54 protein-coding genes and 1 pseudogene are annotated in these 42,945 nt (G+C 38.0%); 4 read left to right on the forward strand and 51 right to left on the reverse strand.

All coding sequences use genetic code 11. The annotated features are described in order from the left end of the window. Positions 1-86: 86 nt before the first annotated feature. The 48 genes and pseudogenes from HMPREF2837_RS01185 to HMPREF2837_RS11825 form a co-directional block, all read right to left on the reverse strand. Positions 87-1,424: a PFL family protein gene (locus HMPREF2837_RS01185; RefSeq protein ID WP_049548844.1), complete on the reverse strand. Its 1,338-nt coding sequence runs from the start codon at positions 1,422-1,424 to the stop codon at positions 87-89. Positions 1,425-1,433: 9 nt separating this feature from the next. After that, positions 1,434-1,700: an ACT domain-containing protein gene (locus HMPREF2837_RS01190; RefSeq protein ID WP_000644115.1), complete on the reverse strand. Its 267-nt coding sequence runs from the start codon at positions 1,698-1,700 to the stop codon at positions 1,434-1,436. 465 nt (positions 1,701-2,165) lie between these two features. Beyond that, positions 2,166-2,552, reverse strand: coding sequence for a 50S ribosomal protein L17 (gene rplQ, locus HMPREF2837_RS01195; RefSeq protein WP_000331493.1), 387 nt, complete (start codon positions 2,550-2,552; stop codon positions 2,166-2,168). An 11-nt stretch (positions 2,553-2,563) separates the two neighbouring features. After that, positions 2,564-3,499, reverse strand: coding sequence for a DNA-directed RNA polymerase subunit alpha (locus tag HMPREF2837_RS01200; RefSeq protein ID WP_000568996.1), 936 nt, complete (start codon positions 3,497-3,499; stop codon positions 2,564-2,566). Positions 3,500-3,541: 42 nt separating this feature from the next. Further along, entirely contained in the window at positions 3,542-3,925 is a 384-nt protein-coding gene (rpsK, locus tag HMPREF2837_RS01205; protein ID WP_001118385.1) for a 30S ribosomal protein S11, read from the reverse strand. 17 nt (positions 3,926-3,942) lie between these two features. Continuing rightward, positions 3,943-4,308, reverse strand: coding sequence for a 30S ribosomal protein S13 (rpsM, locus tag HMPREF2837_RS01210; RefSeq protein ID WP_000090783.1), 366 nt, complete (start codon positions 4,306-4,308; stop codon positions 3,943-3,945). Positions 4,309-4,325: 17 nt separating this feature from the next. After that, positions 4,326-4,442, reverse strand: a complete 117-nt coding sequence (gene rpmJ / locus HMPREF2837_RS10570) for a 50S ribosomal protein L36 (protein WP_001808836.1) — start codon at positions 4,440-4,442, stop codon at positions 4,326-4,328. A gap of 24 nt (positions 4,443-4,466) precedes the next feature. Next, positions 4,467-4,685, reverse strand: a complete 219-nt coding sequence (gene infA, locus HMPREF2837_RS01215; protein WP_001029883.1) for a translation initiation factor IF-1 — start codon at positions 4,683-4,685, stop codon at positions 4,467-4,469. A 117-nt stretch (positions 4,686-4,802) separates the two neighbouring features. Continuing rightward, positions 4,803-5,441: an adenylate kinase gene (locus HMPREF2837_RS01220; protein ID WP_049548845.1), complete on the reverse strand. Its 639-nt coding sequence runs from the start codon at positions 5,439-5,441 to the stop codon at positions 4,803-4,805. Positions 5,442-5,596: 155 nt separating this feature from the next. Then, on the reverse strand, positions 5,597-6,907 hold the full coding sequence (gene secY / locus HMPREF2837_RS01225; RefSeq protein WP_049548846.1) for a preprotein translocase subunit SecY: 1,311 nt from the start codon (positions 6,905-6,907) through the stop codon (positions 5,597-5,599). A 12-nt stretch (positions 6,908-6,919) separates the two neighbouring features. Beyond that, positions 6,920-7,360, reverse strand: coding sequence for a 50S ribosomal protein L15 (gene rplO, locus HMPREF2837_RS01230; protein ID WP_000766078.1), 441 nt, complete (start codon positions 7,358-7,360; stop codon positions 6,920-6,922). 146 nt (positions 7,361-7,506) lie between these two features. Continuing rightward, the gene (gene rpmD, locus HMPREF2837_RS01235; RefSeq protein ID WP_000057241.1) at positions 7,507-7,689 is read right to left on the reverse strand and encodes a 50S ribosomal protein L30; all 183 of its coding nucleotides are present in this window, start codon (positions 7,687-7,689) and stop codon (positions 7,507-7,509) included. Positions 7,690-7,702: 13 nt separating this feature from the next. Then, positions 7,703-8,197, reverse strand: coding sequence for a 30S ribosomal protein S5 (rpsE, locus tag HMPREF2837_RS01240; protein ID WP_000874203.1), 495 nt, complete (start codon positions 8,195-8,197; stop codon positions 7,703-7,705). Positions 8,198-8,214: 17 nt separating this feature from the next. Further along, the gene (rplR, locus tag HMPREF2837_RS01245; protein WP_000624044.1) at positions 8,215-8,571 is read right to left on the reverse strand and encodes a 50S ribosomal protein L18; all 357 of its coding nucleotides are present in this window, start codon (positions 8,569-8,571) and stop codon (positions 8,215-8,217) included. Positions 8,572-8,654: 83 nt separating this feature from the next. Next, positions 8,655-9,191, reverse strand: coding sequence for a 50S ribosomal protein L6 (gene rplF, locus HMPREF2837_RS01250; protein WP_000086625.1), 537 nt, complete (start codon positions 9,189-9,191; stop codon positions 8,655-8,657). 189 nt (positions 9,192-9,380) lie between these two features. Then, positions 9,381-9,779 (reverse strand): 30S ribosomal protein S8, encoded by a 399-nt coding sequence (gene rpsH / locus HMPREF2837_RS01255; RefSeq protein WP_000245504.1) that lies wholly within the window; start codon positions 9,777-9,779, stop codon positions 9,381-9,383. Between the two features lie 213 nt (positions 9,780-9,992). Beyond that, positions 9,993-10,178, reverse strand: a complete 186-nt coding sequence (locus tag HMPREF2837_RS01260) for a type Z 30S ribosomal protein S14 (RefSeq protein WP_001085699.1) — start codon at positions 10,176-10,178, stop codon at positions 9,993-9,995. A 17-nt stretch (positions 10,179-10,195) separates the two neighbouring features. After that, positions 10,196-10,738, reverse strand: coding sequence for a 50S ribosomal protein L5 (rplE, locus tag HMPREF2837_RS01265; RefSeq protein WP_000013542.1), 543 nt, complete (start codon positions 10,736-10,738; stop codon positions 10,196-10,198). A 23-nt stretch (positions 10,739-10,761) separates the two neighbouring features. Then, the gene (gene rplX, locus HMPREF2837_RS01270) at positions 10,762-11,067 is read right to left on the reverse strand and encodes a 50S ribosomal protein L24 (RefSeq protein ID WP_000497691.1); all 306 of its coding nucleotides are present in this window, start codon (positions 11,065-11,067) and stop codon (positions 10,762-10,764) included. A 177-nt stretch (positions 11,068-11,244) separates the two neighbouring features. Continuing rightward, complete coding sequence (gene rplN / locus HMPREF2837_RS01275) at positions 11,245-11,613, reverse strand: 50S ribosomal protein L14 (protein ID WP_000616548.1); 369 nt, start codon at positions 11,611-11,613, stop codon at positions 11,245-11,247. Between the two features lie 25 nt (positions 11,614-11,638). Continuing rightward, positions 11,639-11,899: a 30S ribosomal protein S17 gene (gene rpsQ, locus HMPREF2837_RS01280; protein WP_000440801.1), complete on the reverse strand. Its 261-nt coding sequence runs from the start codon at positions 11,897-11,899 to the stop codon at positions 11,639-11,641. 24 nt (positions 11,900-11,923) lie between these two features. Then, positions 11,924-12,130 carry a 50S ribosomal protein L29 gene (rpmC, locus tag HMPREF2837_RS01285; protein WP_000772918.1) on the reverse strand — a complete coding sequence of 69 codons (207 nt, stop codon included), beginning with the start codon at positions 12,128-12,130 and terminating at the stop codon, positions 11,924-11,926. A 9-nt stretch (positions 12,131-12,139) separates the two neighbouring features. Continuing rightward, positions 12,140-12,553 carry a 50S ribosomal protein L16 gene (gene rplP / locus HMPREF2837_RS01290; protein ID WP_000960948.1) on the reverse strand — a complete coding sequence of 138 codons (414 nt, stop codon included), beginning with the start codon at positions 12,551-12,553 and terminating at the stop codon, positions 12,140-12,142. A gap of 3 nt (positions 12,554-12,556) precedes the next feature. Continuing rightward, positions 12,557-13,210, reverse strand: a complete 654-nt coding sequence (gene rpsC / locus HMPREF2837_RS01295) for a 30S ribosomal protein S3 (protein ID WP_000529936.1) — start codon at positions 13,208-13,210, stop codon at positions 12,557-12,559. A 12-nt stretch (positions 13,211-13,222) separates the two neighbouring features. After that, positions 13,223-13,567, reverse strand: coding sequence for a 50S ribosomal protein L22 (gene rplV, locus HMPREF2837_RS01300; protein WP_049548847.1), 345 nt, complete (start codon positions 13,565-13,567; stop codon positions 13,223-13,225). A gap of 11 nt (positions 13,568-13,578) precedes the next feature. Continuing rightward, entirely contained in the window at positions 13,579-13,860 is a 282-nt protein-coding gene (gene rpsS / locus HMPREF2837_RS01305; protein ID WP_000533766.1) for a 30S ribosomal protein S19, read from the reverse strand. A gap of 104 nt (positions 13,861-13,964) precedes the next feature. Then, positions 13,965-14,798 carry a 50S ribosomal protein L2 gene (gene rplB / locus HMPREF2837_RS01310; RefSeq protein ID WP_000512914.1) on the reverse strand — a complete coding sequence of 278 codons (834 nt, stop codon included), beginning with the start codon at positions 14,796-14,798 and terminating at the stop codon, positions 13,965-13,967. 17 nt (positions 14,799-14,815) lie between these two features. Next, on the reverse strand, positions 14,816-15,112 hold the full coding sequence (locus HMPREF2837_RS01315) for a 50S ribosomal protein L23 (protein ID WP_001055347.1): 297 nt from the start codon (positions 15,110-15,112) through the stop codon (positions 14,816-14,818). After that, complete coding sequence (gene rplD, locus HMPREF2837_RS01320; RefSeq protein WP_049548848.1) at positions 15,112-15,735, reverse strand: 50S ribosomal protein L4; 624 nt, start codon at positions 15,733-15,735, stop codon at positions 15,112-15,114. Before rplD ends, HMPREF2837_RS01315 begins: the two co-directional genes overlap by 1 nt. A gap of 24 nt (positions 15,736-15,759) precedes the next feature. Then, a complete protein-coding gene (rplC, locus tag HMPREF2837_RS01325; protein WP_000160197.1) occupies positions 15,760-16,386 on the reverse strand; it encodes a 50S ribosomal protein L3 in 627 nt (208 codons plus the stop codon). A gap of 216 nt (positions 16,387-16,602) precedes the next feature. Beyond that, positions 16,603-16,911 carry a 30S ribosomal protein S10 gene (gene rpsJ, locus HMPREF2837_RS01330; protein ID WP_001284513.1) on the reverse strand — a complete coding sequence of 103 codons (309 nt, stop codon included), beginning with the start codon at positions 16,909-16,911 and terminating at the stop codon, positions 16,603-16,605. A gap of 277 nt (positions 16,912-17,188) precedes the next feature. Then, the gene (locus HMPREF2837_RS01335; protein ID WP_049548849.1) at positions 17,189-17,803 is read right to left on the reverse strand and encodes a uridine kinase family protein; all 615 of its coding nucleotides are present in this window, start codon (positions 17,801-17,803) and stop codon (positions 17,189-17,191) included. Then, positions 17,800-18,396, reverse strand: a complete 597-nt coding sequence (nrdG, locus tag HMPREF2837_RS01340; RefSeq protein WP_075230547.1) for an anaerobic ribonucleoside-triphosphate reductase activating protein — start codon at positions 18,394-18,396, stop codon at positions 17,800-17,802. Before nrdG ends, HMPREF2837_RS01335 begins: the two co-directional genes overlap by 4 nt. Before the next feature lie 4 nt (positions 18,397-18,400). After that, positions 18,401-18,901, reverse strand: coding sequence for a GNAT family N-acetyltransferase (locus tag HMPREF2837_RS01345; protein WP_049548851.1), 501 nt, complete (start codon positions 18,899-18,901; stop codon positions 18,401-18,403). A gap of 37 nt (positions 18,902-18,938) precedes the next feature. Next, positions 18,939-19,079 (reverse strand): hypothetical protein, encoded by a 141-nt coding sequence (locus HMPREF2837_RS11040; RefSeq protein ID WP_000521609.1) that lies wholly within the window; start codon positions 19,077-19,079, stop codon positions 18,939-18,941. Positions 19,080-19,090: 11 nt separating this feature from the next. Further along, the gene (gene nrdD, locus HMPREF2837_RS01350) at positions 19,091-21,298 is read right to left on the reverse strand and encodes an anaerobic ribonucleoside-triphosphate reductase (RefSeq protein WP_049548852.1); all 2,208 of its coding nucleotides are present in this window, start codon (positions 21,296-21,298) and stop codon (positions 19,091-19,093) included. A gap of 118 nt (positions 21,299-21,416) precedes the next feature. Next, positions 21,417-22,970 carry a damage-inducible protein CinA gene (locus HMPREF2837_RS01355; RefSeq protein ID WP_049548853.1) on the reverse strand — a complete coding sequence of 518 codons (1,554 nt, stop codon included), beginning with the start codon at positions 22,968-22,970 and terminating at the stop codon, positions 21,417-21,419. 44 nt (positions 22,971-23,014) lie between these two features. Then, positions 23,015-23,149: a hypothetical protein gene (locus HMPREF2837_RS11580; RefSeq protein WP_261674327.1), complete on the reverse strand. Its 135-nt coding sequence runs from the start codon at positions 23,147-23,149 to the stop codon at positions 23,015-23,017. An 89-nt stretch (positions 23,150-23,238) separates the two neighbouring features. Beyond that, positions 23,239-25,155, reverse strand: coding sequence for a tRNA uridine-5-carboxymethylaminomethyl(34) synthesis enzyme MnmG (gene mnmG, locus HMPREF2837_RS01360; RefSeq protein ID WP_049548854.1), 1,917 nt, complete (start codon positions 25,153-25,155; stop codon positions 23,239-23,241). After that, complete coding sequence (locus tag HMPREF2837_RS01365; RefSeq protein WP_049548855.1) at positions 25,145-25,576, reverse strand: NUDIX hydrolase; 432 nt, start codon at positions 25,574-25,576, stop codon at positions 25,145-25,147. Before HMPREF2837_RS01365 ends, mnmG begins: the two co-directional genes overlap by 11 nt. Before the next feature lie 8 nt (positions 25,577-25,584). Continuing rightward, positions 25,585-26,040: an NUDIX hydrolase gene (locus tag HMPREF2837_RS01370; RefSeq protein ID WP_049548856.1), complete on the reverse strand. Its 456-nt coding sequence runs from the start codon at positions 26,038-26,040 to the stop codon at positions 25,585-25,587. A gap of 361 nt (positions 26,041-26,401) precedes the next feature. Further along, positions 26,402-28,678, reverse strand: a complete 2,277-nt coding sequence (locus HMPREF2837_RS01375) for a zinc-ribbon domain-containing protein (RefSeq protein ID WP_004252854.1) — start codon at positions 28,676-28,678, stop codon at positions 26,402-26,404. Between the two features lie 9 nt (positions 28,679-28,687). Further along, positions 28,688-29,413, reverse strand: a complete 726-nt coding sequence (locus tag HMPREF2837_RS01380) for an MreC domain-containing protein (RefSeq protein ID WP_003007349.1) — start codon at positions 29,411-29,413, stop codon at positions 28,688-28,690. Next, positions 29,406-31,067 carry a hypothetical protein gene (locus HMPREF2837_RS01385; protein WP_004252853.1) on the reverse strand — a complete coding sequence of 554 codons (1,662 nt, stop codon included), beginning with the start codon at positions 31,065-31,067 and terminating at the stop codon, positions 29,406-29,408. Before HMPREF2837_RS01385 ends, HMPREF2837_RS01380 begins: the two co-directional genes overlap by 8 nt. Continuing rightward, the gene (locus HMPREF2837_RS01390; protein ID WP_004252851.1) at positions 31,064-32,917 is read right to left on the reverse strand and encodes a hypothetical protein; all 1,854 of its coding nucleotides are present in this window, start codon (positions 32,915-32,917) and stop codon (positions 31,064-31,066) included. The genes HMPREF2837_RS01385 and HMPREF2837_RS01390 overlap by 4 nt, the downstream gene beginning before the upstream one ends. 12 nt (positions 32,918-32,929) lie before the next feature. Then, on the reverse strand, positions 32,930-34,189 hold the full coding sequence (locus HMPREF2837_RS01395; RefSeq protein WP_075230548.1) for a site-specific integrase: 1,260 nt from the start codon (positions 34,187-34,189) through the stop codon (positions 32,930-32,932). Positions 34,190-35,300: 1,111 nt separating this feature from the next. Next, positions 35,301-36,503 carry an Abi family protein gene (locus HMPREF2837_RS01400; protein ID WP_075230549.1) on the reverse strand — a complete coding sequence of 401 codons (1,203 nt, stop codon included), beginning with the start codon at positions 36,501-36,503 and terminating at the stop codon, positions 35,301-35,303. A 244-nt stretch (positions 36,504-36,747) separates the two neighbouring features. Further along, positions 36,748-36,867, reverse strand: a pseudogene (locus tag HMPREF2837_RS11825) (site-specific recombinase resolvase); the annotation flags it as partial. 553 nt (positions 36,868-37,420) lie between these two features. On the opposite strand from HMPREF2837_RS11825, the gene HMPREF2837_RS01410 reads away from it, so the two are divergent. The 4 genes from HMPREF2837_RS01410 to HMPREF2837_RS01425 are packed head-to-tail and all read left to right on the forward strand — an operon-like array spanning position 37,421 to position 38,665. Then, positions 37,421-37,666, forward strand: coding sequence for a hypothetical protein (locus HMPREF2837_RS01410; protein ID WP_001813542.1), 246 nt, complete (start codon positions 37,421-37,423; stop codon positions 37,664-37,666). Beyond that, positions 37,663-37,998, forward strand: coding sequence for a DinB/UmuC family translesion DNA polymerase (locus tag HMPREF2837_RS01415; RefSeq protein WP_000806926.1), 336 nt, complete (start codon positions 37,663-37,665; stop codon positions 37,996-37,998). Before HMPREF2837_RS01410 ends, HMPREF2837_RS01415 begins: the two co-directional genes overlap by 4 nt. 12 nt (positions 37,999-38,010) lie before the next feature. After that, the gene (locus HMPREF2837_RS01420) at positions 38,011-38,379 is read left to right on the forward strand and encodes a hypothetical protein (RefSeq protein WP_000567222.1); all 369 of its coding nucleotides are present in this window, start codon (positions 38,011-38,013) and stop codon (positions 38,377-38,379) included. Next, positions 38,366-38,665, forward strand: a complete 300-nt coding sequence (locus HMPREF2837_RS01425; RefSeq protein WP_001072467.1) for a DUF5960 family protein — start codon at positions 38,366-38,368, stop codon at positions 38,663-38,665. Before HMPREF2837_RS01420 ends, HMPREF2837_RS01425 begins: the two co-directional genes overlap by 14 nt. A 117-nt stretch (positions 38,666-38,782) precedes the next feature. Here HMPREF2837_RS01425 and msr(D) read toward each other — a convergent pair whose 3' ends face one another. From msr(D) to HMPREF2837_RS01440, 3 genes are all read right to left on the reverse strand, one after another. Continuing rightward, on the reverse strand, positions 38,783-40,246 hold the full coding sequence (gene msr(D), locus HMPREF2837_RS01430; protein WP_000420313.1) for an ABC-F type ribosomal protection protein Msr(D): 1,464 nt from the start codon (positions 40,244-40,246) through the stop codon (positions 38,783-38,785). 119 nt (positions 40,247-40,365) lie between these two features. Continuing rightward, entirely contained in the window at positions 40,366-41,583 is a 1,218-nt protein-coding gene (mef(A), locus tag HMPREF2837_RS01435; protein ID WP_000417519.1) for a macrolide efflux MFS transporter Mef(A), read from the reverse strand. A gap of 385 nt (positions 41,584-41,968) precedes the next feature. Further along, the gene (locus HMPREF2837_RS01440) at positions 41,969-42,139 is read right to left on the reverse strand and encodes a hypothetical protein (protein WP_000873143.1); all 171 of its coding nucleotides are present in this window, start codon (positions 42,137-42,139) and stop codon (positions 41,969-41,971) included. Positions 42,140-42,945 lie beyond the last annotated feature (806 nt).

Here is a 42,945-nt window from a genome sequence, read left to right on the forward strand (position 1 = left end):
ATTAAATAAAGTTAGGAGGTCTTTATTTAATGATAGTAGTATACAGGTCTATCCTTAAATCCAACTTAAACAGATTTCACTTCTTTTTAATTTTTAAAACTATGGATTGGAGCCGGGATTTGCCCTCCACGTGCAATGAAGTCGACAGACGAGGCACCGTTAACTTTCATGACTGGAGCCGTTCCTAGAAGGCCACCAAATTCAATCATATCGCCTTCTTTTCCTTTTGGAATAATACGTACAGCAGTTGTTTTCATATTGATGACTCCGATAGCAGCTTCATCCGCAATCATTGCCGCAATCGTTTCTGCAGGTGTATCCTCAGGAATGGCAATCATATCCAAACCAACTGAACAGATAGCCGTCATAGCTTCTAGTTTTTCCAAATTAAGGGAGCCGTTTTGCACTGCAGCAATCATCCCCTCGTCCTCAGAAACTGGGATAAAGGCACCAGACAAACCACCAACTTGGTTGCAAGCCATAACTCCGCCTTTTTTAACTTGATCGTTCAAGAGAGCCAAGGCAGCAGTCGTTCCATGAGTCCCAACTGTCTCTAGCCCCATTTCTTCAAGAACACGAGCTACAGAATCACCCACTGCTGGAGTTGGAGCTAAACTTAAATCGACAATCCCAAAATCAACTCCGAGGCGCTCACTAGCCATTTGACCAACCAATTGACCAATACGGGTAATCTTGAAAGCCGTTTTTTTAACAGTTTCAGCAACAACATCAAAGCTCTGACCTCGAACCTTTTCCAAGGCACGTTTGACAACACCCGGTCCTGAAACACCTACATTGATGATGACATCTGCTTCACCTACACCATGAAAAGCTCCTGCCATAAAAGGATTGTCCTCTACCGCGTTGGCAAATACAACCAATTTAGCCGCCCCCATATCAGATAAAGAAGCTGTTTCCTTAATAACGCGCCCCATATCCGCTACTGCAGTCATATTGATGCCCGATTTGGTAGAACCGATATTTACTGATGAACAAACCTTATCCGTTTCTGCCAATGCACGAGGAATGGAGTTGATAAGGATTTCATCACCTTTTTGATAACCCTTTTGTACCAAGGCTGAAAAACCACCAATGAAGTCAACACCAATTTCTTTCGCAGCTTTATCCAGTGCTTTAGCTAAGACTACATAATCCGTCGCATCGGTAGCAGCACCAATCAGGGAAATTGGAGTTACAGACACACGTTTATTCACAATAGGAATTCCTAACTCAGCCGCAATTTCATCCCCAACAGCCACTAAATTAGCAGCTTTTGTAGTAATCTTTTCATATATTTTATCCGCAGCACGATTGATATCTGGATCGATACAGTCCAAAAGGGAAATCCCCATGGTAATGGTTCTAATGTCAAAGTTTTGCTCCTCAATCATAGCGATTGTTTCGGTAACTTGTCTAATATCCATAAATACCTCCTAGATATTGTACATAGCATCAAAAATAGCCGCACTTTGAATATTGATTTTGACATTCAAAGTCTGACCAAAAACCTCAAATTCGTTTCTAAGATGAGTAAAATCTTGCTTTTCATCACTAGATACCACAGCCATCATTGTAAAGAATTCGTCCAAGACTGTTTGTGAGATATCATCAATATTTAAGCCTAATTCAGCAATTTTTGTCGCAACACCTGCAACAATTCCAGATTTATCTTTACCAACAACAGTAATAATAGCTTTCATGATTAAACTCCGTTTCTAACACAGAACAATATCCATTTCGGCCAAAAACAAAATAAAAAAGGGGAGATAGAGTAACTAAATCACTTAATAGTGAACAATTGTCCAAGTTGAACCCCTAAGAAATCTCTTAGTTGATCTTGTACCAGACTAGTATTTTTTTACCAAGTCGCTAGTTTAGAAATTGAAAGTGATAGTATATTGGCTCATAACCTCTTTATAGAATATTTTTGAAAAAATGAACATTGTTGATTTTCGTTTTCAATAGTATAGCATATTTCTTAATAAAATACTCAAAAACGCCTGCTTACGAAATTGTTCTTTAGTAAAAAACAATTTCGTAAACAAGCGTCTACCTTATCATCTTATGATGAGTGTTCCCGCTAGGACATAAGTCCTAGCGGTAGACCAGAGCTAGACTAAGAGCACAAGACCCCATCATCATAACACTCAACAAAATTGATGATTTTATACTAATTCGATGATCGCCATTGGCGCTGCATCACCACGACGTGGTTCAGTTTTAAGGATACGAGTGTATCCACCGTTACGCTCAGCATAACGAGGTGCGATTTCTGAGAACAATTTTTGAAGTGCTGTAGTAGAAGTGTACTTATCAGTTGCTTCATCATAGTTTTCAGATGCGATTTCATTACGTACGAAAGCAGCTGCTTGACGACGTGCATGCAAATCACCACGTTTACCTAGAGTAATCATTTTTTCAACAGTTTTACGGATTTCTTTAGCACGAGCTTCAGTTGTCACGATTGATTCGTTGATCAAAAGGTCAGTTGTCAAATCGCGAAGCATTGCTTTACGTTGTGAGCTAGTGCGTCCTAGTTTACGGTAAGCCATTTATTCCTCCTTTATTTATCTTTTAATCCAAGACCCAAATCAATGAGTTTGACTTTCACTTCTTCCAAACTCTTGCGTCCAAGATTTCTTACTTTCATCATCTCTGCTTCAGATTTTTCTGTCAAATCATGCACAGTGTTGATACCGGCACGTTTCAAACAGTTGTATGAACGCACAGACAAGTCAAGTTCCTCAATCGTACGTTCCAAGATACGGTCGTCCGATTCAGTATCAGCTTCTTTCATCACTTCTGCTGACTTAGCAATCTCTGTAAGATTTGTAAACAAATCAAGGTGCTCAGTCAAGATACGCGCTGAAAGCCCTAAAGCATCTTCTGGAATAATTGTTCCATTAGTCAAGATTTCAAGGGTTAATTTGTCGAAACCATCATTGCTACCTACACGAGCAGGTTCAACTTGATAGTTGACTTTTGTAACTGGTGTATAAATAGAATCTACAGCAAGTGTTCCAACTGGTGCATTATCTTTTTTATTTTCATCAGCAGGTACATATCCACGACCACTGTTAACAGTCATTGTCGCCTTTAGAGAAGAACCTTCACCGATTGTAAAGAGATAATGATCTGGATTTACAATTTCAATGTCGCTATCTGTCAAGATATCTCCAGCTGTAATTTCAGCAGGACCTTGCACATCTAGTTCAATGATCTTTTCGTCTTTAACGTAAGATTTTACTGCAATACCTTTGATGTTCAGAATGATTTGCATCACGTCTTCGCGAACACCCGGAACTGTATCAAATTCATGCAATACACCTTCGATATTGATAGATGTTACAGCAGCCCCTGGAAGAGAAGCTAGAAGTACACGACGAAGAGAGTTACCAAGTGTTGTACCGTAACCACGTTCAAGCGGTTCGATTACAAACTTGCCATAATCTTTATTTTCATCAATTTTTGTTATATTTGGTTTTTCAAACTCGATCATTTAGTTACTCCCTCTTAAACGAAAAGCAGTGTAAGGTTATGATTATACACGGCGACGTTTTGGAGGACGAGCACCATTGTGTGGCACTGGAGTCACATCACGAATTGCTGTTACTTCAAGACCAGCGGCAGCAAGAGCACGAATAGCTGACTCACGACCAGAACCTGGACCTTTAACAGTAACTTCAACTGACTTAAGACCGTGTTCTTGTGCAGATTTAGCAGCAGCTTCAGAAGCCATTTGAGCAGCAAATGGTGTAGATTTACGAGAACCTTTGAAACCAAGAGCACCAGCTGATGACCAAGCAATTGCATTACCATGCACATCAGTAATCATAACAATAGTGTTATTAAATGTAGCGTGAATATGAGCAATACCAGATTCGATATTCTTTTTCACACGACGTTTACGTGTTGGTTTAGCCAAGACTTTTACCTCCTATATTATTTTTTCTTACCAGCAATCGCAACAGCTTTACCTTTACGAGTGCGAGCGTTGTTTTTAGTGTTTTGTCCACGGACAGGAAGTCCACGACGGTGACGGATACCACGGTATGAACCGATTTCCATCAAACGTTTGATGTTCAAGTTAACTTCACGACGAAGGTCACCTTCAACTTTGATTGCATCCACTTCACGACGGATAGCATCTTCTTGATCTGGTGTAAGATCGCGAACACGTACATCTTCTGAAATTCCAGCAGCTGCCAAGATTTTCTTAGATGTTGGAAGTCCGATACCGTACACATAAGTCAATGAAATTACTACGCGTTTGTCATTTGGAATGTCAACTCCAGCAATACGAGCCATGTTTTCTCCTTTCTATCTTATCCTTGACGTTGTTTGTGTTTTGGATTTGCTGGGCAAATTACCATAACACGACCATTACGACGAATAACTTTACAGTATTCGCAAATTGGTTTGACCGATGGTCTTACTTTCATTTCTTATCCCTCCAAGTTTTTCGATTATTTAAAGCGGTAAGTGATACGTCCACGTGTCAAGTCATATGGACTCATTTCGACAGTAACACGATCTCCCGCTAAAATACGAATATAGTTTTTACGAATTTTACCAGAAACTGTTGCTAAAATCTGATGTCCATTTTCAAGTTCAACCGTAAACATTGCATTCGGCATAGTATCAACTACTTTACCTTCAACTTCAATCACATCGTCTTTTGCCACGCAAAAGTACCTCCATAAATTTCGATTTGATGCCTCTAGACACAGAGACAACAATTATAAGTCAGACTAACTCAGTATAACATTTGTAGAGACATTTTGCAAGCATGAAAAACGCTTTTATTTCAATTTTGTCAATACTTTTTCGATATCTGCAAATACATCATTGATATCTTGATTACCTTCGATATCATGTACCAAACCTTTAGCACGATAGTGAGCAATAATCGGTTCACCTTGGGCAATATTGACATCCAAACGACGTTTTACTGTTTCTGGTTTGTCATCTTCACGTTGATAGTAGTCTTCTTCTTTGTAATCAACTGGTGGATTGAAAACTTTGTGGAAAGTTTCGCCAGTTTCACGGTGAATGATACGACCACTCAAACGTTCGAGTAGGCATGATGGATCTACTTCAATATTGATTACACCCTCAAGTTCAAGACCAAGGTCTACCAAAATTTGATCCAAAGCGTGGGCTTGTTCAATGGTACGAGGGAAACCGTCTAAGAGGAATCCTTTTTCCTTAATGTCACCTTGAGCCAAACGTTCTTTAACGATTCCGTTTGTAACTTCATCTGGAACTAACTCACCCTTATCAATGTATGACTTGGCTAGAACACCCATTTCAGTTTGGTTAGCCATCGCAGCACGGAACATATCTCCTGTTGAGATATGAGCTACATGAAATTGTTCCACAATTCTAGCTGCTTGTGTTCCCTTACCTGCACCAGGTAATCCCATAATCAAAAGATTCATGATTCAAACTCCTTTTTTGTTTTTAAATAGAAGCAAAAATTCATTTCAACTCCTATTTAAGAACAAAATAGAAGAGAGGAGTAAAAAATCTGACAAGGTCTTTGATTTTTACACTCCACTCTCTGAGCAATAGTGAATTTTATTTTCTATTACAATTATTCTGTTGTATTCATAAAACCAACATATTTACGTTTCAATAGATAACCTTCCAATTGTTTGATTCCTTCAATACCTGTTGAGATAATGATCAAGAGACTGGTACCTCCAAAAGCAACGACTTCTGAAAGACCAAAGACATCCTTAGCCACAATCGGTAAAATAGAAATCACACCAAGGAAGAGTGAGCCGACTGTTGCGAGACGACGAAGAAGTTTTGACATATATTCTTCAGTCCCTTTACCAGGACGGACACCGTGAATGTAAGCACCGCTCTTTTGTAAATTCTCTGCTGCTTTCTCAGGATTAATCTGTACAAATGTATAGAAGAATGTAAAGAGGATAATCAACAGAGCGTACAAAGCGATACCTGTAGGGGCTGTTGTAGATAGTAACTCCTGAGCACTACGTACCCAGGCCCAATCAAGACCAGATGCACTTACAAATTGTAAAATTGCCGCTGGTGCTGCTGTAATTGAGCTAGCAAAGATAACTGGAATAACTCCTGCAGGGTTAATCTTCAATGGAAGATAGGAACTTGATGGTGCTCCTTGTGCTACCTTAGTATACTGAATTGGTATCTTATATTCAGCTTGTTGAACATAAGTTGTAAAGTAAACAATCAATAAGACTGCTACGATTAAGATAGCAACAAAAATGAGGGATGAAGTCAAGCGGTCGCTTGGTACGTTGACAAAATAGTCAACATAGATACCCTTGATCATATCAGGAATTGAAGCAACAATCCCCGCAAAGATAATCATGGAAACACCATTCCCATAACCCTTATCAGTAATTTGCTCTCCCAACCAAGTTACAATCATACTACCCGCTGTTAGGATTGCTCCAATCACAAGGAAAACTTGTGGTGTTAGAGGAACAGTCAAAAGTTTGGCTCCAGATAAAGCATTAAAACCAGCTGTAATTCCGATAGATTGCACGAATGCAAGAACAAGGGCAATATATCGCGTTGCCTGGTTCAACTTTCTACGACCAACTTCCCCTTGTTTGCCCCACTCTACAAACTTTGGTAATAAATCCATTTGTAAGAGTTGGACAACGATAGAAGCAGTAATGTATGGACTAACACCAAGTGCAAAAACTGAAAAGTTTTTCATGGCATTACCAGACACCAAGCTCAACATATTTAGAAAAGATAGACCACTCAAAGCATTCAAGCTGTTGGCATTGACCCATGGAACTGTAATGCTAGTCCCGATACGGAAGACCAAAACGATAAAAATTGTAAAAAGAATTTTTGATCGAACTTGCTTGACCTTGAGAGCTTCTCTCAATAATTTAAAAAACATAGGTCACCTCTCTTAGATGACTTCTACTGAACCACCTTTAGCAGTGATAGCTTCTTCAGCTGATTTAGAGAATTTAGCTGCTTTCACAGACAATTTCTTAGTCAACTCACCGTTACCAAGGATTTTGATACCTGATTTTTCAGCTTTAACAATTCCTGCTTCGATAAGAACAACTGGAGTTACTTCTGCACCATCTTCAAAGACGTTCAATTGGTCAAGGTTAACAATTGCGTATTCTTTAGCGTTGATGTTAGTGAATCCACGTTTTGGAAGACGACGGAACAATGGAGTTTGTCCACCCTCAAAACCAAGACGTACTCCACCACCGCTACGAGCTTTTTGACCTTTTTGACCACGGCCAGATGTTTTACCGTTACCTGATGAAGTACCACGACCAACACGGTTACGAGTTTTACGAGAACCTTCTGCAGGTTTCAATTCATGAAGTTTCATTATATATTTTCTCCTCTTTTGTAAAATGCTAGCGCCGATAAGAGAGAAAAGGTTGTCTCTCCTATCAACTCGCCTATACCTTTGTCATCAAAGATGACTATATCTAGTTTTAGGGGATGGTATACTGCACATCCCCTAACATTTCATTAGTTTACTTCTTCAACTGTTACCAAGTGAGATACTGCAGTGATCATACCACGGATTGCAGCGTTATCTTCTTTAATAACAGAGCTGTTCAATTTGCCAAGTCCAAGTGCTACAACAGTTTTACGTTGTGATGGAATGCGTCCGATTGGAGACTTAGTCAAAGTAATTTTAATTTGAGCCATTTTATCCCCTTTCTTATGCCAAATCAGAAACTGAAATACCACGAAGGGCAGCAACTTCTTCAGCGCGTTTCAATTGTTTCAAACCTTCAACAGTTGCGCGAACAATGTTGATTGGAGTATTTGAGCCAAGAGATTTAGATGTAACATCAGCTACACCTGCCAACTCGATAACGGCACGAACAGCACCACCAGCGGCAACTCCAGAACCTTCTACAGCAGGTTTCAACAATACTTTAGCTCCACCGAATTCTGAAATAACTTCGTGTGGGATTGTTGTTCCAACCATAGGAACTTCGATCAAGTTTTTCTTAGCATCTTCTACTGCTTTGCGGATTGCTTCTGGAACTTCTTGAGCTTTACCAGTACCAAATCCTACGCGACCGTTGTGGTCACCAACGACTACAAGAGCTGCAAAACGAAGACGACGTCCACCTTTAACAACTTTAGTAACACGGTTAACAGCAACTACGCGTTCTTCTAATTCAACTGCATTGTCTTTAAATGCCATTTTCTAGTGTCCTCCTATTAGAATTTCAATCCGTTTTCACGAGCTGCATCAGCCAAAGCTTTCACACGTCCGTGATATAGATATCCACCGCGGTCGAACACCACTTCTGAAATACCTTTAGCGTTTGCACGTTCTGCAACGAGTTTACCGACAGCAACGGCTTGTTCAGTTTTTGTTCCTTTTGAAACTTCTTTGTCAAGAGTTGAAGCACTTGCGAGCGTTACACCCGCTACGTCATCAATAACTTGAGCGTAGATGCCTGTATTAGAACGGAATACGTTCAAACGTGGGCGATCAGCAGTTCCAGAGAGTTTTCCGCGAACGCGACGGTGGCGTTTTTGGCGGAGTTTGTTTTTATCTGGTTTAGAAATCACAGTTTTCACCTCTTTAGTTTTAAATCGTGTGCTATGCACAAAGTTGGAAATGATATTGGTGGCTGAAAATCAACCACTCAATATTATTTACCTGTTTTACCTTCTTTAAGACGAACATATTCGCCAACGTAACGGATACCTTTACCTTTGTAAGGTTCTGGTGAACGAAGGCTACGTACGTAAGCAGCTGTTTGACCAACTACTTCTTTTGAAATTCCGCTAACAACGATTGTTGTTGGGTTTGGAAGTTCAAAAGTAATTCCTTCTGGAGCTTCAACTTCGTCTGGATGTGATTTACCAACAGCCAAAACAAGTTTTGATCCTTGAAGTTGTGCACGGTAACCAACCCCACGCATTTCAAGTTGTTTCTTGAATCCTTCTGATACACCAATAACCATGTTGTTCAAAAGAGCACGAGTAGTTCCGTGGATAGTTTTCATTTCTTTTGAATCGTTTGGACGGTGAAGAGTTACTTCAGTACCTTCCACACGAATTTCAATATCTTTTGAGAACTCACGAGTAAGTTCTCCTTTAGGTCCTTTTACAGTTACAACGTTGTCATTGTTAGTGATTTCAACACCAGCAGGCAACACGATAACTTTATTACCAATACGTGACATGTTTTTATTCTCCTGTTAAATTGTCAGGCCTTGTCGGCCAGTTTTCACGGGGGGTTAAATCGATTTCTAGATTTAAAGGAATATTTAGGTTTCAATTTCAAAGTGAATCTAGGCATCGTCTCGCAGATATAACTTTGGGTTAGGCAAGAGACGATAACGACGAGTCACAAAGAAATTGGGAGCTAAATATTACCAAACGTAAGCGATAACTTCTCCACCAACGTTCTTTTGGCGTGCTTCTTTATCAGTAAGCAAACCTTCAGAAGTTGAAAGGATAGCAATTCCAAGACCGTTAAGTACTTTTGGAAGGTCTTCACGTTTTTTGTAGACACGAAGTCCTGGTTTAGAAACACGTTTCAAGTTTGTGATAACTTTTTCACCGTTTGGTCCGTATTTAAGGAATACACGGATGATGCCTTGTTTGTCATCTTCGATGATTTCTACGTTCTTAACAAAACCTTCGCGTTTAAGGATTTCTGCAATCCCTTTTTTGATGTTTGATGCAGGTACTTCAAGTACTTCGTGTTTTGCTTGGTTAGCGTTACGAATACGAGTTAGGAAGTCTGCGATTGGGTCAGTCATAACCATTTTATTTTTCTCCTCTTACTAGTAGTTTGCAAGTTGCACTTGCTAGTTAATGATTGAGCTAAGCTCAGATAGTATTGACACATTCAAATAAGATAACTCTCATTTGAACACGAGCTACAACCTGGGCAAAAAAGATAGATTTGTCTTGGAGCATCGCTCCTGCACCAAATCTCCTATTTTTGCTATGGTTGTTACGCTTTTTGTATCATGATATTACCAAGATGCTTTTGTTACACCAGGGATTTGACCTTTATATGCCAATTCACGGAAGCAAACACGGCAAAGTTTAAACTTGCGGTAAACTGAGTGTGGACGTCCACAACGTTCACAGCGAGTGTATGCTTGAGTAGAGAACTTCGCTGGGCGTTTGTTCTTAGCAATCATAGATTTTTTAGCCATTAGTTATACCTCCTATATTATTTTGCAAAAGGCATTCCAAGGCCTGTAAGCAATGCACGTGACTCTTCGTCAGTGTTAGCAGTAGTTACGATAACGATGTCAAGACCACGAGTTTTGTCAACGTCATCAAAGTTGATTTCTGGGAAGATCAATTGTTCTTTCACACCAAGTGTGTAGTTTCCGCGTCCATCAAATGATTTTGTAGGAACACCGTGGAAGTCACGTACACGTGGAAGTGAAACTGAAACCAATTTGTCCAAGAATTCGTACATACGTTCACCACGAAGGGTAACTTTTGCACCGATCGCAACACCTTCACGAAGACGGAAGCCGGCGATTGATTTTTTAGCTTTAGTGATAAGTGGTTTTTGACCTGAGATAAGCGCCAATTCTTCAGCAGCTTTTTCAAGGCTTTTAGCGTTTGATACAGCTTCACCAACACCCATGTTCAAAACGATCTTATCTACTTTAGGCACAGCCATCACTGATGAGTAGTTGAATTGTTCTGTCAAAGCAGGAACTACTTCATTAAGATATTTTTCTTTTAAACGATTTGCCATTATACTTCTCCTTTCCTTCGTGATTAATCAAGCACTTCGCCTGATTTTTTGTTGTAGCGAACTTTTTTACCGTCTACAAATTTGTAACCAACACGACCAGCTACACCGTTTTTGTCCAAAACTTGAACGTTTGATACGTGGATAGCTGCTTCCTTCTCGATGATACCACCTTGAGGAAGTTCGTTAGTTGGACGTTGGTGTTTCTTAACGATGTTAACACCTTCAACGATAACTTTGTTTACTTTTGGAAGGGCAGTAAGGACAACAGCTTCTGTTCCCTTATCTTTACCAGCGATTACGCGAACTTTGTCGCCTTTTTTTACAAACATTTTTTTCTCCTTTTATTCTTACGCCCAATGGGCACCCTGGCTTAGCCAGGGGACTGTGTTTGTTTGTTTTTGCTCTGTAAAAATTAAAGCAATCCTTCGTCAGTTTCAACTCACCTAACTTAAGTTATGCTTTCGTCTTACTTCCTAGACTTGTTTTAATTTTCTTTGAGCAATCAATTAAAGTACTTCTGGAGCAAGTGACACGATCTTCATGAAGCCACCTTCACGCAATTCACGTGCAACTGGGCCAAAGATACGTGTTCCGCGAGGAGTTTTATCTTCACGGATGATAACTGCTGCGTTTTCGTCAAATTTGATGTATGAACCATCAGCACGACGAGCACCTGATTTAGTACGAACGATAACTGCTTTAACAACGTCACCTTTTTTAACCGCACCACCAGGAGTAGCTTGTTTTACAGATGCCACAATAACATCACCGATGTTCGCAAATTTACGTTTAGAACCACCAAGAACTTTGATAGTCAAGATTTCGCGTGCACCGCTGTTGTCTGCGACTTTCAAACGAGTTTCTGTTTGAATCATTTCAGTTTTCTCCTTTCAGGTTTGATTAGATGATAACCGCTTCTTCAACGACTTCTACAAGACGGAAACGTTTTGTAGCTGAAAGCGGACGAGTTTCCATGATACGTACGATATCACCTTCTTTGGCAACATTGTTTTCATCATGTGCTTTGTATTTTTTAGAGTAGTTAATACGTTTACCATAGACTGGGTGGTTACGTTTTGTTTCAACTACAACTGTGATTGTCTTGTCCATTTTGTCAGATACAACACGTCCAACAAGAACTTTACGATTATTGCGTTCCATTGAAATTTCTCCTTCCCTAGTCTATTATTTCGCTTCAGATTGAACTGTTTTGATACGAGCGATTTGTTTTTTAACTTCTTTCAAGCGAGCTGTTTGTTCTAATTGACCAGTAGCAGCTTGGAAACGAAGTTCAAACAATTCTTTTTTCAATTCGTTTTCGCGCTTCGCGAGTTCTTCTTGAGAAAGACCACGAAGTTCTTTAACAAATTCTTTTACTTCATTAAGTTTCATGCCTTCTCCTTATTCTGCTTCACGTTTTACGAATTTACATTTAACTGGCAATTTGTGGCTTGCAAGACGAAGCGCTTCGCGAGCGATCTCTTCAGATACACCTGCAACTTCAAACATTACTTTACCACGTTTAACTGGTGCTACCCAACCTTCAGGTGCCCCTTTACCAGATCCCATACGAACCCCGATAGCCTTAGCTGTGTATGATTTGTGTGGGAAGATTTTAATCCAAACTTTACCACCACGTTTCATGTAACGAGTCATGGCGATACGAGCAGCCTCGATTTGGCGGTTAGTGATCCAGTGGCTAGTTGTAGCTTGAAGACCGTATTCACCGAATGCTACTTCTTTTCCACCTTTAGCTTCACCGCGCATTTTACCACGGAATTCACGACGGTGTTTAACACGTTTAGGTACTAACATTGGTTATTTACCTCCTTTAGTGTTTTTACGAGCTGGAAGAACTTCACCACGGTAGATCCATACTTTAACACCAAGTTTACCGTATGTAGTGTCTGCTTCTTCCCAAGCATAATCGATATCTGCACGAAGTGTGTGAAGTGGAACAGTTCCTTCAGAGTATCCTTCAGCACGGGCGATATCTGCACCGTTCAAACGACCTGATACTTGAGTTTTGATTCCTTTAGCTCCAGCACGCATTGCACGTTGGATTGCTTGTTTTTGTGCACGACGGAAAGCAACACGTTGCTCCAATTGACGAGCAATTCCTTCACCAACAAGGTGAGCATCCAAATCAGGTTGTTTGATTTCGATGATGTTGATGTGTACTTGTTTTCCAGTCAATTTGTTAAGTTTAGCACGAAGTGCATCAACGTTAGCACCACCTTTACCGATAACCATACCTGGTTTAGCAGTGTGAAGTGAAACGTTAACTTTGTTTACTGCGCGTTCGATTTCAATAGTTGAAACAGCTGCGTCAGCAAGTTCTTTTTGAACGAATTTACGGATTGCAAGATCTTCATGAAGGTAATCCGCGTATTCTTTTTCAGCATACCATTTGGCATCCCAATCACGGATGATGCCGACACGCATACCAATTGGATGTACTTTTTGACCCACGATTTTACCTCCTTATTTTTCTGCAACAGCCACAGTGATGTGAGCTGTACGTTTGTTGATTGGTGAAGCTGAACCTTTCGCACGTGGACGGAAACGTTTCATAGTTGGTCCTTCATTTGCGAATGCTTCAGATACTACCAAGTTAGCTTTATCCAAACCAAGGTTGTTTTCAGCGTTAGCTACAGCTGAGTTCAAAACTTTCAAGATGATCTCAGCAGCTTTGTTTGGAGTGAATGTCAAGATTGCAATAGCATCGGCTACGCTTTTACCACGAATGTTGTCAAGAACAAGACGTGATTTACGAGGTGAAACACGTACTGTACGAGCCATTGCTTTAGCTGAAGTAATTTCTGCCATTTATGTTCTCCTTATTTTCTACGTGTTTTCTTGTCGTCTGCAGCGTGACCTTTGTAAGTACGAGTTGGTGCAAATTCACCAAGTTTGTGACCTACCATGTCTTCTTGGATGTAAACAGGTACATGTTTACGTCCATCATAAACTGCGATAGTGTAACCAATGAAACTTGGGAAGATCGTTGAACGACGTGACCAAGTTTTGATAACTTTTTTCTTTTCGTCGTTAGCTTGAGCTTCAACTTTTTTCATCAAATGCTCATCGACGAAAGGTCCTTTTTTAAGACTGCGTCCCATTTTTATATTTTCTCCTTTAAATGTTGTACCACAGCGGCTTGCGCTCACAAGGAGCGCTACCGAGCTGGCGGAATTTCCTAGTTGCTTAAGCGACTAGTTTTAAATTATTTCTCGTTGCGACGACGAACGATAAGTTTGTCAGATTTCGCTTTCTTGTTACGAGTTTTAAGACCAAGAGCAGGTTTGCCCCATGGAGTAGATGGCGCTTTACGACCAACTGGTGCTTTACCTTCACCACCACCGTGTGGGTGATCGTTAGGGTTCATTACAGAACCACGAACTGTTGGGCGGATACCTTTCCAACGGCTACGTCCTGCTTTACCAAGGTTTACAAGTCCATGTTGTTCGTTTCCGACAACACCAACTGTAGCACGACAAGTTCCAAGAATCATACGAACTTCGCCTGATTGAAGACGAACAAGAACGTATTTACCTTCTTGTCCCAATACTTGAGCAGAAGCTCCAGCAGCACGGACCAATTCACCACCACGACCTGGTTTCAACTCAATGTTGTGAACCAAAGTACCAACTGGGATGTTAGCAAGTGGAAGAGCGTTACCTACTTTGATATCTGCTTCAGGACCTGAAACGATACGTTGTCCAACTTCAAGACCTTTTGGAGCGATGATGTATGCTTTCACACCGTCAGTGTAGTGTACAAGAGCGATGTTTGCAGAACGGTTTGGATCGTACTCGATAGTTTTAACAACTGCTTCAACGTTATCTTTGTTACGTTTAAAGTCAACCAAACGGTAGAAACGTTTGTGTCCACCACCTTGGTGACGAACTGTGATACGACCGTTGTTGTTACGACCAGCCTTGTTCTTCAAAGCAACAAGCAAAGTTTTTTCTGGTGTGCTTGTTGTGATTTCAGCGAAATCCAAAGAAGTCATATTACGGCGACCGTTTGTTGTTGGTTTATAAACACGAATTCCCACGATATTTCCTCCTTAGATTATTCAGCTTCAGCAGCAAACAACTCGATTGCTTTTGAATCAGCTGTAAGTGTGATGATAGCTTTTTTAGTTTTGTTAGTAAAACCAGTGTAACGTCCAACACGTTTAGCTTTAGGTTTTACGTTGATTGTGTTAACATTTGCAACTTTAACACCTTCGAAAGCAGCTTCAACAGCTTGCTTGATCAAAAGTTTGTGCGCACGAGTGTCAACTTCAAATACATATTTGCCTGCTTCAAGTTGAGCCATTGAGCTTTCAGTGATAACAGGTTTTTTGATAACATCATACAAATTCATTATGCAAGAACCTCCTCGATTTTAGAGATAGCTGCTTGAGTAACAAGAAGTTTGTCACTATTTGCGATGTCAAGAACACTTGCAGTTGTAGCAGTCGCAACTTTCACGTTTGGAAGGTTACGAGCTGAAAGAGCTGCGAATTCGTTTCCTTCTTCAAGAATAACAAGGACTTTAGAATCGATGCTCAAAGCTGCAAGAACTTTTGCAAATTCAGCAGTTTTTGGAGCTGTAAATTCAAGAGAATCAACGGCTACAAATTTGTTTTCAGCAACTTTTTCTGAGTAAACAGATTTTAGTGCAAGGCGACGAACTTTTTGAGGAAGTTTGTACGCATAGCTACGTGGAGTTGGTCCGAAGACGATTCCACCACCACGCCATTGTGGAGAGCGGATAGAACCTTGACGAGCACGTCCAGTTCCCTTTTGACGCCATGGTTTGCGTCCGCCACCTGAAACGGCTGAACGATTTTTAACAGCGTGAGTTCCTTGACGAAGGCTAGCACGTTGGCTGATGATGACATCAAACACAACAGATTGGTTTGGTTCGATACCAAAGATTGCATCGTTAAGAACAACTTCGCCCGCTTGTTTACCAGTTTGGTCGAATAATGTTATATTTGCCATTTTGACTGTATTCCCCTTTCCTTATTATTTACCAGCTTTAACTGCTGATTTGATAGTGATAAGAGATTTCTTAGCACCTGGTACGTTACCTTTGATAAGGATAACGTTCTTTTCTGGAACAACTTGTACAACTTCAAGGTTTTGAATTGTTACACGGTCGCCACCCATACGTCCTGCAAGGTTTTTACCTTTGAATACGCGGTTAGGTGCAACAGGTCCCATAGAACCTGGACGACGGTGGTAACGAGAACCGTGAGCCATAGGTCCACGTGATTGTCCGTGGCGTTTGATAACACCTTGGAAACCTTTACCTTTAGAAGTACCAGTTACGTCAACAACATCTCCAGCTGCGAAAGTTTCAACTGTGATTTCAGCACCAACTTCCAAGCCTTCAACGTTTTTGAATTCACGAATGAAGCGCTTAGGAGCCGTGTTAGCTTTTGCTACATGTCCTTTAGCAGGTTTGTTGCTCAATACTTCGCGTTTGTCATCAAAACCAACTTGGATAGCGTTGTATCCGTCTGTTTCAACAGTTTTAACTTGAAGAACAACGTTTGGAGTTGCTTCAATAACTGTTACAGGGATCAATTCGCCAGCTTCAGTGAAGATTTGAGTCATTCCCACCTTTTTCCCTAAGATTCCTTTTGTCATGAGAAAATAGTTCCTTTTCTATATTTTTTATTCAAAAAGTTTTTAACGAGCGTTTTTTATGCTCAAGTCTAAGATACAAAGGGCGTCAAACTCAAAGTGAAAATAGGAAACTGACGCAGTGTCTTGCAGACACTAGGAAGTTTATCTTTTTCACACCGAGTTTAGCCCGTGTTCAATTCAATTGAAACACCAGCTTCTGCTCTTTTATATTTTAGATTAAAGTTTGATTTCTACGTTTACACCACTTGGAAGATCCAATTTCATCAAAGCGTCAACTGTTTTTTGAGTTGGGTTAACGATATCGATCAAACGTTTGTGTGTACGCATTTCAAATTGTTCGCGAGAGTCTTTGTATTTGTGAGTCGCACGAATGATTGTGTAGAGGCTACGCTCAGTTGGAAGTGGGATTGGACCCGCAACTTGTGCACCTGTACGAGTAGCTGATTCTACGATTTTTGCAGCCGCTGTGTCAAGCGTACGGTGTTCGTAAGCTTTCAAACGGATACGGATTTTTTTGTTTGCCATCTTTTTCTCCTTTTCGTCTATTTAAGATAATAGGCTAGCTCCACAAGAAAACCGACGCGCGTTGCGTGGCAATGCAACCGAGCGTGTCGCAACCTCTTGCATCAAAGCTAAAGCTGTAATTTACAGCACCATAATAGAATAACACAAATCCCCTGCGATTGCAAGGGATTTGACAGGATTTTTTAAATTTTTCGAATGAAACTGTTTTCTTTTTATGAATGGCGAAATTCCCCCTCTGCTTGGAAGTGAATTTACAGTTTTTCTTCTATACATAGTGTCAATATTTGATGATAAATTGATCCCCTGATTGATCCACCAAGATATCTGCCATTGACTCGGTTGTTTTATAGTATCGTAGATACTGCTCTCGTCTCATCTGCTGACTAGCCAATATAAATTTTGTATCCCGATTTCTCACAGTCGTATCTCGAGCTAGACGTCTCTTTAATTCTGTCTCTTCATCCGTGTAGAAACAAACAGTTTTATCAAAGAGTTCCTTTGGTAGAAAACCCACAGACATCCCTTCGACTATCAGAATTGGTTTTGCTCCCGATAAGATCTCACTAGCCTTCCAAGGTTCTTCTATTGTCAAGACATCCATACCCGCCTGCAAAGCGAGGATATCTCTTTGTAAACTTGCCAGCTCATGCGCTACTGGTAAACATGCTGTCACCTTTTGGTCCGGTGTCTCTTTAGGTACCACTAAATGTCGTTCCGAAGTAATATAGGGATCTGTTTCTAGTAAATTTACCTTTTGGGAATCAAGTTCTTGGTACAATTCTTGAGCAAAAGTTGATTTTCCTGAGGCTCCATGGCCGTAGATACCTAGCGTTTTTACTTTTCCAGACTCTATTTCTGATACTAGTCTTTCTACTAACTCTTTTTTCTTCATTCTCTCTTCACCTGTTCATAGCTTTCTTTTCCATCATTAAGCTTGTCCCAAATAACTACTTTTCCACTTTGCAGAGATTTTTGCACATCTATAATCCGCTGATTAGAAGAGCCTCGGAACTGGAGCATGAGATTGCGCTTGCTTTTATCATAACGACCATCGACCAGGATATCAATCAACGACAAGAGTTCCAGTTTGTCTGGAGTCTCCAGCATCATTTCTTCCCAAGTGTAGCCCGTCCAGGACCAGATATCTTTTTCTGGCAATTCCTTACGAATGCGTTTTACGAGAGGTAAGATTATACCTGTATTGAGGAAAGGCTCTCCTCCTAATAAAGTCAATCCTTGAACATAGGGTTGGGCCAGATCTGCCATGATTTGTTCTTCTAACTCTGGCGTATACGGGATACCAGCATTGAAAGACCAGGTCGCAACATTATAACAGCCCTCGCAGTGAAACATACAACCTGCTACATAGAGAGAATTGCGTACCCCCTCTCCATCGACAAAGTTAAAAGCCTTATAGTCAATGATACGCCCTTGACTGAGTTCTTCACTCTTCCACTCTCCTGGTTTTGGTGTATTCCATGTCATCCTTCTACTCCAACTCTATCCAATAGCGCTCCGTTCCATTTCGAACATCCTCATAGACACCGCCGTTAGCTAAGATAACAGCTCGGCTGGCAGGATTTTCCGTGCTACAAGTCACAAGCGCTCGTTTGATATTCTTTTCCTTAGCAATTTGTAGACCTTGTCGGAGGGACTCTTTGGCGTAGCCCTTGCCTCTTTCAGACGGTCGGATGGAATAGCCAATATGGCCAGCATGATTCAGCAATCCCTCATTTAGTCTCAGCCGTAGATTCAAAAAACCTAGAGCATAGCCTGATTTATCAAACAATACGAACTGAATTGATGGAACGCGATTTTCCAGCAATCCTATTCCCATTTCTTTATTTCGGCTAGTTTCTAGCCAGTCCTCGTAAGAGAAATTCTCAATATCCCAAAATCCGCCATTGTGGGTCGATTGGGTCTCTTCAAACTCCTCTATCATATCTAGAACAGCTTCCTTATCCGCCAATGTCGGCCTGCGTAATATCATCTTTACCTCCAACTAAGAGAAAAGCGAGAGCGGACTCTCACTTTTTCTTATTCTTATTTAAAAATTGCTCTCTTAGGCTAGCCACTCGGTCTTTTTTATTACCTCCACCTTTTGAATGTTTCTCGTGGAACCGTTGAACCAAGGCCTTCCCCTTATCGTCTAATTGATATTTTCCCATTCTATTTCTTTCTAACTTCTTACTTCATGTCCTGCTGTTTTGATAGTAGAACCGTTCATGTGTTTGACACGCGCAGCAATTTCCTTGTGGCGTCCATTAACCATCGGACGCGCTTGTGGATTCCCAAGATAACCACAGGTCCGTTTAACCACGTCTACTGTTTTAGGATCGTTATTTCCACAGTTAGGACAAGCAAACCCTCTCTCTGTCGGCTCAAAATCTCCTTCAAAATCACACTTGTAACAGCGGTCAATTGGAGTATTGGTTCCGAGATAACCTACACGGTCATAAGCATAATCCCAAACAGCTTCCAAGGCCTTTGGATTTTGTTGAAGAACTGGATACTCACAGTAGTGGATGAAGCCACCTGATGCACCCGCTTCTGGATAAACCTTTTCAAAATCTAGTTTTTCAAAAGGAGTTGGATTTTTACGCACATCATAATGGAAGGAATTTGTGTAGTATTCTTTATCAGTAATGTCTGGAATAGAGCCGAATTTCTCCGTATCCAAACGACAGAAACGGTCCGTTAAACTTTCAGATGGTGTTGAATAAATAGAGAAGTGATACCCATATTGGTCTGACCACTCTTCCACTCGATGTTTCATATCTCGAATGATATCAAGGGTGAATTCTTTAGCTTCCGGATTGGTTTCCCAATTGTTGCCAAAGAATACTGTCGCTACTTCATAAAGTCCAATGTAGCCAAGCGAAACAGTAGCACGACGGTTCTTAAAGAGCTCGTCAACACTTTCTTCTTTACCAAGACGACGTCCGAAGGCACCATATTGATAAAGAATTGGTGCATTAGCTGGAGTGGCTTCCTTGGTTCTTTCCACACGATAAACTAGAGCATCTTCAGCAATATTCATGCGCTCATTGAAAATTTCCCAGAACTTATTCAAGTCGCCTTCTGATTCGAGGGCAATACGAGGAAGATTGACCGTCACCACCCCTAGATTCATACGGCCAGAGTTAACTTCAACTCCATTTTCATCCTTCCATCCTTGAAGGAATGAACGACATCCCATCGGAACCTTGAAGGAACCTGTCAATTCGATAATCTTATCGTAAGACAAGACATCTGGGTACATCCGTTTAGTTGCGCATTCGAGCGCCAACTGCTTGATGTCGTAGTTAGGTGAACCTTCCTCCAGATTAAGTCCTCTTTTTAGCGTAAAGATGAGTTTAGGGAAGATGGCTGTACGGTGTTCTGAACCAAGCCCCTTGATTCGAATGTTCAAGATAGCCTTTTGAATTTCGCGTTCAAAACGATTGGTTCCTAGACCAAAACCAAGAGAAGTAAAGGGTGTTTGCCCATTTGATGTAAAGAGGGTATTAATCTCGTACTCTAGAGATTGCATGGCATCGTAGATGTCTTTTTGGGTTTTCTTCCAGGCGTACTCCTCACGCTTGTCAGGTAGTACCCATTCCTCTGCATCTTTGAGGTGTTTTTGGTAATTTTTTTCTGCATAAGGAGCCAAAACTTCATCAATACGGTCTGCTGAACAGCCTCCATACTGACTTGATGCAACGTTGGCGATGATTTGTGAAATCTGCGCTGTCGCAGTTTGGATAGACTTGGGGCTCTCTACCTCAGCATTCCCAATCTTAAAACCATTTTTCAACATGCCCTTGAAATCAATCAGACAGCAGTTGGTCATCGGGGTGTAAGGGCTATAGTCCAAATCGTGATAGTGGATATCCCCTTTTTGGTGGGCATTAGCCACATGCTTAGGAAGCATTTGAAGACCGATTGATTTCCCAACAATCCCCGCCGTCAAATCACGCTGGGTATTAAAAACATCACTATCTTTATTAGCATTCTCATTGACAACTGCCTGGTCTTTGTTGAGAAGTTTATGGATACTGAAATTGATATCTGTTGCTTTTGAACGCTCAAAATCCCTTTGAGTTCGATAAGTGATATATTCCTCTGCCAAGGCATATTCTTTAGCTTCCAATAACTCATGTTCTACGATGTTTTGGATTTCATAAATTTTTACACCTTGAGGAAAGCGACTATGAATCTCTTCTACAATACGTTCAATTAGAGTATTAAGACGCTTTTCTACCAAGGGGGTTACATCCATGACTTTTTCTGCAGCCTTGTGTAAGGCTTTATCAATCTTATCTACATCAAAAATGACGCGTCTACCGTCACGCTTTTCAACAAATAAGGTTGGATCAGGGTTTGTTTTCTCTTCCAATACAATCATATCCAGGCTCTTTTCTAAAAATAGTATCTAAAAAGTATTATATCACTAAAAAAATAAAAATCAATATCTAGTGTAAAAATTCCTATTTTCATAAAATTTACACTAGATATTGATTATTTTATTTTAATTTGTAAAGTTTAAAGTCTTTGAATTCACTTTGAACTGGTTGGTAGCTTTCTGCTAGAAGCTGTTCCACTTCCGTCCAGAGAGCTGTTTTGGTATTGACCACAATCACTTTAGGCTGATTATCGCGTAAATCATTGACAAGTTTGCTACGATTTGCATCAAGGCCAGTATATAATTTTGGTGATAGCAACTGACTAGCTGCTAAACGTTCACTAGTCTTATAACCATTAGCAAGATCATCCCATATATAAATACGATCGGTTGCCTGCGTTTGTCCTTTAACCATAGTTTCCATACGAGCACGTTCTTGATATTGTTCTGAGTGAAGAACATAACGGGCTACCAGAGGAGCCAAAAATAGGTAGGCCAAAGCTAAAACTGGCAAATAGACATTACCCTGAAGAAATACTGCCAATATTGAGGGTACTTCTCGATGTTTTCTACGACGATTAGCTCCTTCTAATTTCCCAGTTCGAATATGAGTCAATAAAAGAATGGACAAGAAAGGAAGAAACTCAGCTAGACGACTTCCATGGATCGGTTCGGTAGAGAAAATTTCTAAACAAACTAACAATAGGATTGCTACTGAAGCAAAAATGGATAAGACGTATTGCTTGGTTGGTTTAGACTGGAAGAGTCCTGTAAATACGAGCCTTAATCCTCCAAGACCAATTGTTAACAATCCATAAAAAAGGAGGTTGTCCAGTAAGGCTGGATTGGACATAAATTTCAAACTATCTACTGGATAGAGGATCTGACTGATAGCGTTCCCAAAACTCCCATTATAAGCCGTATAGTAACCAATTGGATAAAAGAAGAGCGAGAATCCAAGACCAGCTGCAAAGAATTGATAGAGCCCATGAACAAAGCGACCACGCCCAATATTAAAGGCTAACAAAGCAAAGAATAAGACTAGAGCATATAAAGTTGTGACGAGAGGGGCGAAGAAAAATGCTAGAGCCAGGCTAATCCCAATACGCACGAAACCTTTGTCATGATTATACTCTACCAAATACCTAGTTACTAAACTGAGAGCGTAAAACAGGAATGGAAGGGCCAAAATAGTGGCATAGCCACCGCCAAAGCTAAGTCCTCCAGCAAGAAGATAAAAGATGGTCAACACTTGTTGCGACTGCTTGTTCTCCTCCGTCAAGGTATAAGTTGAACGGAAAAGAAAAATCCCAGCACCCACTAGAGCAAGCCAAGTAAAGGCGGCAAACAAAATACTACCCTTGCTTAGATACTGTAAAAAGTAATAGAGAAGACCACTCGTTCCAAAATAGTCTGTGTAGATATCTCCCCCCTGGTGCATAGCCCATCCGATATAAAAATCTTGTGCCTGCTCTGGGCTAGTTAGTCCTAGCAAGAAAGGAAGAACTACAGATACAAGTACAACTAGAGTGCTCCAGATTAGGATCTTAAATAATGGTAAGGGAGCAAATGAACTTGGTTCATCCTCGAAACGCTCCTCTCTCCCAACTAAATCATCCTGAATTCCCGTCCAAGATGGAGTTGGTTCCTCTTCTAATCTGCCATATACGTTCATTCATTCTCTCCTATGTTTTAATTTGTTCTAGTATATCAAAAAGTCTAAATCTTGTCAGCCTGTGGTGGCCATTTGTCTAACTTTTGACAGAGACTAGCGAAGCGTTCAATCTCATAAAAACGATGATAGGAAGCATTTTTATAGTGGTCTAAAAAATTTTTTTCTTCTACCGTCAGCATGGTCATTCCTCCTTTTCTCTTTATTCGAAAATGGAGGACGATTCTATCAAAAAAGCTGAATTCCCAAAAGAGAATTCAGCACTTTATCTTTAGTCAGCCTTTTTTTCTAAATTTTTTGAAATGCTTCGATTTTTACCTTCCAGATACACCATAAGAATGGAGATATCTGCTGGGTTAACCCCAGAAATACGACTAGCTTGACCGATAGTTTCCGGATTGATGAGTTTGAACTTCTGGCGAGCCTCAGTCGCGATGGAATCAATGTCATCCCAGTCGATGTTGGCTGGAATACGTTTTTCTTCCATGCGTTTCATCTTGGCAACCTGATCCATGGCTTTTGAGATGTAGCCTTCGTACTTGATTTCTGTTTCAATCAATTCGATAATCTTGTCATCTAACTCTTCAGCAGCAGGTCCAATAAAGGCTACCACATCTTGGTAAGAGACTTCTGGACGACGGAGGAACTCCTTGGCAGTGACTGCATCTGTCAATGGTTTGAAGCCCATTGCTTCAACCTTAGCATTGGTTTCCTCGACTGGCTTGAGTTTGATGCTATCCAAACGCTTCATCTCATTGTCAAATTGATTTTTCTTAATTTCAAAACGAGCCCAACGTTCATCATCTACAAGACCAATCTCGCGTCCCATCTCAGTCAAGCGCATATCGGCATTATCATGACGGAGAATGAGGCGATATTCAGCACGACTGGTCAAGAGACGGTAAGGTTCAATGGTTCCCTTGGTCACCAAGTCATCAATCATAACCCCGATATAACCGTCACTGCGCTTCAAAATTAACTCAGGCTTACCTTGGATTTTCAGAGCCGCATTGATACCTGCGATAATCCCTTGGCCTGCTGCCTCTTCGTAACCAGATGTACCATTTGTCTGGCCAGCTGTGAAAAGCCCTGAGATTTTCTTGGTTTCCAGAGTCGCACGCAACTGGTGTGGTAAGACCATATCATACTCAATGGCATAACCAGTTCGCATCATTTCTGCATTTTCCAAACCTTTGATAGAATGCACCAGCTCACGCTGGACATCCTCAGGCAGACTGGTTGAGAGGCCTTGCACATAGACTTCCTCTGTATTGCGCCCTTCTGGCTCAAGGAAGAGTTGGTGGCGTTCCTTGTCTGCAAAGCGCACAATCTTGTCCTCGATTGACGGACAGTAACGAGGCCCTACTCCCTTGACCACACCTGTAAACATAGGCGCACGGTGGAGGTTGTTTTGGATAATCTCATGGCTGGTACCATTGGTATAGGTCAACCAGCATGGCACTTGGTCCTTGACATAGTCCTCATCACGTGAAGTGTATGAGAAGTGATTTGGCGCTTCGTCTCCTGGCTGAATCTCTGTCACATCGTAGTTGATAGAGGAAGCCTTGACACGTGGAGGCGTCCCTGTCTTGAAACGACCGATTTCGAGCCCCAGTTCCTTGAGATTGTCAGCAAGGTTAATAGAAGCTAGGCTGTGGTTAGGACCTGACGAGTACTTGAGGTCTCCGATGATGATTTCCCCACGGAGGGCTGTCCCTGTCGTCACGATAACGGCCTTGGCAGCGTACTCTTGATGGGTCGCTGTACGCACACCGACAACCTTGCCATCTTCTACTAAAATCTCATCAATCATGGTCTGGCGAAGAGTGAGATTTTCTTGATTTTCAACCGTTTTGCGCATTTCCTTAGAGTAAAGCTCCTTGTCAGCCTGCGCACGAAGAGCTCGAACTGCTGGACCTTTCCCAGTGTTAAGCATCTTCATCTGGATATAAGTCTTGTCAATGGTCTTAGCCATTTCTCCACCGAGAGCGTCGACTTCACGCACAACAATTCCCTTGGCAGAACCACCGATAGAGGGATTACATGGCATGAAAGCCAACATTTCAATGTTGATGGTCGCAAGCAAGACCTTGCAGCCCATACGGCTAGCTGCTAGAGATGCTTCTACCCCAGCGTGTCCCGCACCGATAACTATAATATCGTATTCTTCAGTAAAATTATAAGTCATTTCTTAACCTTTCAAAAATTTCTCGTAAATAAGGAACTAACTTCTCCTCCTCTAGAGCTTGAGCCATAGTAACCCATTTAAAGTGCGTATGCTCTTCAGGATCTAATCTGATAATTGGCTTCTCCCCAACCCACTCTGCTTTATAAACTAAGCGAGTAAAGACAGTATCCTTAGTGGTATCCAGTTGACTATCTTCGTGAAGAAGTTTGAGCGAACTGCTGTCTAGCCTAACTCCCGCTTCTTCAACACATTCTCTAAGAGCTCCATCTCGCGGAAGTTCACCCTTTTCAACCCCGCCACCAGGAATATCCCAGTAAGTTGGATAAACGTTGGGTTGTCCTCTTTTAATTTCCGAACGCTGAATGAGCAAATAATCACCACCACTATGAACAAGCACATGGGCAATAAGCTTAACCATCATTTTCTTTCCTATTCTTCAAGATGAATGTGTCTTAGTTGGCCGTTCCAAGCTGGCAAAGCTGTTTTTAAAAAGGCTGGAACCAGCTGGATATTCTGGAGTTTATCCAAATCAATCCACTCACAGGGCTGCGTTTTTTCATCTTCCTGCATGGTCAACGGTGCATCCTCAAGTAAGTCCACCAGATAATGAAACTCGATATTGTGATAATAGACACCGTCTTGTTCAAAACGATTTTCAACTACAAAAGCTAGTTGCCCAGCTTGAGCTTTGACACCCAGTTCTTCCCTCACTTCACGCACTACCGCGTCTTCCGTTCTCTCATTGACTTGAATCGCACCACCAATAGTGTAATACTTGCCCTTGTCTTGGGTAACTAGAAGCTTGTGATTTTGGACAATCAAGGCTGTCGCCCGAACTCCAAAAACCGTATGTTCTACTTTTGTCCGAAAGTCTTGTTGAATCATCTTTTTTCCTTTCCTCTAAACGACACAAAAACAGTCAAAACTCCAAAGAAGTGCAGGACAAAAAAGCCTGCAACATCCATGAGCTTTGACCATCATTTCTATTGTTTTTATTATTGTAGCAAATTGAGAAAATTTGTCAATCTAAATGTACTATAAAAAGGATAACCAAAAAAATTTTTTAAGCCAATTATACTCAATTATGTACTTTATTTAAGTGAACACTGGAAATTTTTTACTACTCTCAATTCAGTTGAAAATGTACTTTATTTAAGTGAAAACTAAAAAATTTTCAAATGTACATTTTGACAATAAAAAAACACTCTAATATCAATTTAATGAAATTTAGAGTGTTTTTATTTATCTATATTTTTTCAAACTGTACAAAGTGTTCTTGCTTTCTTCTGTGGCCTTTGCAAATGGAACACGACCTTTTATTGCGTTTTTTGTATGCCATTCTTTCTTTTACTTGAATTTTGTAACGGTGATTAAGATTTTCTTGACATATCCACCATACAGGCAGAATACTCAACTCTGTAATTTCAGTTGGACTTACTATCAAGGAGTTATTTAGATAATCCCACTCATTCATTAGACTTTGTTGCGTTGTTGCTAAATCGTTAAATCCTTTTAATACTTTTTGATTTCTACAGTATGGACAAGAATTTTCTCTGTAAAATTTTTCTTTAATAACTTTCTGATATTCTCCAGTACATACAGGGCATTTCCACCATGCATTATATGTTGAATTTGCCCTTACTGAAGACATTTCTTGTTTATTTAATGATGACCATTCTTTAATTAACCAAGGATGTGTTGTTTCAAGATCATTATAACCTTTTGCAGTCTTCTTAAAAGAACAATATGGACAACATTGGTCGTTTTTGTGGCGATCAGAAATTTTTGCTTTAAAACTTCTGTGACATTTTCGACAAATCCAATTGGTTAAAGCATTTGAATCATAAAAGAAGGTATCAATATCACCATTCAGTTCTTTTACCCATTCATTGTTTAAGTACGGTTTAACATAGCTTAGTGTTTCATTTGGTTTAGGAATTTTTTTATTACAGTAAGGACATATAGAATTGAGACTATTAGAATTATTGTTTGTAAACACACCTAGAACAATCCCTAATCTCTCCTGAAATTCTAAATCACAACAATCACAAATCCAATTAAATATTTTATTCTCGGTTTCTGACGATTTCGTCACCTCATCAGGTTTTTCTACATTCTTGCTACTCCAAAGGTCACACAACTCAGGATAAGTATCTGCAATTGTATTATAACCTTTTAATGCTTGTTCATCATTACAATATGGACAGCTATCTATTACTTCTTTTCTTATTGGAATTGAACAAAGGTATTCACCTTGACAAACAGAACACTTCCACCAATATTTTTTTGTTTCAATGTGGCTCAATGCTAAATGAACAGGCAATCCATTTTTATCGCTCCATTCTTCCTGTAATTTTGGGAAATTATAGAGTATATCATTGTTAAAAACAAGTGTATCCCAATCACAACGATTAGGACAAGTTTGAAAATTACTATTCTCTAAGTCGGTTCTTAAAATCATTTCAATTGGACTACAATAAAAACTGACTTTGCAGCAAGGGCATTTCCAATTTATGCATTTAGAAGACTTATACCAGTATTCAGAAATAGGTTTATCATTACTTTTATCCCAAAATTTCTCTAAATAAGGATGAGTTTCTTGTAAAGTATTATATCCTTTTAACATCAATTTATTATCACAATAAGGGCAGCCTTCAAGATGCCTTTTGACAACACTACATTCATATTGACCATGACATTTAAAACACTGCCATCTTACTAAGATGTTGGATAAACTATCAATCATATTACTTTTTACATGAGTTGGAATAAATTGCTTAAAAAGATTTCTATCTGTATGTAATAGGGGGTTCGCTTTCACTTTAATTGAGGTATCGAATGTAGCTTTACAGTTAGTACAATAGAAACTATATCTTTTGATTCTTGAAATTAGCTGATCAATAGACAACTTAAAGATATGGTCACATTTGTCGCATTTCCAATTTCTAGGGATTGTAACATTGTCACTTAACTTCAGATCATTAAACTCTACATCGTTTTGCTCCCCTGGAAGATAAATTTTCCGAAGATTAGGGTATGCTTTAGTGTAAGGTACAAAATGTGTACTTTCATTACATCCGACATGAACAAGCTCTTGATTATGTTTATTGATTAATTTAGAAGTGTTTGCTACATCTTTCCAACCAACATGACAGGTAGGACATTTGAAGTGAAATAACCTCTTTGAAGAAAAAGATAAATTATCAATCTCTTCCTGAATGGTTTCTATATTTTCATAATGAAAGTTTATGTACCTTAGAAAGTTAGGAATCCTTGCAGATATAGAGTTTTCCCCTTTTATGAACACTTTTCCAAGCTCACATACAGGACAGATTTTTGAATGATTTTGAATATTCTTATAAGATTTTGATGTACTTGCTTTCCATTCATAAGAACAGGTAGGACATTTCCAGTTAATGTGTTTTTTACTGGTAATTGTTATTTTTTCTACATCTATTTTGATATTCTTGTCAAAGTCCCAATAGTTCAATAAGGCTGGAAAATCAGTGATTAAGTCTGACATTTTCTCCTCCTAATACTTAGTCTTGTTATCCAGTAAGTCTTTTATTTCCAAAATCTTACTTTTGCTTGTTTGCTTTTCAGTATGAGTATGTTTTTCAAAAGATATTTTTGTGTCTGAAGTAATAACATTCTCACTAAGATACTTCTTAGTTACTAGTTGCTGATCAGATTTTAACAAGCCCTCTTCTTTTAACAATTCATTCGCAATATCAGGATACAAACTAGTTTTAAGAAGATTCCTTAACTTTTTGTTTTCCTCTAATAATTCTTTGTTTAACGCTGTCTGCTCCTTTATTTCAGCATTCTTTTCATTAAGTTGTGCTACCTCATTTTTCAACTCTGAAACTCTTGTTTTGAGCTTACTGGCTTCTTCCTTATATTCTATTGCTGCATCAACAACTCTTTTATAATAATTGTTAAGTTCCATCAATGCTGATTTGATTGCTTTAGGGGTTCTATTGGTCATTAAGAAACGTTCTACATCTAGAGTTTTATACGTTATAACTGTTTGATAAGTGTCGTCTTCAAATAGTTCCAATCTATCATTAAGGGCTTGTCTAAATTCTTTGTTTCTTCTAATCGTTGTGTCTGCAACCTGCGGAAATCCGTTGCTTCTAAGGTAATTTCCAAACTGTGGAATTTTGAATAGTCTAGGATTATTCGAACAATGTTCCAGTAAATAATGTTCAAATAATAATAGCAATTCTTGATTATCAATATACTTCTTTCTAGCCATTTGAGAACTCCTGTAAGGATAAATGTTTTTCAGTTAGATATTCTTGATAAGAATGACTAACTGTTTTAAGTTTTAATAATGCCTCACCAATATCTTCTATATTCCCCTTTCCTTGTCGAACTCTTTTTATAGCCTCATCTACAATTAAAGCTTCCTCGTCGATTGATTTCTTAAAGGATTTATCCATAGAGAAATAATCTTTTCCAGCTTTTCTGTAAAATGGACAACTAGTACAAGCACCAAGCTCTGCATGTGAGCTAATGACTTTAAGACAGTCTGAATAATCACCTTCCGCAAATCGAGGTGAATAACATCTGCCCTTATTATCAAGAGGAACATAGTTTTTATTAATGGTGTATTTATGTTGAGTTTTACTTATAGCGTAAGACGTTTGAGAGTTTGTTAATTTACGATAAAGCTGATAGCTCCTACATTCAATAAACTGACTCAGATTTGAAAAATAATGTGAAGATGTTGTGATACTATCATGTCCAGCTAAGAGCATTGCTGTTACTGGACTAGCTCCTTCTGCTATCAAATTGATCATTGCAATGTGTCTAGTATCTCCAATATGAATGAAATTAATCTCATGATCGTCTAATTGATTTGGGGAATTGATATGATGGACAAAATACCCATACTGTTGAGATACAATCTCATTAAAGAAATATTTTAAAATTGTATTTAAGTTACTGTACGTCAAGAAACGGTTTTTAGTACTAGCAATACGTTTCCATTTCCGATAATGAGAGTCTGTCACAAATAGGGTATCTAACTGTGTAGATGATAAGTCTTTGGTTAGCTCTAAATAATTTAAAATCTCACTCGCAAGCTTAAATGGTACTTCGTAAGTTGTTAAATAATAATCCTCTGAAATTTTATGGGATACTCCCTTGTCTTTTCCTTTTAAGTTATTTCGTCTGAGAGTTAAGTAATATTTTCCGTCTTTTTCTGTGAGACAATTTCTCTGAGTGAGCAAAAACTCCCTTGGTCTAAGTGGTACTACTGCTGTTATTTGCCACCATAAGTAAAGAGGGTAGTAAAACAATCTTTCCTCATCTAATAATGATTTAACCCAATAGTCGTTTAAAATATCATTAAATAAAAAATAGGATTGAAATTGGGCTAACTTTCGCTGTTTTTTAGTGTTCAGTTGATAACTAACATTTAAAAGTTCATCTAGTTGCTCAATCAGTTGGGTTAATTCGTTACTCTCTAAACATGGTAGTGTAGAAAGAAAATCTATACATACTGAGGGGTTGGAAATCTTCATATTTGCTAATGAGAAGGCTTCGTTCACTTTTAGTTCTCTGACTAATTTCTTTATATCTCTTAAAAAGGCTTGGAGAGTGATTAAAACATGATGTTCCATAGATAGCACTATAAAACTCTTTAAGTAGGTAACAAAATCATCAAAAGATAATTGAAATACTTGTTCATAAAACCTTTTATATTGGAATTTATTCAAGTTAAAAATGAAGCTAACGTTAGAATATTCATTAGTCGTTTCCCATTTATTTTCTTCAAAATTGGTGGTTAGAATAATCCCTTTTTCAACATAGTCTTGAAAACATTCTTTTGCGCTCTCAATCATATTGTCATCAAACAGGATAATTTCATTTACTTTACGAAATAATTTTGATTGATTATTCAACTGACTAACTCCTTAATAATATCCTCATAATCAGACAATACAGCTTCGCCATACTGTTCTGATAAAGCTTGCAACATTTCTGTAAGACATGGTTTAATCTGCTTCTCAAGAATGGCTCGAACCTTTCCTCGTTCAAGTTCATTCTTTAATTTTTGATATTGTTTATTGAGTCGATTAAACTCACCAATTAACAAAAGCAAGGTAGATTTTGTTTGTAATTCATACTGACAGCCGACGCAATGCTGACGGTCATCATAGGGACATAGTTTCCCTAGTGCAGATAAAAGACACATACTCTCTCCTTGCTTAGAAAAAGCTTCTCCGTTACCAATTCGATGACAGATCGTCAGTAATTGTTCAGGATCAACATTATTTTCAACTAGAGTTTTTAATGCTTGTTGCGAACGTGAATCAGCCCTAATACTCAATTCCAACGTTTTTTCAATTTCAATTGGCGTTAAATCTAAACTTTTAATCATTTGAGTTTGTTGGCTTGGACTTAATTTTTTATACTTTCCTCTAGTTACAATGGTCAAGAGCATAGACGGAATCATGGATAATACGCCTCGTTCAAATAGCTCTTTTGCAACCATTTCAGGTTTTAGTTGTCCGAGTTGGGCATCTTTTAGATACGTTGTTGTGGTTTGTGCAAATTCATTAAAATCCCCTTTATGGCTACGAGCTAATGCTGCTAGAAAATAACCTTTAATATTCAGTTCTGACTTTTCTTCAAGAACATCATCTGCTAACATTGCGACAGATTGTAAGTAGGACTTGTTTGCAGAACGACTACTAAAGTTACGCTCTAAAAATAAATTTCCGATTTCCTCTCCCATATAACTAGTAATCTTTTCATAAGTTTTAATTTGTCTGATCAATGGATTTTCTGCATTGTATGGTATTTGAAGTTGGAAATGTGCCTCACAGATAGCCAATAACGTTCCAATAAGAACCTGACAACTTTCTGGGACATGAAACTTTAACTGAGCAACATTAGAAGCGTTTTTGGTTTTATTAGGTGTTAAGTTTAAATAAGTCAATCTTGTTGTAATACTTAGTAAAGTCCTTCTAGCTTCACTACTACTCCAAGTTCCATCTACTACTGCTTCTAAAACTTCTAATGGTTCTCTTGTTAATTTAGGATGTCCTAATCTTTCTAAGTCTGTTGATCTTAGTGCGCAAATAAAATGTAACCCTAGATACAACCATGTATCTGCATAGTTTTTTGAATTTGCTGCTTTACACAACATATCATTTTTTATGATGTAGTTTTCGTTGAATAGGTAGTACATTAATTCAAGGTATTCATCTAATTCATACGCTCCATTTGCACTCTCAATCGTGTAACGCTTTGTCATTTCAAAACTTACTCGATAACGAGTAACGCCTTTATTGAGTAGCCATTTAATAAATTGAATGAGGATATTGCCTTGTGACTTCGTAAGAACTTCTGTTGCTACTTCTACTAAGGTCTCTACTTCAGCATCACTATATAGAAACAAATCCTTTGTTAAGTAGTATGCTAAAAAATCAAGTAGATAGAAACGATTTGTTTCACTCAGCTTTTCTTCTTCAGCAAATTGTACGAATAATTCACTTGTAGAAGGAAATTTTTTTGAAAAGATTCCTTCCATACTCTTAATTCCAGGAGGTGTTGTTAGATAGTCTTTGATGTGATTTTTAAGAACTTCAGCATCTTTTTCAGAAATAGTATAATCATCAAGATTTATAGACACACCAAACCATTCATTGTCTAGTAAGAATCCACTGACTTTCTCACGGTGTTTTATTGTAGCAGCACCTAACTCGACTAATATTCTTTCAAGATAATTTTTTAAATCTACTACCAATAGCTACTCCTTTTAATCTTCTCCAAACAATTTTTCTGCTTGCCAGTTCATATATTCAAAAACACCATTATTAACCTGACCATATTGTTTTGCAATTTCTCCTTTATTTTGTAAATAAACCCAAGCACTTTCTGGTGAATTGTCTCCTCTAGCAGACATCAGTTCACTAACTTCATTAACACCTGACAAAACCAATTGTGTGGTGTACCAGTGCCTAAAGATATGGGGTGAAATATTATTTTCTTGCAAGAGTTGACCAAAAAAGACAACCTCTGGGTCATCAGATTTAAGAAATATTGGAATCATTTCTTCGCGAATAATCTTACGAAATCGTTGATAGTACACATCGTATGACAATGCTTTCCCTTGCTTGTTAAGGCTTAATGGACCATAATCTTTCTCATACCTTTTACCTTCTAGGTAGCTCATATAGTCATTGTAGGTGTCTAAAAAGACCTCTAAGAAGATATAAGGTACAGCTTGAAGTCTTTCCTTTTTAATTCGTCCAGTTGACTTTAAATCGCTTCTAAGGGGCATTTCTTTTCGCAGATCAACCTCAATTTTAAATACTTGATTATCACTTTGGTGAAATATGATACCTGCCCCCAAAGGGCTATCTTCACGTCTTACATTACAAGCTTCTGATGGTCTTAAACCAACAAATGCTCCCAAGGCAACAGCCATAAGTAAATCCTTGTGACATTGAGCAATGTGAGCGAAGATCATTTCAAAGGCGCTGTTTGGCATATCTCTAAAAATTGACTTCTGTGTGTTGCTATCATCAACAAATATCTCAAAATTCAGCTCTTTTCTTTTGATGACTCTGCCTCGTCTATTGGTAAACGTATTGATAGAATAAAGGTCTTTTGGCTTCAATTTAACCTTTCCTTTTCGTTCATTCAAGTATAGAGTTAAAAAATCAAGAACTGCATTTACACATTTTTCGACTGTACTTTTCTTTCTATTTTTTCTATCTTCTGGAAGTTGTCCTAAACCATAAAGCATAAAAAACTCCTTGACCATTTCTAAAGTTAGTTGATCAAGATTGTTAACCCCAACTGTTCCGTATATAAAATTCAAAAATTTAACAACGTATGAAAATCGTTTGTTTCCATCGTCTGAAATAGATTTAATCTTTGTGGCAGATTTTACATATCTATGAAAATCAGTGAATTGTAATGTGCCATCATCATGTTTGAGTGCAATCAATTGCTTTGTCACGATGTTGTTATCACCTAAAACCAGCGAATGTTTATAAACTACAAATTTCATTAATTCTCCTTGTTTATCATGACTGAAGGTTCTGACTGGCTTTTAGGATGTCAATACGCAAAAAAACGACCAAATCAGTACTGTTCTCCTTTGAGCTCTAAACTGCAAAAAGGAAATATCGATGAGTACTTTCATTGATCGTTATTATTATTTAAATTAATTCAATAATAAAAGTAACTTCATCTAAGTAATAAGAGCAATTAACTAGCTCAGCAACAACGATAACCACAGCAACTCCTTCTAAACGATGAAAGGAATATCCGCCGTGGCTATCTATATACTTTTTTTCTTTTACTTTGGTAAGTTACTTTTGTTATTTTTACTTTTTCTGTATTATATCATATTTTGATTAAATTGTCATCTGAGATAGTGATTTTAAAAAAGCTGGAAATTTTTTCAATTGTATATTTTGACAATAAAAAACACTTTAATATCAATTTAATGATTTTAGAGCGTTTTTAGCTTATTTGATTTTAAAGTTGTCGTCTATTCCTCAGAATTACTTGAAGAACAGGAAAAATTCGACAACAAAGTAAGTCGATCTATTCAGTTATAAAACCTATGAAGGTCTTTCTGCTGGAACTAGCCACTCCTACTTTGGAGATGTAGATTATACTCTTACTTATTCAACTGATAATATCCCTCATGATTTCTCCTCATGATGCGTCTGTGGGACTCAAAAGTTTTGGGAAACCTTTTGAGGATTAATTTCGTTTCACTAACAAACTCACACACTCCACATGTAGTGTTAGCTTTTTTCTATACTAATAGACGAAAGAGAAAAAAAGTGATTTTAGAATTATACTGTAGAAATAAATATTAACTTTGGTAATGACTAACTTTCTAAAATATCTTCAATAAGCGGTTCTATCCTCTGGATAATAAATCAGAAATTCTAAACTGCATGTAAACTCTATACAATTCAAGGTACTTCAGAAATCAAACATCTTCAACACTATTTTCAACTTATCTAAATAAATAAAATAAGGAGGAAAGTTTATTAACCTTCCCCCTTATGACTTTTTGAAAACCTCTTTCAAGGATTTCACGCCGTCGTGGCACTAAAATATAACTATATTATTCTATCATAACCAGCAACTTTTTGCAACACTTACTTGCCAATTCTATTAAAAAAATTTTTATTAATATCAAACTTCAATAGTAACATATTTTTTAAATAATATGATTGAATAGCTCGATCAATCCTTTTAAGAGAGAATCTATTAAAAGAATTTAAAATTTTTAAACCTTGATAAAACTTTAAAACTCTATTATTCCTTTTAGGAGTAAGTAACAAATCAGAGATAAAAAGTCTATTGATTAGAATACTATTTCCCGTCCTATATCTGGTTATGAGACCAAAGTGTGCCAATTGGTTTCTCAACTCACGCAGTATTTCACAAGCGTTAATGAATTTTTCTCGACTCCCACTAATAGAGGAATCAAATCCCATCTCACTCATAATTTTATTTTGTATAGCAATGTCTAATCCTTGGAATAAAACCAGCAAGTCATTCAACATTAGTGTATCAATAATAACCCAAAGCGGAGGATTTTTATAGCTAGAAATATATGGATATTTAATTTTACAGAAGTCTGAATAAGATAATTCAAAAAATCTTCCCTCTATGTTATTAATTTGAATCGTCACATTCATAGAACCGTTTAATGAAGAAATATTACTAGGAGTATTAGAAGCTTTTATTGAAAATCTCCCTCGATATTGATTTATTTTAAGGTCATAAACTATTCCATCAAAATCACCTTCTAGGTTGTAATATACATCTCCGTTACGAGTATGAGAGGTACTAATTTTACCTGTAAACATTACATCTTTAATCTTGGCAGAAATAGTATGCACTCTAAAAAAAGAATGCGTTTTTTTATTATCTCCATGAGTATAAAAATACTCTGTAAAAGAATTTCGATTGTGTGCTATCGGTAGCACATAACAATTGATATCTAAATACTTTAAGTTAGAAGCAATACCATTATTGCAATGAACTTTTGAAAATTCGTATGCAATTCTCGACTTCAGTTCAACCTCAATCTTTTCGATTTCTTGAAATAGGTACTTAGCTATATTTCTATCTAATGTGTATATTCTCTCAAAATCTTTAAAAGAGACTCTTTTCATATATTTTTTAGGGTTAGAGGTCTCCAAAAAAATAGTTTCAAAACCATTTATAGAATTAAAATAATTTTTCTGCTGAATAAAACTTACCATCCCTGGCTCATCGGTAATCTTCAAATTCCTGCCCCGTTGAATCAAAATCTGCTCTTCAATAGTTTTAAACGCTTTTTCTCTAGTCATATTTTATTATCCATCTGCAATATCTTTGATTATATTATATTTTCGAAAATATAACTATCAAATATAAAAGCCTTAATAGTTATTTTTCTTGTTTACTTTCAAAGTCATTCAACAATTTCAGTATACCACAAAAACGCAAATTAGGCTGTAACGAAAATGTTTTCCAGCTGTTATTACAGCCTTTCTTTTTCTATAACTGTACCTCAGTTCCCTCTGTGAAGGGTACTCTAATTTTCCTATCCTCTTAAATGCTGATGTGGTCTAGAAGTTGATTCATCATAACTCATTCAAATTTATCTAAATCTAGTATCTGATACATCTGCTTAGCATAGTCCTTATGAAGAAGATTTGTTGCTTGCTCTAGCAAAATAAAAATTACTTGATACCTCTAATCACGTACCTCTCATCATAGATTTTATAAATTACAAATAATCGTAATCCACCTACTTGTCGTCACGATGCAAACCGCTATATATTATCAGCTACTGATCCTTTTTAAACGTTGGATAGAATTTGTTTATATAGGAGGTGAAAGTTTTGACATCAATGCTACAGCCCCGTTATAATGCATCTGTGGGACTCAAAAGGTTTGGGAGTTCAAAGCTCCACTGGAGCTTTGAAATAAAAAAGCGAGAGATTTAGCTACGTTTCACTAACAAACTTACACACTCAACATGTGCTGAGAGCTTTCTTCTATACTAATAGACGAAAGGGTGTGAAAATGATTTTTAAATGATACTGTGGAACGGAACAGTAGCCCTAGTATTGACTACTGTCGTTTCTATTCATATTGGCTATTCTAGGACTGAGATGAAAAAATCTATAAATGCTCAGAATAAAATTGAACCCGCAAATCTCCCCAAAACAATGGTGAGTCATGTACTTGTATTATTCCGAAAAAATACACCTCTGGTGCAGTGAGACAAATTGGTGTATCTTATAGTGGCTTCGTAGATGAAAGCTATACTCTACTATCACTCTTTGATGATGTAGAACAAATTGAAAAAGATAATAGACTTCAGACAGCTATTGATGTTGTCAGAGAACAGTTTGGTTTTTTAGCCATACAAAAAGGAACCGTCCTAACTGAAGGTTCCAGAAATATTGAACGCAGTAAACTTATCGGTGGTCATTCCGCGGGTGGATTGGAGGGATTAAAATGAAACAAGAAAAAAATACAGTACAATTTTCAGAAATCCGTAGCAAAGGATGTAATGATATTGAAATGCTTGAAAGATTTTTACATGGAATCGTTGAAACAGCAACTTCAAAACTTCGTCAGAGAAAACTCAAAACAACTGAAATATCGATACGACTAGTACATGCTAAATCTGAAAACCGATTACCATTGGAATTTACATTTAGCATTAAGCCAACAAGCTCATCTGTGATAATCTATACTGAGGTAATCAATCGCTTTAAAGAATGTTACACAGGTGGGGGAATTCAAGGTTTTACGATTCAATTTGATAAAAATACCCTTGCCTCTGCATAGAAAGGATTTGATATGATTGACCGTTCATATTTACCATTTCAATCAGCAAGAGAGTACCAGGATACAAAGATGCAAAAATGGATGGGCTTTTTCCTATCTGAACATGCATCAGCACTCTCTGATGATACAAACAAAGTAACGTACATGTCTGACTTATCACTAGAGAAGAAATTATTACTCCTCAGTCAAGTATACGCCGGGCAGCTACGCACACGCATTCAAGTGATTGAAAAAAACAAGCGTGTTTCCTACACTGGAACAATACCAAGTCTGACCAAAGATTTCATTTTGATAAAAACTACAACAGGTCACATCAATTTGAAATTAAAAGACATTATTAGTATTGAACTTGTCGAGGAGGTGCTCTATGAATCAGCTTGAGTTTCAGCGTAATCACCTACAAATGGACTATTATAGCGAGAGCTACCAAGATTTTGAACGTGACTTCTACCGCTACTCTAACATGAATATTCCATTGACCTTCCTAACTGATGATATCCTAAAAACAATGGCGACTTCACGTAAGAATTACTTTGTCCTCAATAAGGAAAAGTCCAGAGATAACCGCGATCACTTCTTCATATTTGAAGTAAGTACCGTAGATGAGAATCCGCTAATCTATCATTATACATATAAGAAAACTACAATATATTTAGCAGAAAAATAGGAGCAGTTCAATTGACTGTTCCTATTTTTAATATTCATAAAATCTAAAGTCTTTATACTCTTTAACAATGGAGTCGCCAACCAGAACAGACTATACTGACCAGCGACTACCTTAAATTTAATGTTTCAGATTTATTTTCTTATCTCTAATTTCATAAACTACATCTGCTACATTTTCGAGTAATCGTTTATCGTGGGTGATAAACACGATAGTTCCGGTGTACTCCTTCATTAGTATTTCCAAAGCCTCTAAACTTGGTATGTCAAGGAAGTTACTGGGTTCATCCATTATTAGGATGTTATATCTACCCATGAGCATTTTAGCAAGCAACAATTTTATAATTTCTCCACCGCTTAAAACAGATAAACTTTTTCCAATATCGTTCTGTTTGAACCCCATAGATGCTAGCACTGAACGAATTTCTGATATATTGTAGTCACAATCCTTCTGCATAAACTCCATAACATTCTGATTACTGTTGTACTTGTAACCATTCTGTGCAAAGTAACCTATTTTTGCCTTAGGCGAAATAGAAATTCCTTCTTCATGGTTTAAGATCATTTGGATTAAAGTTGTTTTTCCGATTCCATTACCACCAGTTAACGCCACTTTTGCTCCTAACGGAATTTGAAAAGATGCATTTTCAAACAGAGCCTTATCCCCAAATACTTTATTAATTTCTGCACCGACTATAGGGTATGGATTATGGAGCTCCAATGCTTTACTTTGCCTGAAACGAATTCTGCGAATGCCTTCCGGAGCTTCTACTTTTCCTAAGGCCGCAATCCTGTGCTCTAGGGTTTTAGCAGCATTATACATCTTTTTTTCCTTACTTCCTATTGATTTTTGATGAGCTAAACGCCCTCCGTCTTCAGTACTTTTTTTCTTTGAAGAACCTTTTGCCTTCTGTTCTATTTTACGAGCCTGTTTTCGCTTTTCCTCCGCAGCCCTTTCCAATCGGGCACGTTCCGCAATAAATTGTTCGTATTCTGCAGCTTGGCTCTTACGTTCTTCCTCTTTCTGACGAAGATAATCAGAATAGTTTCCCCAATACTCAGTGATTTTGCCATCTTTCAGTTCCCATATTTTATCTACTATTTCATCAAGAAAATAGCGGTCATGGCTAATAACTAACAGTGCACCTGTAAAATATTTTAGCTGTCCTATTAGAAAATCAATTCCTTCACGGTCTAAATGGCTCGTAGGTTCATCCGCTAAAATACCATGAACCTGTGCCGATAAGGCCTGTGCTATTTTAAGCCTTGTTTCTTCACCACCGCTCATAGTCTGTATATTTAATTGCTCAACACCTAGCTTGCCTACAAGTGCAAAATCTTTTTCCTCCTGCAGAGTTACTTCGTCCAACTGGGGAATATAGGCAAGTTCACCCAGACGATTCATTTTACATCCTGGGGGAGTTAATTCTCCTAAAAGTACCCTGAGTAAAGTGCTTTTTCCAGCACCATTTGCTCCTACTAAACCAATACGGTCATAATCATATACTTCTAATTCATTTATATCTAAAACATCGCGTCCTTTGAATTCCACACGAATGTCTTTTGCTTTTAATATTAATTCCATAACATTTCCTCCTGTCTATAATCGCATGCTTTCATTTGCTTGTATGCAGGGAAAACCCTGCGATTTTAGCAGGAAGAGTTACATGAAAATAAGATACATAAATATTCCTCCAATATTGTTTATTTTAAATCTAATTTTCTAACCTCAGTTATCATTTGGCAAACTATAGCAATGCCAATAATTAAAATACCTGATAGTAAAAACCAATGATTTACACCGATTTTATCAGCAAAGAATCCAGAAAGAATTAACCCAATTGGCATAGCAAGTGACATGATACTTCCGATCAAAGAAAATACACGTCCTAAATATTCAGGCTTAATTTTCTCCTGAAAAAGAGCTGTTTGCACACCGCTATAAAATGGCACCGAAAGCCCCATTATTGCACAGCAAACTACGAATATTACAAATCCATTTGGAGGAAGTATTCCCGAAACGGCTAAACTGGTCCCCATTATAAAAAATGAACTTGTTATTAGTAATACATGCTTTTCGAAGCCCCCTAATCTTCCTAATAATAAGCCTCCTGCTAGCATCCCAAATGCAAAGGAAATTTCCGTAATAGAAATATGCACAGGCGTTCCATTAAAGTGTTCCATGCTTATTAAAGGAAATAGTGCATTGATTGGCATATAAACAAAAGTATATAGTGTTCCTAAGAGTAATAAGGCAAACAATCCTTTGTTTTGTCTCAGAACCACAACTCCTTCTTTCATCTCCCTTATGAAATTTGGTTCTAAACTTTGCACTTGATTACCCAGCTTAGGTATACGTACAATTGCTACCGTAATAGATGCAATCACAGCACCCAATACGTCGATGGCAATAATAGCATTTAAATCCCAAACGGAGTATAAGAGTGCTGCAACTGCCGGACTAACAATATAGCTTATAGACTGCAAAGACTGACTATAGCCTGCGCATTTCGTTAGCTGTTCTTCTGGTACTAAAAGTGGTGTAACCGCATTGAGTGCTGGGGTATGAAAAGCTGTTCCAATGCTACGGATAAACAATACTATCATAATCATCCAGACAGGTAGCTCCATACAGAATGCAACAATAGCAAGCACTGCACCAGCTGCTGCGATAATTAAATCGGCACCAATCATTATCTTCTTCCTATCATGACGATCCACTAGCACACCAATGGCAGGTCCCAAAATCGCATAGGGTAAAAAACCTACTAATGAAGCCATAGACAAGACCATCGCAGATCCTGTTTTTTCTGTAAGGTAAAAAATAATCGCCATTTGCAGGATGGCACTAGTGATTAATGATACTGCTTGCCCTGCCCATATTGCATAAAATTTTCGTTTCCAATTGTTGTATTTTTCCATTTATATTATCTCCTGCATATTATTTTGCTTGAATTTCTATTTTTAATAGCATTCTAGGCAATAAAAAATGCAGGCCAAACCCCACAATGTGGCTTTTGGTCTGCATACATACAATTTGGAAACATTCATATTAAAGACATAGTTAAATAAAGGTATAGTTAAATAACCAATATCCTCACCGTAACTAATGAATGCTCAATATCGTATAAATAAGCACAACAAAAAAGCCTATCATCGGGTATAGATTCTGCTTTTTTTATTGCCAGCTTATCTTAAACGCATTGAGGCTGTCATAGTTTCGGTTCCTCCTACATCTTTGTTTATATCAATTTATAGTATAACACAACAAGATGATATGTTCAATATAAAAGTTATGGAATGAGACTCATACTTCCAATTCGATGCCAGATTTAAAGGATATGACGAAGTTTTCTTCATAGACTGTAACGCTCTGGATTATCTTCCTTAGTAGCAAGCGATTAGCTTTCACAAAATCTTCTGTTTGTAGTTTTAAAAATTCATCAGGATTTTCTAACTCAACCTCAAAATATTTCATTTTACATTCCCTCATTTCATTTATTGATAAATTGAGTTTGCAAAAAAGAGTGGACAATTTTTGTCTACTCTTAACCTTTAAAATAGTTTTTTTTAATCGATTTGAAGTTGCCTAAATTATTACTTATTCGGTAAAATGAAGTATTGCTTTCAACAGATTTCCTTCAACTACACTTCACTTGATTCAAACAAGGTGGGTACATTTCTATTCCCACAAACTCCTTGTCAATGGAAACAAACACGTACCCACAGGGTAAATGGAAATAGAAACTGATAATTTCTAGCTATCACTTCTACTCATTCCAAAAATTTTCTCACTCTGATACTTACCCACCATAAAGCAAAAAGCCTTGCAATCAAGGCTTTCATTATCCCTTTCGTTCAAAGGTTTCTAAGCTTTTACGAGCAGAGCGACACACTCAGCGGTTCGCTATCTCCGTTCTGTCTGCGTGCTAGCACTTGTCAATCACGGACAGCTATCGCATGGGCGGAAGTAAATGCTAATCTTCGTCGTTTTACTCCTTGACTAGCAAACTTACCGCCTCAACATGTGGTGCTAGTATACTCCTATATTAAAGAACGAAAGTAACTGAGTTGTTGTTTAAAATTAAAATGTAGAATGAAACTATTTTATAGTTACCATTTTTCAACTTTATAGCTGATAATTGTCACTTAAAAAATTTACTTGCTAACTTGTAAACTTGTTGAGTCTCTTTACTTTTAACGTCCCAACTACCAAATTCTTCTTTAATCAACTCTTTTATTATTCAGCTTTTTTCTCAATCAAATACCAACTAGGAATGATTT

The sequence above is a fragment of the Streptococcus sp. HMSC071D03 genome, assembly GCF_001812125.1.
In the GTDB taxonomy this organism is placed as follows: domain Bacteria; phylum Bacillota; class Bacilli; order Lactobacillales; family Streptococcaceae; genus Streptococcus; species Streptococcus pseudopneumoniae_N.

Coding starts and splice junctions, on each gene's coding strand:
- rplF (WP_000086625.1), bottom strand. CDS start 9,191: ATGTCACGTATTGGTAATAAAGTTATCGTGTTGCCTGCTGGTGTTGAA.
- HMPREF2837_RS11580 (WP_261674327.1), bottom strand. CDS start 23,149: ATGCTGACGGTAGAAGAAAAAAATTTTTTAGACCACTATAAAAATGCT.
- HMPREF2837_RS01365 (WP_049548855.1), bottom strand. CDS start 25,576: ATGATGGTTAAGCTTATTGCCCATGTGCTTGTTCATAGTGGTGGTGAT.
- secY (WP_049548846.1), bottom strand. CDS start 6,907: ATGTTTTTTAAATTATTGAGAGAAGCTCTCAAGGTCAAGCAAGTTCGA.
- HMPREF2837_RS11040 (WP_000521609.1), bottom strand. CDS start 19,079: ATGGGAAAATATCAATTAGACGATAAGGGGAAGGCCTTGGTTCAACGG.
- HMPREF2837_RS01220 (WP_049548845.1), bottom strand. CDS start 5,441: ATGAATCTTTTGATTATGGGATTACCTGGTGCAGGTAAGGGAACACAA.
- HMPREF2837_RS01370 (WP_049548856.1), bottom strand. CDS start 26,040: ATGATTCAACAAGACTTTCGGACAAAAGTAGAACATACGGTTTTTGGA.
- rplO (WP_000766078.1), bottom strand. CDS start 7,360: ATGAAACTTCATGAATTGAAACCTGCAGAAGGTTCTCGTAAAACTCGT.
- rplX (WP_000497691.1), bottom strand. CDS start 11,067: ATGTTTGTAAAAAAAGGCGACAAAGTTCGCGTAATCGCTGGTAAAGAT.
- HMPREF2837_RS01440 (WP_000873143.1), bottom strand. CDS start 42,139: ATGAAATATTTTGAGGTTGAGTTAGAAAATCCTGATGAATTTTTAAAA.
- HMPREF2837_RS01380 (WP_003007349.1), bottom strand. CDS start 29,413: ATGGCTAGAAAGAAGTATATTGATAATCAAGAATTGCTATTATTATTT.
- rplE (WP_000013542.1), bottom strand. CDS start 10,738: ATGGCAAATCGTTTAAAAGAAAAATATCTTAATGAAGTAGTTCCTGCT.
- rpmC (WP_000772918.1), bottom strand. CDS start 12,130: ATGAAACTTAATGAAGTAAAAGAATTTGTTAAAGAACTTCGTGGTCTT.
- HMPREF2837_RS01400 (WP_075230549.1), bottom strand. CDS start 36,503: ATGACTAGAGAAAAAGCGTTTAAAACTATTGAAGAGCAGATTTTGATT.
- HMPREF2837_RS01420 (WP_000567222.1), top strand. CDS start 38,011: ATGATTGACCGTTCATATTTACCATTTCAATCAGCAAGAGAGTACCAG.
- HMPREF2837_RS01190 (WP_000644115.1), bottom strand. CDS start 1,700: ATGAAAGCTATTATTACTGTTGTTGGTAAAGATAAATCTGGAATTGTT.
- rplQ (WP_000331493.1), bottom strand. CDS start 2,552: ATGGCTTACCGTAAACTAGGACGCACTAGCTCACAACGTAAAGCAATG.
- HMPREF2837_RS01395 (WP_075230548.1), bottom strand. CDS start 34,189: ATGAAATTTGTAGTTTATAAACATTCGCTGGTTTTAGGTGATAACAAC.
- HMPREF2837_RS01260 (WP_001085699.1), bottom strand. CDS start 10,178: ATGGCTAAAAAATCTATGATTGCTAAGAACAAACGCCCAGCGAAGTTC.
- rpmJ (WP_001808836.1), bottom strand. CDS start 4,442: ATGAAAGTAAGACCATCGGTCAAACCAATTTGCGAATACTGTAAAGTT.
- HMPREF2837_RS01185 (WP_049548844.1), bottom strand. CDS start 1,424: ATGGATATTAGACAAGTTACCGAAACAATCGCTATGATTGAGGAGCAA.
- rplN (WP_000616548.1), bottom strand. CDS start 11,613: ATGATTCAAACAGAAACTCGTTTGAAAGTCGCAGACAACAGCGGTGCA.
- HMPREF2837_RS01415 (WP_000806926.1), top strand. CDS start 37,663: ATGAAACAAGAAAAAAATACAGTACAATTTTCAGAAATCCGTAGCAAA.
- mnmG (WP_049548854.1), bottom strand. CDS start 25,155: ATGACTTATAATTTTACTGAAGAATACGATATTATAGTTATCGGTGCG.
- rplD (WP_049548848.1), bottom strand. CDS start 15,735: ATGGCAAATATAACATTATTCGACCAAACTGGTAAACAAGCGGGCGAA.
- rpmD (WP_000057241.1), bottom strand. CDS start 7,689: ATGGCTCAAATTAAAATTACTTTGACTAAGTCTCCAATCGGACGCATT.
- rpsE (WP_000874203.1), bottom strand. CDS start 8,197: ATGGCATTTAAAGACAATGCAGTTGAATTAGAAGAACGCGTAGTTGCT.
- rpsH (WP_000245504.1), bottom strand. CDS start 9,779: ATGGTTATGACTGACCCAATCGCAGACTTCCTAACTCGTATTCGTAAC.
- HMPREF2837_RS01425 (WP_001072467.1), top strand. CDS start 38,366: ATGAATCAGCTTGAGTTTCAGCGTAATCACCTACAAATGGACTATTAT.
- rpsJ (WP_001284513.1), bottom strand. CDS start 16,911: ATGGCAAACAAAAAAATCCGTATCCGTTTGAAAGCTTACGAACACCGT.
- HMPREF2837_RS01200 (WP_000568996.1), bottom strand. CDS start 3,499: ATGATCGAGTTTGAAAAACCAAATATAACAAAAATTGATGAAAATAAA.
- rplP (WP_000960948.1), bottom strand. CDS start 12,553: ATGTTAGTACCTAAACGTGTTAAACACCGTCGTGAATTCCGTGGTAAA.
- HMPREF2837_RS01355 (WP_049548853.1), bottom strand. CDS start 22,970: ATGAACGTATATGGCAGATTAGAAGAGGAACCAACTCCATCTTGGACG.
- HMPREF2837_RS01375 (WP_004252854.1), bottom strand. CDS start 28,678: ATGTCAGACTTAATCACTGATTTTCCAGCCTTATTGAACTATTGGGAC.
- rplC (WP_000160197.1), bottom strand. CDS start 16,386: ATGACAAAAGGAATCTTAGGGAAAAAGGTGGGAATGACTCAAATCTTC.
- nrdD (WP_049548852.1), bottom strand. CDS start 21,298: ATGATTGTATTGGAAGAGAAAACAAACCCTGATCCAACCTTATTTGTT.
- HMPREF2837_RS01315 (WP_001055347.1), bottom strand. CDS start 15,112: ATGAATTTGTATGATGTTATCAAAAAACCTGTTATCACTGAAAGCTCA.
- rpsQ (WP_000440801.1), bottom strand. CDS start 11,899: ATGGAACGCAATAATCGTAAAGTTCTTGTTGGACGTGTTGTATCTGAC.
- HMPREF2837_RS01345 (WP_049548851.1), bottom strand. CDS start 18,901: ATGATATTACGCAGGCCGACATTGGCGGATAAGGAAGCTGTTCTAGAT.
- rplV (WP_049548847.1), bottom strand. CDS start 13,567: ATGGCAGAAATTACTTCAGCTAAAGCAATGGCTCGTACAGTACGTGTT.
- nrdG (WP_075230547.1), bottom strand. CDS start 18,396: ATGACATGGAATACACCAAAACCAGGAGAGTGGAAGAGTGAAGAACTC.
- HMPREF2837_RS01335 (WP_049548849.1), bottom strand. CDS start 17,803: ATGAAGAAAAAAGAGTTAGTAGAAAGACTAGTATCAGAAATAGAGTCT.
- rpsM (WP_000090783.1), bottom strand. CDS start 4,308: ATGGCTCGTATTGCTGGAGTTGACATTCCAAATGACAAACGCGTAGTA.
- rpsS (WP_000533766.1), bottom strand. CDS start 13,860: ATGGGACGCAGTCTTAAAAAAGGACCTTTCGTCGATGAGCATTTGATG.